The 57,671-nt window shown below is 54.2% G+C and carries 48 protein-coding genes, 1 tRNA gene and 3 rRNA genes (2 of these 52 cut by a window edge); 33 read left to right on the top strand and 19 right to left on the bottom strand.

Annotated features, from left to right (window positions below; translation table 11 throughout):
- Nucleotides 1-1,527, bottom strand: partial view of a ribosome-dependent GTPase TypA gene (gene typA, locus ACMGGE_RS16990; protein WP_023331638.1) — the 5' portion only. It extends 297 nt beyond the left edge of the window; only the first 1,527 of its 1,824 coding nucleotides appear in the window; the start codon lies at nucleotides 1,525-1,527; its stop codon lies beyond the left edge, outside the window.
- A gap of 378 nt (nucleotides 1,528-1,905) precedes the next feature.
- Between typA and glnA the strand changes: the two genes are divergently transcribed.
- From glnA to ACMGGE_RS16970, 4 genes are all read left to right on the top strand, one after another.
- The gene (glnA, locus tag ACMGGE_RS16985) at nucleotides 1,906-3,315 is read left to right on the top strand and encodes a glutamate--ammonia ligase (RefSeq protein WP_008501856.1); all 1,410 of its coding nucleotides are present in this window, start codon (nucleotides 1,906-1,908) and stop codon (nucleotides 3,313-3,315) included.
- Nucleotides 3,316-3,485: 170 nt separating this feature from the next.
- Complete coding sequence (glnL, locus tag ACMGGE_RS16980) at nucleotides 3,486-4,535, top strand: nitrogen regulation protein NR(II) (RefSeq protein ID WP_032644301.1); 1,050 nt, start codon at nucleotides 3,486-3,488, stop codon at nucleotides 4,533-4,535.
- A gap of 11 nt (nucleotides 4,536-4,546) precedes the next feature.
- The gene (gene glnG / locus ACMGGE_RS16975; protein WP_023309765.1) at nucleotides 4,547-5,959 is read left to right on the top strand and encodes a nitrogen regulation protein NR(I); all 1,413 of its coding nucleotides are present in this window, start codon (nucleotides 4,547-4,549) and stop codon (nucleotides 5,957-5,959) included.
- Between the two features lie 110 nt (nucleotides 5,960-6,069).
- Nucleotides 6,070-6,180, top strand: coding sequence for a YshB family small membrane protein (locus ACMGGE_RS16970; protein ID WP_032622955.1), 111 nt, complete (start codon nucleotides 6,070-6,072; stop codon nucleotides 6,178-6,180).
- 100 nt (nucleotides 6,181-6,280) lie between these two features.
- Here ACMGGE_RS16970 and hemN read toward each other — a convergent pair whose 3' ends face one another.
- Both hemN and yihI read right to left on the bottom strand, forming a co-directional pair.
- Nucleotides 6,281-7,654: an oxygen-independent coproporphyrinogen III oxidase gene (gene hemN, locus ACMGGE_RS16965; RefSeq protein WP_262797370.1), complete on the bottom strand. Its 1,374-nt coding sequence runs from the start codon at nucleotides 7,652-7,654 to the stop codon at nucleotides 6,281-6,283.
- A gap of 188 nt (nucleotides 7,655-7,842) precedes the next feature.
- On the bottom strand, nucleotides 7,843-8,358 hold the full coding sequence (yihI, locus tag ACMGGE_RS16960; RefSeq protein ID WP_014885763.1) for a Der GTPase-activating protein YihI: 516 nt from the start codon (nucleotides 8,356-8,358) through the stop codon (nucleotides 7,843-7,845).
- Between the two features lie 577 nt (nucleotides 8,359-8,935).
- On the opposite strand from yihI, the gene yihA reads away from it, so the two are divergent.
- Entirely contained in the window at nucleotides 8,936-9,565 is a 630-nt protein-coding gene (gene yihA, locus ACMGGE_RS16955) for a ribosome biogenesis GTP-binding protein YihA/YsxC (protein ID WP_048226811.1), read from the top strand.
- Between the two features lie 312 nt (nucleotides 9,566-9,877).
- Here yihA and polA read toward each other — a convergent pair whose 3' ends face one another.
- On the bottom strand, nucleotides 9,878-12,670 hold the full coding sequence (gene polA, locus ACMGGE_RS16950) for a DNA polymerase I (protein WP_126535036.1): 2,793 nt from the start codon (nucleotides 12,668-12,670) through the stop codon (nucleotides 9,878-9,880).
- A 440-nt stretch (nucleotides 12,671-13,110) separates the two neighbouring features.
- On the opposite strand from polA, the gene ACMGGE_RS16945 reads away from it, so the two are divergent.
- Nucleotides 13,111-14,019 carry an acyltransferase gene (locus ACMGGE_RS16945; RefSeq protein ID WP_267215803.1) on the top strand — a complete coding sequence of 303 codons (909 nt, stop codon included), beginning with the start codon at nucleotides 13,111-13,113 and terminating at the stop codon, nucleotides 14,017-14,019.
- Nucleotides 14,020-14,042: 23 nt separating this feature from the next.
- Here ACMGGE_RS16945 and dsbA read toward each other — a convergent pair whose 3' ends face one another.
- The 3 genes from dsbA to ACMGGE_RS16930 all read right to left on the bottom strand — a co-directional run bounded on the left by dsbA (nucleotide 14,043) and on the right by ACMGGE_RS16930 (nucleotide 16,025).
- The gene (dsbA, locus tag ACMGGE_RS16940; protein ID WP_045909081.1) at nucleotides 14,043-14,666 is read right to left on the bottom strand and encodes a thiol:disulfide interchange protein DsbA; all 624 of its coding nucleotides are present in this window, start codon (nucleotides 14,664-14,666) and stop codon (nucleotides 14,043-14,045) included.
- A 27-nt stretch (nucleotides 14,667-14,693) separates the two neighbouring features.
- Nucleotides 14,694-15,680 carry a serine/threonine protein kinase gene (locus ACMGGE_RS16935; protein ID WP_126535034.1) on the bottom strand — a complete coding sequence of 329 codons (987 nt, stop codon included), beginning with the start codon at nucleotides 15,678-15,680 and terminating at the stop codon, nucleotides 14,694-14,696.
- 75 nt (nucleotides 15,681-15,755) lie between these two features.
- Entirely contained in the window at nucleotides 15,756-16,025 is a 270-nt protein-coding gene (locus ACMGGE_RS16930) for a YihD family protein (protein WP_008501866.1), read from the bottom strand.
- A gap of 68 nt (nucleotides 16,026-16,093) precedes the next feature.
- On the opposite strand from ACMGGE_RS16930, the gene mobA reads away from it, so the two are divergent.
- Nucleotides 16,094-16,678 (top strand): molybdenum cofactor guanylyltransferase MobA, encoded by a 585-nt coding sequence (gene mobA / locus ACMGGE_RS16925; RefSeq protein WP_420293980.1) that lies wholly within the window; start codon nucleotides 16,094-16,096, stop codon nucleotides 16,676-16,678.
- Complete coding sequence (gene mobB, locus ACMGGE_RS16920; RefSeq protein ID WP_196353178.1) at nucleotides 16,675-17,178, top strand: molybdopterin-guanine dinucleotide biosynthesis protein MobB; 504 nt, start codon at nucleotides 16,675-16,677, stop codon at nucleotides 17,176-17,178. Before mobA ends, mobB begins: the two co-directional genes overlap by 4 nt.
- A 99-nt stretch (nucleotides 17,179-17,277) precedes the next feature.
- On the opposite strand, the gene rrf is transcribed toward mobB, so the two are convergent.
- The 4 genes from rrf to ACMGGE_RS16900 all read right to left on the bottom strand — a co-directional run bounded on the left by rrf (nucleotide 17,278) and on the right by ACMGGE_RS16900 (nucleotide 22,254).
- Nucleotides 17,278-17,393: ribosomal RNA gene (gene rrf / locus ACMGGE_RS16915) — 5S ribosomal RNA — on the bottom strand.
- 72 nt (nucleotides 17,394-17,465) lie between these two features.
- Nucleotides 17,466-20,370, bottom strand: a 23S ribosomal RNA gene (locus ACMGGE_RS16910).
- A gap of 182 nt (nucleotides 20,371-20,552) precedes the next feature.
- A tRNA-Glu gene (locus tag ACMGGE_RS16905) sits at nucleotides 20,553-20,628 on the bottom strand.
- An 84-nt stretch (nucleotides 20,629-20,712) separates the two neighbouring features.
- A 16S ribosomal RNA gene (locus ACMGGE_RS16900) occupies nucleotides 20,713-22,254 on the bottom strand.
- The 16S, 23S and 5S rRNA genes sit together here with 1 tRNA gene alongside, the layout of an rRNA operon.
- A gap of 453 nt (nucleotides 22,255-22,707) precedes the next feature.
- Here ACMGGE_RS16900 and ACMGGE_RS16895 point away from each other — a divergent pair.
- Both ACMGGE_RS16895 and mdtD read left to right on the top strand, forming a co-directional pair.
- On the top strand, nucleotides 22,708-23,415 hold the full coding sequence (locus ACMGGE_RS16895) for a FadR/GntR family transcriptional regulator (RefSeq protein WP_069719794.1): 708 nt from the start codon (nucleotides 22,708-22,710) through the stop codon (nucleotides 23,413-23,415).
- Entirely contained in the window at nucleotides 23,412-24,845 is a 1,434-nt protein-coding gene (gene mdtD / locus ACMGGE_RS16890; RefSeq protein ID WP_420293979.1) for a multidrug transporter subunit MdtD, read from the top strand. The genes ACMGGE_RS16895 and mdtD overlap by 4 nt, the downstream gene beginning before the upstream one ends.
- Here the strand turns inward: mdtD and rbsR are convergent.
- From rbsR to kup, 7 genes are all read right to left on the bottom strand, one after another.
- Complete coding sequence (gene rbsR / locus ACMGGE_RS16885; protein WP_074180468.1) at nucleotides 24,811-25,803, bottom strand: ribose operon transcriptional repressor RbsR; 993 nt, start codon at nucleotides 25,801-25,803, stop codon at nucleotides 24,811-24,813. The genes mdtD and rbsR overlap by 35 nt on opposite strands.
- 3 nt (nucleotides 25,804-25,806) lie before the next feature.
- Nucleotides 25,807-26,736, bottom strand: coding sequence for a ribokinase (rbsK, locus tag ACMGGE_RS16880; RefSeq protein ID WP_048030351.1), 930 nt, complete (start codon nucleotides 26,734-26,736; stop codon nucleotides 25,807-25,809).
- 105 nt (nucleotides 26,737-26,841) lie between these two features.
- Nucleotides 26,842-27,732, bottom strand: coding sequence for a ribose ABC transporter substrate-binding protein RbsB (rbsB, locus tag ACMGGE_RS16875; protein WP_008503498.1), 891 nt, complete (start codon nucleotides 27,730-27,732; stop codon nucleotides 26,842-26,844).
- Nucleotides 27,733-27,759: 27 nt separating this feature from the next.
- The gene (gene rbsC / locus ACMGGE_RS16870) at nucleotides 27,760-28,725 is read right to left on the bottom strand and encodes a ribose ABC transporter permease (RefSeq protein ID WP_021242657.1); all 966 of its coding nucleotides are present in this window, start codon (nucleotides 28,723-28,725) and stop codon (nucleotides 27,760-27,762) included.
- A gap of 4 nt (nucleotides 28,726-28,729) precedes the next feature.
- A complete protein-coding gene (gene rbsA, locus ACMGGE_RS16865; RefSeq protein ID WP_420294192.1) occupies nucleotides 28,730-30,235 on the bottom strand; it encodes a ribose ABC transporter ATP-binding protein RbsA in 1,506 nt (501 codons plus the stop codon).
- Nucleotides 30,236-30,242: 7 nt separating this feature from the next.
- Complete coding sequence (gene rbsD, locus ACMGGE_RS16860; protein ID WP_375602196.1) at nucleotides 30,243-30,662, bottom strand: D-ribose pyranase; 420 nt, start codon at nucleotides 30,660-30,662, stop codon at nucleotides 30,243-30,245.
- A gap of 216 nt (nucleotides 30,663-30,878) precedes the next feature.
- Nucleotides 30,879-32,747 (bottom strand): low affinity potassium transporter Kup, encoded by a 1,869-nt coding sequence (gene kup / locus ACMGGE_RS16855; RefSeq protein WP_008500202.1) that lies wholly within the window; start codon nucleotides 32,745-32,747, stop codon nucleotides 30,879-30,881.
- 222 nt (nucleotides 32,748-32,969) lie between these two features.
- Here kup and ravA point away from each other — a divergent pair, with 222 nt between their 5' ends.
- Both ravA and viaA read left to right on the top strand, forming a co-directional pair.
- Entirely contained in the window at nucleotides 32,970-34,466 is a 1,497-nt protein-coding gene (gene ravA / locus ACMGGE_RS16850) for an ATPase RavA (RefSeq protein ID WP_420293978.1), read from the top strand.
- Nucleotides 34,460-35,911 (top strand): ATPase RavA stimulator ViaA, encoded by a 1,452-nt coding sequence (gene viaA / locus ACMGGE_RS16845; protein ID WP_032675674.1) that lies wholly within the window; start codon nucleotides 34,460-34,462, stop codon nucleotides 35,909-35,911. The genes ravA and viaA overlap by 7 nt, the downstream gene beginning before the upstream one ends.
- Here the strand turns inward: viaA and asnA are convergent, their stop codons facing one another.
- Nucleotides 35,912-36,904, bottom strand: coding sequence for an aspartate--ammonia ligase (gene asnA, locus ACMGGE_RS16840; protein ID WP_420293977.1), 993 nt, complete (start codon nucleotides 36,902-36,904; stop codon nucleotides 35,912-35,914). It abuts the gene before it with no gap.
- Nucleotides 36,905-37,055: 151 nt separating this feature from the next.
- Here asnA and asnC point away from each other — a divergent pair, with 151 nt between their 5' ends.
- From asnC to ACMGGE_RS16735, 21 genes are all read left to right on the top strand, one after another.
- The gene (gene asnC, locus ACMGGE_RS16835; RefSeq protein ID WP_008500198.1) at nucleotides 37,056-37,514 is read left to right on the top strand and encodes a transcriptional regulator AsnC; all 459 of its coding nucleotides are present in this window, start codon (nucleotides 37,056-37,058) and stop codon (nucleotides 37,512-37,514) included.
- Between the two features lie 90 nt (nucleotides 37,515-37,604).
- Nucleotides 37,605-38,054: an FMN-binding protein MioC gene (mioC, locus tag ACMGGE_RS16830; RefSeq protein ID WP_008500197.1), complete on the top strand. Its 450-nt coding sequence runs from the start codon at nucleotides 37,605-37,607 to the stop codon at nucleotides 38,052-38,054.
- A 374-nt stretch (nucleotides 38,055-38,428) separates the two neighbouring features.
- Complete coding sequence (gene mnmG / locus ACMGGE_RS16825) at nucleotides 38,429-40,318, top strand: tRNA uridine-5-carboxymethylaminomethyl(34) synthesis enzyme MnmG (protein ID WP_014072433.1); 1,890 nt, start codon at nucleotides 38,429-38,431, stop codon at nucleotides 40,316-40,318.
- A 107-nt stretch (nucleotides 40,319-40,425) separates the two neighbouring features.
- Entirely contained in the window at nucleotides 40,426-41,049 is a 624-nt protein-coding gene (gene rsmG, locus ACMGGE_RS16820) for a 16S rRNA (guanine(527)-N(7))-methyltransferase RsmG (RefSeq protein ID WP_045909355.1), read from the top strand.
- A 616-nt stretch (nucleotides 41,050-41,665) separates the two neighbouring features.
- On the top strand, nucleotides 41,666-42,046 hold the full coding sequence (gene atpI / locus ACMGGE_RS16815; protein ID WP_008500194.1) for a F0F1 ATP synthase subunit I: 381 nt from the start codon (nucleotides 41,666-41,668) through the stop codon (nucleotides 42,044-42,046).
- 8 nt (nucleotides 42,047-42,054) lie between these two features.
- Nucleotides 42,055-42,870, top strand: coding sequence for a F0F1 ATP synthase subunit A (gene atpB, locus ACMGGE_RS16810; protein WP_008500193.1), 816 nt, complete (start codon nucleotides 42,055-42,057; stop codon nucleotides 42,868-42,870).
- A gap of 49 nt (nucleotides 42,871-42,919) precedes the next feature.
- Nucleotides 42,920-43,159: a F0F1 ATP synthase subunit C gene (gene atpE, locus ACMGGE_RS16805; RefSeq protein WP_000429386.1), complete on the top strand. Its 240-nt coding sequence runs from the start codon at nucleotides 42,920-42,922 to the stop codon at nucleotides 43,157-43,159.
- 48 nt (nucleotides 43,160-43,207) lie between these two features.
- Nucleotides 43,208-43,678, top strand: coding sequence for a F0F1 ATP synthase subunit B (gene atpF / locus ACMGGE_RS16800; protein ID WP_003862370.1), 471 nt, complete (start codon nucleotides 43,208-43,210; stop codon nucleotides 43,676-43,678).
- Between the two features lie 14 nt (nucleotides 43,679-43,692).
- Nucleotides 43,693-44,226: a F0F1 ATP synthase subunit delta gene (gene atpH, locus ACMGGE_RS16795; protein WP_008500192.1), complete on the top strand. Its 534-nt coding sequence runs from the start codon at nucleotides 43,693-43,695 to the stop codon at nucleotides 44,224-44,226.
- Nucleotides 44,227-44,238: 12 nt separating this feature from the next.
- Nucleotides 44,239-45,780 (top strand): F0F1 ATP synthase subunit alpha, encoded by a 1,542-nt coding sequence (atpA, locus tag ACMGGE_RS16790; RefSeq protein WP_003862367.1) that lies wholly within the window; start codon nucleotides 44,239-44,241, stop codon nucleotides 45,778-45,780.
- A 51-nt stretch (nucleotides 45,781-45,831) separates the two neighbouring features.
- Nucleotides 45,832-46,695 (top strand): F0F1 ATP synthase subunit gamma, encoded by an 864-nt coding sequence (atpG, locus tag ACMGGE_RS16785; protein WP_024907886.1) that lies wholly within the window; start codon nucleotides 45,832-45,834, stop codon nucleotides 46,693-46,695.
- A gap of 31 nt (nucleotides 46,696-46,726) precedes the next feature.
- The gene (atpD, locus tag ACMGGE_RS16780) at nucleotides 46,727-48,109 is read left to right on the top strand and encodes a F0F1 ATP synthase subunit beta (protein ID WP_003862362.1); all 1,383 of its coding nucleotides are present in this window, start codon (nucleotides 46,727-46,729) and stop codon (nucleotides 48,107-48,109) included.
- A gap of 20 nt (nucleotides 48,110-48,129) precedes the next feature.
- A complete protein-coding gene (locus tag ACMGGE_RS16775; protein WP_003862360.1) occupies nucleotides 48,130-48,549 on the top strand; it encodes a F0F1 ATP synthase subunit epsilon in 420 nt (139 codons plus the stop codon).
- A gap of 137 nt (nucleotides 48,550-48,686) precedes the next feature.
- The gene (gene glmU / locus ACMGGE_RS16770; RefSeq protein WP_414455821.1) at nucleotides 48,687-50,057 is read left to right on the top strand and encodes a bifunctional UDP-N-acetylglucosamine diphosphorylase/glucosamine-1-phosphate N-acetyltransferase GlmU; all 1,371 of its coding nucleotides are present in this window, start codon (nucleotides 48,687-48,689) and stop codon (nucleotides 50,055-50,057) included.
- 224 nt (nucleotides 50,058-50,281) lie between these two features.
- Entirely contained in the window at nucleotides 50,282-52,111 is a 1,830-nt protein-coding gene (gene glmS, locus ACMGGE_RS16765; RefSeq protein ID WP_021242665.1) for a glutamine--fructose-6-phosphate transaminase (isomerizing), read from the top strand.
- Nucleotides 52,112-52,432: 321 nt separating this feature from the next.
- Nucleotides 52,433-53,473 (top strand): phosphate ABC transporter substrate-binding protein PstS, encoded by a 1,041-nt coding sequence (gene pstS / locus ACMGGE_RS16760; RefSeq protein WP_032675678.1) that lies wholly within the window; start codon nucleotides 52,433-52,435, stop codon nucleotides 53,471-53,473.
- 126 nt (nucleotides 53,474-53,599) lie between these two features.
- On the top strand, nucleotides 53,600-54,559 hold the full coding sequence (gene pstC / locus ACMGGE_RS16755; RefSeq protein WP_023309793.1) for a phosphate ABC transporter permease PstC: 960 nt from the start codon (nucleotides 53,600-53,602) through the stop codon (nucleotides 54,557-54,559).
- On the top strand, nucleotides 54,559-55,449 hold the full coding sequence (pstA, locus tag ACMGGE_RS16750) for a phosphate ABC transporter permease PstA (RefSeq protein WP_024907882.1): 891 nt from the start codon (nucleotides 54,559-54,561) through the stop codon (nucleotides 55,447-55,449). Before pstC ends, pstA begins: the two co-directional genes overlap by 1 nt.
- Nucleotides 55,450-55,496: 47 nt before the next feature.
- Nucleotides 55,497-56,270 (top strand): phosphate ABC transporter ATP-binding protein PstB, encoded by a 774-nt coding sequence (gene pstB / locus ACMGGE_RS16745; protein WP_008500183.1) that lies wholly within the window; start codon nucleotides 55,497-55,499, stop codon nucleotides 56,268-56,270.
- Nucleotides 56,271-56,296: 26 nt separating this feature from the next.
- Entirely contained in the window at nucleotides 56,297-57,022 is a 726-nt protein-coding gene (gene phoU / locus ACMGGE_RS16740) for a phosphate signaling complex protein PhoU (RefSeq protein ID WP_008500182.1), read from the top strand.
- A 134-nt stretch (nucleotides 57,023-57,156) separates the two neighbouring features.
- Nucleotides 57,157-57,671, top strand: partial view of an esterase gene (locus ACMGGE_RS16735; protein ID WP_420293976.1) — the 5' portion only. Its footprint extends 661 nt past the window's final position; only the first 515 of its 1,176 coding nucleotides appear in the window; it begins with the start codon at nucleotides 57,157-57,159; its stop codon lies beyond the right edge, outside the window.

Genomic DNA, 57,671 nt, shown 5'->3' with positions numbered 1-57,671 from the left:
CTTACCGCGATCCTGCAGACCGAACAGCGCAAACGCAACCGCTTTACCCTGACCGTTGGAGATCAGCACGCCGTTGTTACGCTGGCCCACTTCACCCGGACGAACGTCGTCGTAGTGGCTGAAGGTGGAGTACAGCAGACCGGTACCTGAAGTCATGGTCATGAACTCAGAACGGAAGCCGATCAGGCCACGGCTTGGGATCACGTAGTCGAGACGTACGCGGCCTTTGCCATCTGGATTCATGTTTTTCAGGTCGCCTTTACGCTCACCCAGAGCCTGCATCACAGAACCCTGGTGCTGCTCTTCAACGTCCAGCGTCACGTTTTCGAACGGCTCTTGTTTACGGCCATCGATTTCGCGGAAGATAACTTTCGGACGGGAAACCGCCATTTCGAAACCTTCACGACGCATGTTTTCGATCAGAACAGACAGGTGCAGCTCACCACGACCCGAAACGCGGAATGCATCAGCGTCTTCGGTTTCTTCAACGCGCAGCGCAACGTTGTGCACCAGCTCTTTGTTCAGGCGGTCAAGGATCTGACGAGAGGTAACGAACTTACCTTCTTTACCACAGAACGGAGAGGTGTTGACGTTGAAGAACATGGATACGGTTGGTTCATCAACGGACAGGGCTGGCAGCGCTTCGACGTTCTGCGGATCGCAGATGGTGTCGGAGATGTTCAGTTCACCCAGACCGGTGATAGCGATGATGTCGCCCGCTTCAGCGATGTCGCTCTCGATACGCTCAAGGCCCAGGTGAGTCAGTACTTTACCAACTTTACCGTTACGGGTTTTGCCTTCGCTATCGATGATAGTGACCTGCTGGTTCGGCTTCACTTTACCGCGCTTGATACGACCAATGCCGATAACGCCAACGTAGTTGTTGTAATCGAGCTGAGAGATCTGCATCTGCAGGGTGCCGTCGAGATCGACGTTTGGCGCAGGAACACGGTCAACAATCGCCTGATACAGCGGGGTCATGTCTTCAGCCATGTCTTCGTGGTCCAGACCTGCGATACCGTTCAGCGCAGAGGCGTAAACGATAGGGAAGTCCAGCTGCTCGTCGGTCGCGTCGAGGTTAACGAACAGGTCGAATACCTGGTCAACAACCCAGTCAGGACGCGCGCCAGGGCGGTCAACTTTGTTGATAACAACGATTGGCTTCAGACCATGGGCAAATGCTTTTTTGGTCACGAAGCGCGTCTGTGGCATTGGGCCATCCATTGCGTCAACGACCAGCAGAACGGAGTCTACCATGGACATTACACGTTCAACTTCACCACCGAAGTCGGCGTGCCCTGGGGTATCAACGATGTTGATACGGTAGTCATTCCATTTAATCGCGGTGTTTTTCGCGAGGATGGTAATCCCACGCTCTTTCTCCAAATCGTTGGAGTCCATCACGCGTTCTTGGGTTTCGGCACGCGCATCAAACGTACCGGATTGCTGCAGCAGCTTATCGACCAGGGTAGTTTTACCATGGTCAACGTGCGCGATGATGGCGATGTTACGCAAATTTTCGATCACAACTTTGCCTCAGGCATTTAGAAATAGCGCGTTATTGTACACGGATTAATCGCACTACAAAACAGGATCACAAACATCCCCCGCAAACAAGTATTGCAGAGATGCTTTGTGATCGCTTTCACGGAGCGGTAAAAGGGCACTTTAACGTAAATTGCACCAATATGGTGCTCAATGTTCACATTGAAGCACTATACTGGTGCAACAAATCCATCGTGGTGCAGCCCTTTTGCACTATGGTGCGCATGATAACGCCTTTTTGGGGTGTTTTAAAAGTTGGCACAGATTTCGCTTTATAAAAAATACATGGCACCAGCCAGTACAAACAGAAATTGAAGACCTCGTTACCACGACGACAATGACCAATCTGGAGAGTTAAGTATGTCCGCTGAACACGTTTTGACGATGCTGAACGAACATGAAGTGAAGTTTGTTGATCTGCGCTTCACCGATACCAAAGGTAAAGAACAGCACGTCACAATCCCTGCTCATCAGGTGAACGCCGAATTCTTTGAAGAAGGCAAAATGTTTGACGGCTCCTCCATTGGTGGCTGGAAAGGCATTAACGAATCCGACATGGTTCTGATGCCAGATGCGACCACTGCGGTCATTGATCCGTTCTTCGAAGAACCTACCCTGATCATCCGTTGCGACATCCTCGAGCCAGGCACCCTGCAGGGCTACGACCGCGACCCACGTTCTATCGCGAAACGCGCTGAAGAGTACCTGCGTTCTACCGGCATCGCAGACACCGTTCTGTTCGGGCCAGAGCCAGAGTTCTTCCTGTTCGATGACATCCGTTTTGGTGCGTCTATTTCTGGCTCACACGTGGCTATCGACGACATCGAAGGCGCATGGAACTCCTCCACCAAATACGAAGGTGGTAACAAAGGTCACCGTCCAGGCGTGAAAGGCGGTTACTTCCCGGTTCCTCCGGTCGACTCTGCACAGGACATTCGTTCCACCATGTGTCTGGTGATGGAAGAGATGGGCCTGGTTGTTGAAGCGCACCACCACGAAGTGGCGACGGCGGGTCAGAACGAAGTGGCTACCCGCTTCAACACCATGACCAAAAAAGCGGACGAAATTCAGATCTACAAATACGTTGTGCACAACGTTGCGCACCGTTTCGGTAAAACCGCGACCTTCATGCCAAAACCAATGTTTGGCGACAACGGTTCCGGTATGCACTGCCACATGTCTCTGTCCAAGAACGGTACCAACCTGTTCTCTGGCGACAAATATGCCGGTCTGTCCGAGCAGGCGCTGTATTACATTGGCGGCGTAATCAAACACGCTAAAGCGATCAACGCCCTGGCGAACCCAACCACCAACTCCTACAAGCGTCTGGTCCCGGGCTACGAAGCGCCAGTGATGCTGGCCTACTCTGCGCGTAACCGTTCTGCTTCTATCCGTATCCCGGTGGTGGCGTCTCCTAAAGCGCGTCGTATCGAAGTGCGCTTCCCGGATCCAGCGGCTAACCCATACCTGTGCTTCGCAGCACTGCTGATGGCCGGTCTGGACGGTATCAAGAACAAGATCCACCCGGGCGAAGCGATGGACAAAAACCTGTACGACCTGCCGCCAGAAGAAGCGAAAGAGATCCCACAGGTTGCTGGCTCTCTGGAAGAAGCCCTGCAGGCGCTGGACGCAGACCGCGAGTTCCTGACTGCAGGTGGCGTATTCACTGACGACGCTATCGATGCTTACATCGCGCTGCGCACTGAAGAGAATGACCGCGTGCGTATGACTCCGCATCCGGTTGAGTTCGAACTGTACTACAGCGTTTAATTAAGTTGTTTTACCCGGCGTGACAAGCGCCGGGGGTAGTTGCCGTGGAAACTTTTAGCCCATCTCCGGATGGGCTTTTTTCTCCACCAACAATCTGATCTCACGCGCTTTTGACGCCGAAAACGCTATACTGCACTAAATTAGTGCAAACGACTCCAGGAGACTGCTGAATGGCAACTGGCACGCTGCCCGATGCTGGGCAGATCCTCAATTCTTTGATTAACAGCATTTTGCTGGTCGATGACGAGCTGGCCGTTCATTACGCCAACCCGGCGGCACAGCAGCTGCTTGCCCAAAGCGCACGTAAACTGTTCGGCACCCCACTTCCGGAACTCCTGAGCTATTTTTCGCTGAATATTGGCCTGATGCAGGAAAGTTTACAGGCAGGCCAGGGTTTCACCGATAACGAAGTGACGCTGGTGATCGACGGGCGTTCGCACATTCTGTCGCTGACCGCGCAACGTCTTCCCGAAGGCCTGATCCTGCTGGAAATGGCGCCGATGGATAATCAGCGCCGACTGAGCCAGGAACAGCTTCAGCATGCACAGCAAATTGCCGCCCGAGACCTGGTGCGCGGTCTGGCGCATGAAATCAAAAACCCGCTGGGCGGATTACGCGGTGCGGCGCAGCTTCTGACCAAGGCGCTGCCTGACCCTGCGCTGGCGGAGTACACCAACGTCATCATCGAGCAGGCGGACCGTCTGCGGAATCTGGTTGACCGCCTTCTCGGGCCACAGCAGCCGGGAATGCACGTCACAGAAAGCATCCATAAAGTGGCTGAACGGGTGGTCAAGCTCGTCTCGATGGAGCTGCCGGAGAACGTCACGCTGGTACGTGATTACGACCCAAGCCTGCCGGAACTGGCTCATGACCCGGATCAGATTGAGCAGGTCCTGTTGAACATTGTGCGCAATGCCCTGCAGGCGCTGGGGCCTGACGGGGGCGAGATTATTTTACGCACCCGTACCGCCTTCCAGCTCACGTTACATGGCGTGCGCTATCGGCTTGCAGCCCGAATCGACGTCGAGGATAACGGGCCCGGCATTCCATCGCATCTGCAGGACACCCTGTTCTACCCGATGGTCAGCGGTCGCGAAGGCGGAACCGGCCTGGGCTTATCCATTGCCCGCAGTTTGATTGATCAACACTCTGGAAAAATTGAATTTACCAGTTGGCCGGGACATACCGAGTTTTCGGTTTTCCTGCCGATTAAAAAATAAAGGTGACGTTTATGCAACGAGGGATAGTCTGGGTAGTCGATGACGATAGCTCCATCCGTTGGGTGCTTGAACGCGCGCTCACGGGGGCGGGATTAAGCTGCACGACGTTTGAGAGCGGCAGCGAAGTGCTCGACGCACTCACCACCAAAACGCCCGATGTTCTGCTGTCGGATATTCGCATGCCGGGCATGGACGGGCTGGCGCTGTTAAAGCAGATCAAACAACGCCACCCTATGCTTCCGGTCATCATAATGACAGCACACTCCGATCTGGATGCCGCGGTGAGCGCTTACCAGCAAGGGGCATTCGATTATCTGCCCAAACCGTTTGATATCGACGAGGCGGTGGCGCTGGTCGAGCGCGCGATTAGCCATTATCAGGAGCAGCAACAGCCGCGCCACGCGCCCGATTTTGGGCCAACCACCGACATCATCGGCGAAGCGCCGGCGATGCAGGACGTGTTTCGCATTATTGGCCGTCTGTCCCGCTCGTCCATCAGCGTCTTGATTAACGGCGAATCGGGAACCGGTAAAGAGCTTGTGGCGCATGCGCTGCATCGCCACAGCCCGCGGGCAAAAGCACCGTTCATTGCCCTGAATATGGCGGCGATCCCGAAGGATTTGATTGAATCCGAACTGTTCGGGCACGAAAAAGGGGCGTTTACCGGCGCAAATACCATTCGCCAGGGGCGCTTCGAACAGGCAGACGGCGGCACGCTGTTCCTGGATGAGATCGGCGATATGCCGCTGGATGTCCAGACCCGTCTGCTGCGCGTGCTGGCCGACGGACAGTTTTACCGCGTGGGCGGTTATGCGCCGGTGAAGGTGGACGTGCGTATTATCGCCGCGACCCACCAGAACCTGGAGCAGCGCGTGCAGGAAGGCAAATTCCGTGAGGATTTATTCCATCGTCTGAACGTCATTCGCGTTCATCTGCCGCCGCTGCGTGAACGCCGGGAAGATATTCCCCGCCTGGCGCGCCATTTCCTGCAAGTAGCCGCCCGCGAGCTGGGTGTGGAGGCCAAGCAGCTTCACCCGGAAACCGATGCCGCTCTGACGCGCCTGGCGTGGCCGGGCAACGTGCGTCAGCTGGAAAATACCTGCCGCTGGTTAACCGTGATGGCTGCCGGTCAGGAAGTGCTGATTCAGGATTTACCGGCCGAGCTGTTTGAAGCGACCGCGCCTGAAAGCAGCACCGGGCATGCTTTGCCGGACAGCTGGGCAACGCTGCTGGCGCAGTGGGCCGACCGCGCGCTGCGTTCCGGTCATCAAAACCTGCTGTCTGAAGCGCAGCCTGAGATGGAGCGTACGCTGTTAACTACCGCGCTTCGTCATACGCAGGGCCACAAGCAGGAAGCCGCTCGCCTGTTGGGATGGGGACGCAATACCCTGACGCGCAAGCTGAAAGAGCTGGGAATGGAGTAATATCCGCGCTTGTGTAAAGGTTATTAATTGAGCGCAAATTGCCGTTATTTTGCGCTTTACTGTTCCGATGAGTTTTGTATGATCGTGCCCGGAAATTGGGGGTGAACATCATGCTGGAAACATTCGTGAATATGCTCTCTAGCGGAGCCGCTGAAAGCCACACGCCACAAACCGCCGTTGCGGCGGTACTGTGCGCGGCGCTGGTTGGGCTGTTTAGCTAGCGAGTTGGCGATGAAAAGCCGGGTGGCGCTTCGCTTACCCGGCCTACATTTCGCACTTTTGTAGGCCGGGTAAGGCGAAGCTGCCACCCGGCATTGCAGTTTAAATCACCCGCGAGAACTGCTGCATACGCGCTTTCTGACGCAGATACGCGTCGAAGCACATGCAGATATTGCGGATCAACAGACGCCCTTTTGGCGTGACCTCAATCGCGCTCTCCGACACATCCACCAGCCCGTCTTTCGCCAGCGGCGCCAGCAGCTTCAGGTCTTCCGCGAAATAATCGCTGAAGTTCAGCGTCCACTGCGCTTCCACGTCGCTGAAATCGAGACGGAAGTTGCAGATAAGCGCCTTAATCACATCGCGACGGATACAGTCATCGCGCGTTAATGCGATGCCGCGCCACAGCGCGTTGCCCGTCTCATCAACCTGCTGGTAATACAGCTTCAGTTCTTTCTGGTTTTGCGCGTAGCAGTCGCCGATCATGCTGATGGCGGAGACGCCCATTCCCAGCAAATCGGTATCGCCCTGGGTCGTGTAGCCCTGGAAGTTGCGGTGCAGGACCCCTTCGCGCTGAGCGACCGCCAGTTCGTCATCCGGACGGGCAAAGTGATCCATACCGATAAACTGGTAGCCGGTGTCGGTCAGCGAGGTGATGGTTTCCTGCAGGATATCCAGCTTCTGCTGAGCAGAAGGCAGATCGGCATCTTTGATTTTACGCTGGGCGGCAAACAGCGTCGGCAGATGCGCGTAGTTAAAGACGCTCAGACGGTCCGGGTTGAGTTCGGCCACGCGCTTCAGCGTGAAGGCGAAGCTTTCCGGCGTTTGCTTTGGCAGGCCGTAAATCAGGTCAATATTGGTCGAGGTGAAGCCAATTTCACGCGCATGGTTGAGTAAGGCAAAGATAAAGTCTTCGTCCTGCTCGCGGTTCACCAGACGCTGAACCTCTTTATTGAAGTCCTGTACGCCCATGCTCAGGCGGTTGAAGCCTTCGGCGCGTAAGTGATCGAGGACATCCAGCTCAATTTCACGCGGATCGACTTCGATCGAGATTTCTGCGTCGTCGTTAAAACTGAAATTATCGCGCAGAAGCGTCATCAGGCGACTGATTTGCGCTTTATTCAGATAGGTTGGCGTACCGCCGCCCCAGTGCAGCTGGCTGACGTGACGGCCTTTAAACAGCGGCGCGCGATGCACAATTTCCTGTTCGAGCGCGTCAAGGTACTGGTCGGCTTTATGCTGCTGGCGGGTCACGATTTTATTGCAGCCGCAGAAATAGCAAAGCTTGTGGCAGAACGGAATATGGACGTAGAGCGACAGCGGACGCTCAGGATAGCGCGCAACAGCCTGCTGAAAATCCCCCTCGCCGAAGGCATCGGAGAACTCCAGCGCGGTGGGGTATGACGTATAACGCGGCCCGGAATAGTTATATTTCTGGATTAGGGCCAAATCCCAGTCGATAGTTGGTGCTGACATGCTCACTCCTTCCGTTGGTGTCGCGTTCGTATACGGCGGCCCGTTCTGACCCCATTGCGGGCCATCATTCGGGTGCGCAGCCACTTCTGTCGCCGCGACAACCGCCGTAGTTTAACGAATAACCACACCAGATAACATATAACCGGAAGGGTTATAAGCAGGACTATCGTGCCTGCCGGGTGCAAATGTTAGTTTCCACCCTTCAGAAGACGCATCATATCTTCCTGCTTTTCGTCTTCTTCTTCGTCGTCTTCATCATCGTAAGACAGACCCAGCTTCTGCATCAGCTCGTCGATGCGATCCAGTTTGGCATCCACCCATGACTGCTCTTCAGCGGTCAGGGTTTCACCCTCTTCAAGACGTTCCAGCAGCGCGTCCAGGCGCTCATCATTCTCCAGCAAATCCAGCTCAGCCTGCGGTGAAAGCATAGGTTTCTCGCTCTTTGGTTTGTGCTGCTTAGTGACCGGGGTGTCTGTCACGCCCAGTGGAATGGGAGTTTTACTGCCGATACGAGGATCTTTCTGCTGTTTGCCTTTTGCAGAAGCGCCCGCTGCACCACCACCGTTGGCACGGCTACCCGCAGCATGACCGCGATGTTTTTTGTCGCGTTTGCGGTCGCGCGCTTCCTGGTTCAGTTCTTCGCGCGTTTTGCGGCGTGCTTTTGCAGGGCGTTTCGCGCCCGCAGCGGAGGTTGGTTTTTTCATGATGTTTTATCTTTAAGTCGTTTTCTTCAGTATAGAATTGCGGCGAAATCTAGCAGAAAGCAAGCAAAGAAAAAAGGCGACAGAGCAATCTGTCGCCTTTTTTCCTGACTCACAACCCTTAGCGGGTCAGACATTCCATGTTTGCCAACAACAAACCCTGTTTATCCCTTGGCTAATACCGTCCGTGATACGGTTCCATTTCCTGTTAAAACGCCTCCAGGCGCTGGTCGTCCTGACAATCCTGCGTCTTCGCCTCCTGGCGCTCCTGACCCTAATCCTTAAGTCGATTTCCTGTTGGCTTCCTCGCCCTGACGCACACTTTACCTTGTTCCGTTAAACTAACAAGCAACGAAACGGTATAAAAAGAGATTTTCAGACAATTACCCGAAAATAAGCTTATGATTTAAAACAGTTTGCGTTTTTTAACGCCTGCGAATTCTCTGAAATCTCCCATAGCATCACTGGCCGATCTCTCACACCGGTGGGGGCATTCGCCTACAGGGCATAGCAATCAGAAAAGCCTTTTGCCTGCATTCAGGTATAATCCCCCTCAGATTACGATTTTGGAGACGACCACGTGACTACCTGGAACTACCAACAGACGCATTTTGTCACCAGTGCGCCCGATATTCGCCACCTCCCCTCTGATACCGGTATTGAAGTGGCCTTTGCTGGCCGCTCTAATGCGGGGAAATCCAGCGCCCTGAATACGCTGACCAATCAGAAGAACCTGGCGCGTACCTCAAAAACACCTGGCCGTACCCAGCTGATCAACCTGTTTGAAGTCGCAGAGGGCAAACGCCTGGTCGACTTACCGGGGTACGGTTACGCGCAGGTACCCGAAGAGATGAAAATCAAGTGGCAGCGTGCGCTGGGTGAATACCTGGAAAAACGCCTGTGCCTGAAAGGTCTGGTGGTGCTGATGGATATTCGCCATCCCCTGAAAGATCTGGATCAGCAGATGATCGACTGGGCGGTGGCAAGCGATATCGCCGTGCTGGTGCTGCTGACAAAAGCCGATAAGCTGGCAAGCGGCGCGCGTAAAGCGCAGGTGAATATGGTTCGCGAAGCGGTACTGGCGTTCAACGGCGATGTGCAGGTTGAACCGTTCTCCTCGCTGAAAAAGCAGGGCGTGGACAAGCTGCGTCAAAAGCTCGACACCTGGTTTAACGAGCTGGAACCCGCGACGGAAGCGGAAGAAGAGTAATACCGGGCGCGGCGATGGCCGCGCTTTTTTTTGCCCGAAAGTTTCTTTGCCGCAATAAAAAACGCCCCAGTCATTACTGACTGGGGCGGCTAAAATATTCAGCCAAATCCGATTACGTGAAGTAAAAGGTCTGAAAGATAGAACATCTTACCTCTGTACCCTACGCCGATAACTCTACCCCTTTTTGTGCTGCAGAAAAAGCACTTTTTGTAGTTTTTTTTCATTCTTTACATAGGGAATTCTAATGATCGTCACAAAACGCGCGTTCTTATGTTGCAAACTTACATAAACAGCGCGTTATGCGAAGAACCGTTAGTGAGCCTGATCCCAGTTTTCACCACTTCCCACTTCCACCAGCAACGGCACGTCCAGCGTCATGCTGCTTTCCATCAGTTCGTGGATCTTCTTCGACACGGCGTCGAGGTCGTCCTTGTGCACTTCAAATACCAGTTCATCGTGTACCTGCATGATCATTTTCACGCGCGGTTTCTCTTTCTCGAGCCAGGCATCAACGGCGATCATTGCACGCTTAATAATGTCCGCCGCGGTGCCCTGCATCGGGGCGTTGATCGCGGCACGCTCTGCACCCGCGCGGCGCGCGGCGTTGCTGGATTTGATGTCCGGTAAATAGAGACGGCGGCCGTCCAGGGTTTCAACGTAGCCTTTCTCTTTCGCCTGCGCGCGGGTACGTTCCATATATTCCAGCACGCCCGGATAACGCTCGAAGTAGAGATCCATATACTTCTGCGACTCTTTACGCGGAATGTTGAGCTGGCGCGAAAGCCCAAATGCACTCATGCCGTAAATCAGCCCAAAGTTGATCGCCTTAGCGCTGCGGCGCTGTTCGTTGGTTACGCTGTCCAGCGGCAGACCGAAGACTTCGGCTGCAGTCGCCCGGTGGATATCCTTCCCTTCGGCAAAAGCGCTCAGCAGGCCTTTGTCGCGGGACAGGTGCGCCATAATGCGCAGTTCGATTTGCGAGTAGTCCGCCGAGACAATCAGATAATCCTCTGGTGCGATGAAAGCCTGGCGAATACGGCGGCCCTCTTCGTTACGTACCGGGATGTTCTGCAGGTTGGGATCGGTTGACGAGAGACGACCGGTCGCCGCGACAGCCTGATGGTATGAGGTGTGCACGCGGCCCGTTTTCGGGTTGATCATCAGCGGGAGCTTATCAGTGTAGGTAGACTTCAGCTTCGCGAGACCACGGTACTCCAGAATCACTTTTGGCAGAGGATAATCCAGCGCCAGTTCTTCCAGCACCTCTTCAGAGGTTGAAGGCGCACCGCCAGGGGTTTTCTTCAGCGGCTTGATGCCCTGCTTTTCAAACAGAATGGTTTGCAGCTGCTTCGGCGAAGAGAGGTTAAACGGCTCGCCTGCAAGCTCATGCGCTTTTTGCTCCAGCTCGGTCAGACGCTGCGCCAGTTCCCCGGAGTGGTTATGCAGCACCGTTGGATCGATTTTCACGCCGTTGCGTTCAATGCGGGACAGCACGGGCACTAGCGGCATCTCAATATTCTGGAACACGTTCAGCGGACCTTCGTGCTTCTGTAGCTTTGGCCACATCTTCAGGTGCAGCTGCAGCGTGACGTCAGCGTCTTCCGCCGCGTAGCGTCCTGCCTCTTCGAGAGCAATCTGGTTAAAGGTGAGCTGATTTTTCCCTTTACCGGCAATCTCTTCAAAGGTGATGGTTTTGTGCTTGAGCCAGCGGTCAGATAAGGAATCCATATCATGGCGGCCCGCAACGCTGTCCAGAATGTAGGATTCGAGCATGGTGTCGAAGGCGATCCCGCGCAGTTCAATGCCGTAGTTTTGCAGAATACCGCGGTCGTACTTGAGGTTTTGCCCAACCTTAAGCGCCTTTTCGTCTTCCAGGATCGGCTTCAGCAGCTCAAGCACGCGTTCACGGGAGAGCTGTTCCGGCGCGTCCAGGTAATCGTGCGCCACGGGAACATAGGCCGCATGACCAGGCTCTGTCGCAAATGACAGGCCTACCATATTGGCAGAAATGTTATCGAGACTGTCCGTTTCGGTGTCAAAGGCGAAGACCGGCGCTTTTTTCAGTTTTTCGATCCAGGCAATGAGCTGCGACTCTTCAAGAAGGGTTTCGTAGTTGTCGAAGGTAAGCACCACAGCTTCTTCTTCCGCCTGCTCTTCTGCATCAACGACAATCGTCTCCTTCGGCTTTGCCGCAGGTTTCGCCCCTTTTGCCTGCAACCACTTGCCGGCTTCCACGTCAGTGGTCCAGCGCTTAAATTCGTATTTCTTAAACAGACTCAGAAGCTCGTCCGCAGAAGGCTGCTGCACTTCCAGCTGTTCACAGCCCAGCTCCAGTTCGACATCGGTTTTGATGGTTGCCAGCTTATAGGAGAGATAAGCCACCTCTTTGTTCTCTTCCAGCTTCCCGGCCATGGTTTTTGCACCACGGAAGGAGAGCCCGGCGATTTTGTCTGATTCGGCGTAGAGCGTATCCAGCCCGCCCAGCCCCTGAAGCAACGCCTGCGCGGTTTTCTCACCGACGCCAGGAACACCAGGGATGTTATCCGAGGAATCGCCCATCAACGCGAGGAAGTCGATAATCAGCTCTGGCGGAACGCCATACTTAGTGACGACCTCTTCAGGCCCCAGAATGGTGTTGGTCATGGTGTTAATCAGGGTGATCCCTGGCGTCACCAGCTGTGCCATATCTTTATCACCGGTGCTGATCAGCACGGGACGCCCCATCTTTTCGGCTTCACGCGCCAGCGTACCGATGACGTCATCGGCTTCAACGCCAGAAACGGCCAGCAGCGGTAGCCCCATGGCTTTTACCATGGCATGCAGCGGCTCTATCTGCGCACGCAGATCGTCAGGCATTGGCGGACGGTGGGATTTGTAATGTTCAAACAACTCATCGCGGAACGTTTTGCCTTTCGCATCAAACACAACGGCCGCATGGGTTGGCTGATACTGCAGAATCAGGCTGCGCAGCATATTCAGCACGCCGTACATTGCGCCGGTAGGTTCCCCTGCGCTATTGGTCAGAGGAGGAAACGCATGGTATGCCCGATACAGGTAAGAAGAGCCATCGACGAGAATAAGAGGGTTTTCTGGGATCTGAACCATAATGTCCGTGCCTTTAATCAATTTATGAGTAAAGGATGCCACAGAAGGATGAAAACATCAGTTATTAGCGCCAGATACAGGAAAAGATTTTGCGATCGTGAGGATCGCTCGCAAAAATAAAACTGTGGATAAGTTTGTGAATATTTTCACTTCATATGAATAACAGACGCGAAAAACACATATGAGGTAATATTTAGATCTTAATTATCATGCTGTTATGTTGTTAGATCTTATCTATATGGTCAACTGATGGCAATTTAGTCTATGTGGATATAAGCCTTGATTCGCGCAGAACCCCAGAGAAATCTGCTGCGCCAGGGTAAAAGCCGCCAAATCATCATGTGAAAGCGCCATTCATTCGTTTGTTTTCTGGTAAAATCAGCGCCCAGCGTCGACTAGCCGGTCGCTCACTTACAGCTAACTATTTGAAAAAGCTCATCATGTCGAGATTGCTCGCTGCAATAACATTACTGCTAAGCATCATTTTAACTATCCTGGTGACGATCGCCTGTTCCGTGCCTATCATTCTCGCTGGGATCATTAAACTGCTGCTGCCCGTACCCGTGGTGTGGCGAGCCGTGTCCGCATTTTGTAACTTCATGATGTATTGCTGGTGCGAAGGGCTGGCGATCTTGTTGTGCCTTAACCCGCATCTGAAGTGGGATGTCAAAGGGCTGGAGAGTCTCAACAAAAAGAACTGGTACCTGCTGATCTGCAATCACCACAGCTGGGCGGACATCGTGGTGTTATGCGTGCTTTTTCGCAAACACATCCCGATGAACAAATACTTCCTGAAACAGCAGCTCGCCTGGGTGCCTTTTATCGGGCTGGCCTGCTGGGCGCTTGATATGCCGTTTATGAAACGCTATTCGCGCAGCTATTTGATTCGTCATCCGGAACGTCGCGGTAAGGATGTGGAGACCACGCGCCGTTCCTGTGAAAAGTTTCGTGCACATCCTACGACCATCGTGAACTTTGTTGAAGGTTCCCGGTTTACGGAAGAGAAGCGCCAGCAAACTCGCTCTCCTTATCAGCATCTGTTGCCGCCAAAGGCGGCAGGGATTGCGATGACGCTTAACGTACTGGGAGCACAGTTCGATAAACTTCTTAACGTCACGCTCTGCTATCCGGAAAACGACAGGACACCGTTCTTCGATATGCTCAGCGGCAAACTGACGCGCATTGTCGTGCACGTCGACCTGGTTCCGATTGACGCTGAACTGCACGGTGATTACGTAAACGATAAGAACTTCAAACGTCGTTTCCAGCAGTGGCTTAATACGCTCTGGAAAGAGAAAGACGAACAGATAGACAAGATAAAATCTTCATACAAAAACGCCGGTCAGTGACCGGCGTTTTTACATCAACGAAATTACTTCTTCTCAACCAGGTATTTCACGGTATCTGCATACTGCTGTACGAAAATATCCATGCTGCTGGTGTCCATGCCCTGCATGTTCAGCTGATATTTGCCGTTAACAAACATCGCCGGAACGCCCTGAAGCTGGAGATCAGCAGCCGCTTTTTCCTGCTGGGCAACCAGTGATTTCACCACGAAGCTGTTCCATGCGGCATCGTACTCTTCACCTTTCACGCCCGCATCAACGAACACTTTACGGATATCCGCAGTGGTCTGAACGGTCTGGGTTTTCTGTACGGCTTCAAACATTGGCGAAGTGATCTTATCTTCCACGCCCAGTGCCATCGCCACCGCCCATGCCTGAGTCAGGTCTTTACCCAATGGGCCCAGGAACTCAACGTGGTACTTGGTCATTTTGGTGCCTTCCGGCAGCTTTTTCTTCACGTTGTCAGAAACATGCAGCACCTGCTCGAACTGATAGCAGTGTGGGCAATAGAACGAGAAGAACTCCAGAACCTGTGGCTCGCCAGCGACCGGCTTGTCCAGCGTGATGAACTGTTTGCCGTCGGTAAACTGCGCAGCAGAAGCGCTAAATGCCAGAATCATACCTGCCAGCGCCAGCCAAATTTTTTTCATGATTAACTCTCTCCTGGGTGTGTCCAATTAATACATCGGCGTTAATTGCAGAGGGGGCTCCTGAAGAACCTTAACCTGCTCAGTAAATGTAGATATCTGGCTACGCCAGTAATCCTCTCCGGTAAGCCACGGGAAATTGCGAGGAAATGCCGGATCGTCCCAACGCCTGATTAACCATGCGAGATAATAAACAAAACGCATCGCACGTAAAGGCTCAATCAGGGCAATTTCGTCTGAATTAAACGGGCTAAATTCTTCATAAGCTTCAATAATGGTTTCAAGCTGCATGCGTTGCTCGGCTTTGTCGCCATTGAGCAGCATCCACAGGTCCTGAACCGCTGGCCCCATACGCGCATCATCGAGATCGACAAACAGCGGTCCATCACGCCAGAGAATATTCCCGGCGTGACAATCGCCATGCAGGCGCAGGACGGAAATATCATCGCGCCAGCAGGTTTTCACTGCAGCAATAAGCTTATCGGTGGCGTTGAGGAAATCATCCTTTAGCGCAGCGGGGATCATTGCAGACGTTTCGAATAGTTCGCGCGGTTCAAGAAGGTATTCCTGAATCCCCATCGTCGGGCGGGCAATAAAGGCTTTTTTGCGCCCCGTCTGGTGTATACGCCCAAGATAGCGGGCAACCCACTCCATCTGATCGATATTATCCGCTTCAAACTGACGACCACCCAGGCTTGGGAATACTGCGTAGTAATACCCTTCGTGTGTGAGGAGCGTTTGGTTATTGAATTTCAGGGGCGCGGCAACGGGGACATCGTCATCCAGCAGATCGTGAGCAAACTGATGCTCTTCCTGAATTTGTTCAACGGACCAGCGTTCAGGACGATAGAATTTTACGACGTAGCGCTGACGATCCTCGTCCTGAAATTGATAGACGCGGTTTTCGTAGCTGTTTAATGGTGTTAGCCCGGAATCCACCCGAATACCCTGTTCAAACAGGGCATCCATAATGGTGTCCGGGTGTAAGGTCTGGAAAGTAAAAGCCTGGTCGTTCATCCGATCATCCGGAAATTATACGAATGATTCAGGATATCATCTTGTGGCGATTTCGGTGCCGCCGCTTACAAGCTTTTACTCTTTAATTACGCCTCGGGCGCGCAGCAATGCGGTCTTAAAATCTTCCTCATAATCTTTCTGAATACCAGGAATAACAGCATCTTTGGCGGAGTCGCGCATTTTAAGGTGGTAGATCAGGATGTCGTCAGAAAGGTCTGCCAGATCGCCGTCAAAACCTGACTCTTTCGCCAGTTTCTGTAAAAATTGCATCAGATTGAGTTCTGGCTCTTTTTGCCAGGCGGGCTGGAGGAGTTCAATAACTTCATTCAGACGTTTACATTTCATGGTGGTGCTCCTTTCATTTAGAGTGACACGTTAGCAGGGTCAATCCCACAATAAAAGAGGCGATATTCGTGAATGTTAGCCAGGAAATCATCGGGGTCGTTCTGGCAGGCGGCAGAGCAACGCGAATGGGCGGTAAAGATAAGGGGCTTCAGCTTCTTAATGGAAAACCCTTGTGGCAGCATGTCGCCGATACGCTCGCCGGCCAGGTGACGACAATGGCCATCAGCGCGAACAGGCATATCGACACTTACCGGCAAAGCGGGTACGCCGTTTATCAGGATAGCCTTGAGAATTACCCGGGCCCGCTTGCCGGTATGCTTTCGGTCATGCAACAGTCGCACGGAGAGTGGTTTATCTTCTGTCCCTGCGATAACCCGTTTATTCCCTCCGATCTCGTCGAGCGTCTGTTCCTGCTTCGTGGTACAGCACCTGTGGTTTGGGTACATGACGGCGAGCGTGACCATCCTGCTATCGCGTTGATGCATCGATCGCTAGTACCTGCTCTGCAGAGCTATCTGGCTGCGGGAGAGCGCAGGGTGATGGTCTTCATGCGTGAGTCTGGCGGCCATTCCGTTGATTTTAGCGATGTGAAATCAGCGTTTGTGAACGTGAATACGCATGAAGATTTGCAGATGATGCAGGAGAAAAAATGATACCTCTTTTAGCCATTTCCGCATGGAGTGGGACCGGGAAAACCACGCTGCTGAAAAAGCTGATACCCGCGCTGTGTGCCAGAGGCCTTCGTCCGGGATTGATTAAGCATAGTCATCACAACATGGATATCGATACGCCAGGAAAAGACAGCTATGAGCTGCGTAAGGCCGGAGCAGCACAAACGATGGTAGCAAGCCCTCAGCGCTGGGCGCTAATGACAGAAACGTCGGATGAGGCCCCGCTGGATCTCGCTTATCTGGTCAGTCGGATGGATCATTCCACCCTGGATCTGGTGCTGATTGAGGGATTTAAGCATGAGGCAGTGCCTAAGATCCTGCTGTTCAGAAGCGATGCCGGGCATGATTTCAGCGAGTTAACGCTGGATGAGCATGTCATTGCGGTGGCCAGTGATGTGGTATTGCCACTTGAGGTTCCGGTGCTGGACTTAAATGATGTGGATGGGATTGCGGGCTTTATTGTGACGTGGAGTGCGGTCTGACGTGCCGGGGTGGTGGCTTTGCCTTACCCGGTCTGCCGTTTTTTTGGCGTATAAACGCAAAAAGGCCATCCTTTCGGATGGCCTCTTCACTTGTTTGATGCCTGGCAGTTCCCTACTCTCACATGGGGAGACCCCACACTACCATCGGCGCTACGGCGTTTCACTTCTGAGTTCGGCATGGGGTCAGGTGGGACCACCGCGCTAAAGCCGCCAGGCAAATTCTGTTAATCTGTATCAAGGCTGAATTTTGATTGTTCGTCTCTTCGCCAAAACATCTTCGGCGTTGTAAGGTTAAGCCTCACGGTTCATTAGTATCGGTTAGCTCAACGCATCGCTGCGCTTACACACCCGACCTATCAACGTCGTCGTCTTCAACGTTCCTTCAGGAGACTTAAAGTCTCAGGGAGAACTCATCTCGGGGCAAGTTTCGTGCTTAGATGCTTTCAGCACTTATCTTTTCCGCATTTAGCTACCGGGCAGTGCCATTGGCATGACAACCCGAACACCAGTGATGCGTCCACTCCGGTCCTCTCGTACTAGGAGCAGCCCCCCTCAATTCTCCAGCGCCCACGGCAGATAGGGACCGAACTGTCTCACGACGTTCTAAACCCAGCTCGCGTACCACTTTAAATGGCGAACAGCCATACCCTTGGGACCTACTTCAGCCCCAGGATGTGATGAGCCGACATCGAGGTGCCAAACACCGCCGTCGATATGAACTCTTGGGCGGTATCAGCCTGTTATCCCCGGAGTACCTTTTATCCGTTGAGCGATGGCCCTTCCATTCAGAACCACCGGATCACTATGACCTGCTTTCGCACCTGCTCGAGCCGTCACTCTCGCAGTCAAGCTAGCTTATGCCATTGCACTAACCTCCTGATGTCCGACCAGGATTAGCTAACCTTCGTGCTCCTCCGTTACTCTTTGGGAGGAGACCGCCCCAGTCAAACTACCCACCAGACACTGTCCGCAACCCGGATCACGGGTCTACGTTAGAACACCAGCCATTAAAGGGTGGTATTTCAAGGACGGCTCCACGCAGACTGGCGTCCACGCTTCAAAGCCTCCCACCTATCCTACACATCAAGGACCAGTGTTCAGTGTCAAGCTATAGTAAAGGTTCACGGGGTCTTTCCGTCTTGCCGCGGGTACACTGCATCTTCACAGCGAGTTCAATTTCACTGAGTCTCGGGTGGAGACAGCCTGGCCATCATTACGCCATTCGTGCAGGTCGGAACTTACCCGACAAGGAATTTCGCTACCTTAGGACCGTTATAGTTACGGCCGCCGTTTACCGGGGCTTCGATCAAGAGCTTCGCGTTGCCGCTAACCCCATCAATTAACCTTCCGGCACCGGGCAGGCGTCACACCGTATACGTCCACTTTCGTGTTTGCACAGTGCTGTGTTTTTAATAAACAGTTGCAGCCAGCTGGTATCTTCGACTGATTTCAGCTCCACCCGCAGGGGCTTCACCTACATATCAGCGTGCCTTCTCCCGAAGTTACGGCACCATTTTGCCTAGTTCCTTCACCCGAGTTCTCTCAAGCGCCTTGGTATTCTCTACCTGACCACCTGTGTCGGTTTGGGGTACGATTTGATGTTACCTGATGCTTAGAGGCTTTTCCTGGAAGCAGGGCATTTGTTACTTCAGCACCGTAGTGCCTCGTCATCACACCTCAGCGTTAAAAGGTACCGGATTTACCTGGAACCTCCGCCTACATGCTTAAACCGGGACAACCGTCGCCCGGCTAACATAGCCTTCTCCGTCCCCCCTTCGCAGTAACACCAAGTACAGGAATATTAACCTGTTTCCCATCGACTACGCCTTTCGGCCTCGCCTTAGGGGTCGACTCACCCTGCCCCGATTAACGTTGGACAGGAACCCTTGGTCTTCCGGCGAGCGGGCTTTTCACCCGCTTTATCGTTACTTATGTCAGCATTCGCACTTCTGATACCTCCAGCATGCCTCACAGCACACCTTCAACGGCTTACAGAACGCTCCCCTACCCAACAACGCATAAGCGTCGCTGCCGCAGCTTCGGTGCATGGTTTAGCCCCGTTACATCTTCCGCGCAGGCCGACTCGACCAGTGAGCTATTACGCTTTCTTTAAATGATGGCTGCTTCTAAGCCAACATCCTGGCTGTCTGTGCCTTCCCACATCGTTTCCCACTTAACCATGACTTTGGGACCTTAGCTGGCGGTCTGGGTTGTTTCCCTCTTCACGACGGACGTTAGCACCCGCCGTGTGTCTCCCGTGATAACATTCTTCGGTATTCGTAGTTTGCATCGGGTTGGTAAGCCGGGATGGCCCCCTAGCCGAAACAGTGCTCTACCCCCGAAGATGAGTTCACGAGGCGCTACCTAAATAGCTTTCGGGGAGAACCAGCTATCTCCCGGTTTGATTGGCCTTTCACCCCCAGCCACAAGTCATCCGCTAATTTTTCAACATTAGTCGGTTCGGTCCTCCAGTTAGTGTTACCCAACCTTCAACCTGCCCATGGCTAGATCACCGGGTTTCGGGTCTATACCCTGCAACTTAACGCCCAGTTAAGACTCGGTTTCCCTTCGGCTCCCCTATACGGTTAACCTTGCTACAGAATATAAGTCGCTGACCCATTATACAAAAGGTACGCAGTCACACCACGAAGGTGCTCCCACTGCTTGTACGTACACGGTTTCAGGTTCTTTTTCACTCCCCTCGCCGGGGTTCTTTTCGCCTTTCCCTCACGGTACTGGTTCACTATCGGTCAGTCAGGAGTATTTAGCCTTGGAGGATGGTCCCCCCATATTCAGACAGGATACCACGTGTCCCGCCCTACTCTTCGAGTTCACAACCTGTGCATTTTCGTGTACGGGACTGTCACCCTGTACCGTGCGACTTTCCAGACGCTTCCACTAACACACAAGCTGATTCAGACTCTGGGCTGCTCCCCGTTCGCTCGCCGCTACTGGGGGAATCTCGGTTGATTTCTTTTCCTCGGGGTACTTAGATGTTTCAGTTCCCCCGGTTCGCCTCGTTAACCTATGTATTCAGTTAACGATAGTGCAACGAATTGCACTGGGTTTCCCCATTCGGACATCGCCGGGTCAAAGGTTCATATCACCTCGCCGGCGCTTTTCGCAGATTAGCACGTCCTTCATCGCCTCTGACTGCCAGGGCATCCACCGTGTACGCTTAGTCGCTTAACCTCACAACCCGAAGATGTTTCACTTCTGATTGCGAAAATTTGAGAGACTCGAACACACCATTAAGATGTGTCGTTTCAATTTTCAGCTTGATCCAGATTTTTAAAGAGCAAATATCTCAAACATGACTCGCAAGTCAGTTTTGAGATATGACGGCAGGTGACTTTCACTCACGAACCAGCAAGTGGCGTCCCCTAGGGGATTCGAACCCCTGTTACCGCCGTGAAAGGGCGGTGTCCTGGGCCTCTAGACGAAGGGGACGTGAAGTCTCAATCGCAAGACGCCTTGCTATTTACTTTTCATCAGACAATCTGTGTGAGCACTGCAAAGGCAGGTTCTTTAAGGTAAGGAGGTGATCCAACCGCAGGTTCCCCTACGGTTACCTTGTTACGACTTCACCCCAGTCATGAATCACAAAGTGGTAAGCGCCCTCCCGAAGGTTAAGCTACCTACTTCTTTTGCAACCCACTCCCATGGTGTGACGGGCGGTGTGTACAAGGCCCGGGAACGTATTCACCGTAGCATTCTGATCTACGATTACTAGCGATTCCGACTTCATGGAGTCGAGTTGCAGACTCCAATCCGGACTACGACGCACTTTATGAGGTCCGCTTGCTCTCGCGAGGTCGCTTCTCTTTGTATGCGCCATTGTAGCACGTGTGTAGCCCTACTCGTAAGGGCCATGATGACTTGACGTCATCCCCACCTTCCTCCAGTTTATCACTGGCAGTCTCCTTTGAGTTCCCGGCCGGACCGCTGGCAACAAAGGATAAGGGTTGCGCTCGTTGCGGGACTTAACCCAACATTTCACAACACGAGCTGACGACAGCCATGCAGCACCTGTCTCAGAGTTCCCGAAGGCACCAAAGCATCTCTGCTAAGTTCTCTGGATGTCAAGAGTAGGTAAGGTTCTTCGCGTTGCATCGAATTAAACCACATGCTCCACCGCTTGTGCGGGCCCCCGTCAATTCATTTGAGTTTTAACCTTGCGGCCGTACTCCCCAGGCGGTCGACTTAACGCGTTAGCTCCGGAAGCCACGCCTCAAGGGCACAACCTCCAAGTCGACATCGTTTACGGCGTGGACTACCAGGGTATCTAATCCTGTTTGCTCCCCACGCTTTCGCACCTGAGCGTCAGTCTTTGTCCAGGGGGCCGCCTTCGCCACCGGTATTCCTCCAGATCTCTACGCATTTCACCGCTACACCTGGAATTCTACCCCCCTCTACAAGACTCTAGCCTGCCAGTTTCGAATGCAGTTCCCAGGTTGAGCCCGGGGATTTCACATCCGACTTGACAGACCGCCTGCGTGCGCTTTACGCCCAGTAATTCCGATTAACGCTTGCACCCTCCGTATTACCGCGGCTGCTGGCACGGAGTTAGCCGGTGCTTCTTCTGCGGGTAACGTCAATCGGTGAGGTTATTAACCTCACCGCCTTCCTCCCCGCTGAAAGTACTTTACAACCCGAAGGCCTTCTTCATACACGCGGCATGGCTGCATCAGGCTTGCGCCCATTGTGCAATATTCCCCACTGCTGCCTCCCGTAGGAGTCTGGACCGTGTCTCAGTTCCAGTGTGGCTGGTCATCCTCTCAGACCAGCTAGGGATCGTCGCCTAGGTGAGCCGTTACCCCACCTACTAGCTAATCCCATCTGGGCACATCTGATGGCAAGAGGCCCGAAGGTCCCCCTCTTTGGTCTTGCGACGTTATGCGGTATTAGCTACCGTTTCCAGTAGTTATCCCCCTCCATCAGGCAGTTTCCCAGACATTACTCACCCGTCCGCCGCTCGCCGGCAAAGTAGCAAGCTACTTTCCGCTGCCGCTCGACTTGCATGTGTTAGGCCTGCCGCCAGCGTTCAATCTGAGCCATGATCAAACTCTTCAATTTAAGTTTGATGCTCGTGAATTAAACTTCGTAATGAATTACGTATGTTCACTCAGAGACTTGGTATTCATTTATTGTCCGAAGACATTAAGAATCCATGTCACTTTGAGTGCCCACACAGATTGTCTGATAAATTGTTAAAGAGCAGTGCCGCTTCGTTTTCGCTGCGGCGCGGGGTGTGCATATTACGCTTTCCCGCTTCAGAGTCAAGCGTTTATTTTCGCTATTCTCTACTGACCCGGCGGCGTGTGTGCCGTTGTTTCGTGTCAGTGGAGGCGCATTATAGGGAGTTATTCCGGCGTGACAAGAGGAAATTTAAAAAAAGTTTCTATCCGTGTTTTTTTTCACCAGCAGCGGTGAAATCAAGCTACAAATTGTTCTATTTGATGTATCTGCAACCACAATCACATTCGAGGTGGCATAATTATCAGCATGAATCTTTAAGGAATAAAAGCGATGCCATTAAGCGCACAACAGCTGGCCGCCCAAAAAAACCTGTCGTATGTGCTGGCAGAAAAGCTGGCGCAGCGAATTCTAGCGGGTAAATATGCCCCGGGTAGCATCCTGCCGGGTGAAATGGAGCTGGGTGAGCAGTTTGGGGTGAGCCGTACCGCGGTTCGCGAGGCGGTGAAAACCCTGACGGCAAAAGGGATGGTGCTTCCGCGCCCGCGTATTGGCACGCGCGTGATGCCCCAGAGTAACTGGAATTTTCTCGATCAGGAGCTGCTCTCCTGGTGGATGACGGAAGATAACTTTCATCAGGTTGTCGATCACTTTCTGGTGATGCGCAGCAGTCTTGAACCTCAGGCATGTCTGCTTGCCGCCACGCTTGGCACGGCAGAGCAAAAAGCGCAGCTTAACGCATTGATGGAAGAGATGGTGTTCCTGAAAAAACACTTCAACCGCGAACGCTGGGTTGAAGTCGATATGGCCTGGCATGAACATATCTATATGATGAGCGCCAATCCGTTCCTCACCTCTTTTGCCTCATTATTCCATTCGGTGTACCACACTTACTTTACCTCTATTACACAAAACGACGTGGTAAAACTGGAATTGCATCAGGCGATAGTAGATGCCATTCAGGAAAGCGACGGGCAGCGAGCCCTGAGTGCGTGCCAGGCATTACTGGCTGCGCCAACCCACCAGCAGGTAAATAGATGACAAAGAAAAAAGCGCGCAGCATGGCCGGATTGCCGTGGATTGCAGCCATGGCGTTTTTTATGCAGGCACTGGATGCCACCATCCTCAACACCGCGCTTCCCGCTATTGCGCAAAGCCTTAACCGCTCCCCGCTGGCGATGCAGTCCGCCATCATCAGCTACACCCTGACGGTCGCAATGTTAATTCCGGTTAGCGGCTGGCTGGCCGACCGCTTCGGTACCCGCAGAGTTTTCATGCTGGCCGTAACGCTCTTTACGCTCGGTTCGCTGGCCTGTGCGCTCTCCTCGTCCTTAACGGAACTGGTTATCTTCCGCGTATTACAGGGCATTGGCGGCGCGATGATGATGCCCGTGGCACGCCTTGCCTTATTACGAGCCTACCCTCGAAGCGAACTGCTTCCCGTGCTCAACTTCGTCACCATGCCGGGACTGGTCGGCCCGATACTTGGCCCGGTACTCGGTGGCGTGTTTGTCACCTGGGCAAGCTGGCACTGGATCTTCCTGATTAATATTCCGATTGGCGTTGCGGGGCTGCTGTATGCCCGCAAATATATGCCTAACTTCACCACGCCAAGACGCAGCTTCGACATGGGGGGATTTTTCCTGTTTGGCCTAAGCCTGGTGCTATTCTCCAGCGGGATGGAGCTGTTTGGCGAGAAGATCGTCGCGACATGGATGGCGCTCTCCGTTATCCTCGCCGGGATTCTGCTGTTCCTTCTTTATATACGTCACGCGCGCCGTCACCCGACGCCGTTAATCTCTCTTGGGCTCTTCAACACCCGAACCTTTTCCGTCGGGATCGCGGGAAACATTGCCTCGCGTCTGGGAACCGGCTGCGTACCGTTCCTGATGCCACTGATGCTGCAGGTCGGTTTCGGCTATCCGGCCCTGATTGCCGGCTGCATGATGGCCCCTACGGCGATGGGCTCGATTCTGGCAAAATCGACCGTGACGCAGGTGCTACGCTGGTTTGGCTATCGCAAGACGCTGGTTGGCGTGACGGTCTTTATTGGCCTGATGATTGCGCAGTTCTCGCTGCAGTCCGCCTCGCTTCCCGTCTGGATGCTGATACTGCCGCTGTTTGTGCTGGGCATGGCGATGTCGACGCAGTTCACATCAATGAACACCATCACTCTTGCGGATCTGACCGACGAGAACGCCAGTAGCGGCAACAGCGTGCTGGCAGTCACCCAGCAGTTGTCGATCAGTTTAGGGGTGGCCGTGAGCGCGGCGGTACTGCGGTTTTATGAAGGTTTCGACAGCGCGAACACCGTCGAGCAGTTCCACTATACCTTTATCACCATGGGCGCACTCACCGTCGTTTCAGCGCTGGTCTTTATGCTGTTAAAACCGAAAGATGGCCGTAACCTGATAAAAGAACGCCATAAGGCGAAAGCTAAACCGAACCCCGCTCCATCAGAACAGGAGTAAGCTGCAGGCGTTGCTGCTGCAGCGTGGGCTGAGCCATTCGGTGGATCAACACATCGATGGCCAGCTCGCCCAGCTCATCTTTTGGCTGATGGATGGTGGTGAGCGGCGGCGTCATATAGCTGGCCAGCTCAATATCATCGTAGCCGATTACCGCCATATCGTCGGGAACACGCAAACCGGCCTGATATAACGCCTGATAGGCACCAAACGCCATGGCGTCGTTGCCGATAAACACCGCCTGCGGACGCTGCGGCTGCGCCAGCAGCGTCTGCATCGCTTCAAAACCACCGTGAAACTCAAAATCACCGGTAATACGGTACCCTTCCGGCACGGAAAGGCCCGCCCGCGCCATCGCGGCGAGATACCCTTCCAGTCGCAAACGCGCCGGGGTTTTGTCCAGCGGACCGGTAATACAGGCGATGCGGGTATAGCCTTTATCGATCAGATACTGGGTGGCCATATCGCCCCCCAGCAGAGAGTTATCCTGAATAAGATCGCTGGTGCCGTCGAACGGCGCCCAGTCCATCATCACCGTGGGAATGGAGGGGTAGCGCTGGATAATCTCTTTCGAGGGCTGGTGCGTTTCGGTACACAGCAGCAGTAGCCCGTCGACGCGTTTTTGCATCAGCGTTTCCAGGTTACGGTTCATGCGCTGCTCGTCCCCTTCGGTATTGCACAGCACCAGGCTGTAGCCACGCTCGAAGCAGCTGCGCTCCACGCCACGAACCAGCTCAGAATAAAAGGGATTGGTACTGGCGGTGATCAGCATACCGATCGTACGCGTCTGGTTGAGCTTAAGGCTACGCGCCAGCGCAGACGGCGCATAGTTGAGATCTTTTACTGCCGCTTCGACTTTTTCCCGAATCGCCTCGCTGACGAAGCGATCGTTATTAATGACGTGAGACACCGTCGAGGTAGAAACGCCCGCCAGGCGAGCGACATCTTTCATTGTGGCCAAGCGTTACCCCTGCTGACTTAAGAATTCATCGATCTCTTTACGCCACGGAACGGAAGGCTGAGCGCCCTTGCGCGTCACCGCAATCGCGGCAGCCGCATGCGCGAAGCGGATCGCATCATCCATACTCTTGCCTTCCAGCAGCGCGGTCACCAGTGCACCGTTGAAGGTATCTCCCGCTGCAATGGTATCAATCGCCTTCACCTTAAAGCCCGGCACGCGACGGCCTTCACCGTTTACGCTTGCCCATACCCCACGGCTGCCCAGGGTGATGATCACCGTTCCGATGCCTTTGTCGTGCAACGCACGCGCGGCTCGCGCGGCATCATCATCGTTTTCAACGCGAATGCCCGTCAGCTTTTCGGCTTCGGTTTCGTTCGGCGTGATGATGTCCACCAGCGCCAGCAGCTCGTCAGATAATACACGGGCAGGGGCCGGATTAAGTACGACAGTGGTATGATTTTCATGCGCAATGTTCGCCGCGGCCAGCACGCTTTCAACCGGTGACTCCAGCTGCATGAGCAGGGCTTCCGCTCCGGCGATGATTGCACGTTGCGCTTCTACGCGCTCCGTCGTCAGCGCTGCGTTAGCGCCAGCATGAATACCGATAACATTCTCACCTTCTGCGTTGACGAAAATCAGCGCCACGCCGGTAGACTCTCCTGCAACAACGCTGACCGGTGCGATATCAATGTTGTCGCTTGCCAGCTGCTTGCGTACGCGCTCACCGGTATCGTCATCGCCCGTGCAGGCGATAAACGCAATATTCGCTCCGCTGCGGCCAGCGGCAACGGCCTGGTTTGCCCCTTTACCGCCAAAAGCGACCTGATACTGGCTACCCGTGACGGTTTCGCCCGGTGCAGGGAACGATTCAAGGTTAAGAATGTGATCGGCATTGATACTGCCAAGGACGACGAGGTTGCCTGCGGTTTTCATGGTTGGGTTGTCCATCTGAGAGCGCCACCGGTGTTACCCGGTGGCGTATGCCACACTTTTCTTTATTGGTGTCCCTCAGGCCGCCGTGACGGCCTGATTCGCCTTTTACTGCTTGATAACCAGCTTCAGGTCAACAGGGTATTTAGCCTGAACTTTTTCGCCCTTCAGCACTTTGTCGGCAGTTTCAACGCCAGTGGCGCCAATCTGCTCAGGCAGCTGAGCGATGGTCGCAGCCAGTTTGCCATCGTTTACTGCTTTTTCACCATCCGGCGTGCCGTCAAATCCGACAACCATCACATCAGATTTACCTGCAGTCTGCAGGGCACGCAGCGCGCCCAGCGCCATTTCGTCGTTCTGCGCGAAGACCGCCTGTACGTCAGGATGTGCGGTCAGCAGGTTCTGCATAACGTTCAGACCTTTAGTACGGTCGAAGTCCGCAGGCTGGCTGGCCAGTACGTTGAATTTATGCGCTGCAACCGCCTGCTGGAAGCCTTCGCCACGCTCGCGGGCGGCAGACGTACCGGCAATCCCCTGCAGTTCGATAACTTTCGCGCCTTCGCCGGCTTTCTTCGCAATGTAGTCACCCGCGATTTTGCCGCCCAGAACGTTGTCAGACGCGATATGGCTCACTACGTCGCCTTTGGTTGCCTGACGGTCCAGGGTGATCACCGGAATTTTCGCCTGGTTTGCCATCTTCACGGCGTTGCCTACGGCATCAGAATCGGTTGGGTTGATCAGCAGAATTTTGGTGCCACGAACGGTTAAGTCCTGAACGTTAGCCAGCTCTTTCGCCGGGTTGTTCTGTGAATCCAGTACCACCAGGTTGTAGCCCAGTTTATCCGCTTCTTTCTGCGCACCGTCCTTCAGGGAGACGAAGAACGGGTTGTTAAGCGTAGAGACAACCAGCGCGATGGTATCTTTCGCCATGGCGTTAGCACTTACGGTTGCGCTCAGCGCGACAGCGGAAACCAGGGTAGCCAGTTTTTTCATGTTCATATCTAAGATGTCCTGTAGTGTCGTCAGTTACTGTTTTTTGTTGTCTACCAGTACCGCCAGCAAAATCACCACTGCCTTAACGATCATCTGGTAATAGGAGGAAACACCTAACAAATTCAAACCATTATTCAGGAAACCGAGAATCAGTGCGCCGATCAATGTCCCAACAATGCGACCTTTACCGCCCGCCAGACTCGTACCGCCCAGAACCACAGCTGCAATGGCATCCAGCTCATACCCCGTACCCGCCGTCGGCTGCGCGGAAGAGAGGCGCGCCACTTCGATGATGCCCGCCAGTGACGCCAGCAGACCGCACAGGGAATACACGATGACTTTGACTTTATTAACGCTAATCCCGGACAGGCGCGTTGCCGCTTCGTTACCGCCCAGCGCATAGATGTAACGGCCCAGACGGGTATGGTGCAGCATGTACCACGCCGCCAGGAAGACGATAGCCATGATCCAGACCGGGGTCGGGACGCCCAGCGGGCGACCGATACCGAACCAGCCAAACAGATCGGCGTTATCGGTGAAGCCGGTATTGACCGGGCTGCCGTTGGTATAAACCATGGTCACCCCGCGCAGCAGCAGCATCATCACCAGCGTCGCGATGAACGCCTGAACGCGGCCTTTTGCCACAATCACGCCGGTGACGGCGCCAATCGCCGCGCCTGCCGCCAGGGCCGCGGCCACGGCCACCAGCGCGTTAACTTCAATCCCGACAAGCGAAGCGGCGATCGCGCCGGTGAGGGCCAGCAGGGAACCGACGGACAGATCGATCCCTGAGGTCAAAATCACCAGCGTCATGCCGACCGCCATAATGGCGTTCACCGACGTCTGCTGCAGAATGTTGAACAGGTTATTTACGGTGAAGAAATTCGGGCTCATGGTCGACACAATCGCGATCAGCACCAGCAGGGCAATCAGCGATTTTTGCTCCATCAGCCACGCCTTTGTGAAATAGCGGCGACCAGAAACAGCCTGGGTAGTCATCTTCTTACTCCTGATTCACGCGATTAAGCTTGCCCACAGCGGCAGCCATCAGAACTTCCTGGGTGGCCTGCTCGCGAGTGAATTCACCGCCGAGATGCCCTTCATGCATGACGATAATGCGATCGCTCATGCCTAATACTTCTGGCATCTCGGAAGAGACCAGAATGATGCTCAGACCGTCGGCCTTGAACTGGTTAATCAGCTGATAGATCTCTTTCTTCGCGCCCACATCCACGCCGCGGGTTGGCTCGTCAAGGATCAACACTTTCGGGCGCGTCATCAGCCCGCGCGCAATCGCCACTTTCTGCTGATTCCCGCCGGACAACAGGCCAATCGCCTGCTCCATCGACGGGGTTTTGACGTTAAAGAGGCGGATAAAATCGCTCACCGCCTGCTGCTCGTCTTTATGCTTCAGGCTGCCGCCGCTGTGGCTGAAATAGCGCAGCGCAGTCAGGGACATGTTCTCTTTTACCGACATGCCCAGCACTAAGCCGTCGCGTTTGCGGTCTTCGGAGATATAGACAATGCCGTTCGCCAGACCATCCTGCGGGGAGCGGGTGACCACTTCATGGCCGTCGAGGGTGACATAACCGCTGGTGCGCGGCAGTGCGCCGTACAACACTTTCATCAGCTCGGTACGTCCCGCGCCCATCAGGCCCGCCACGCCCAGGATCTCGCCCTGGCGCAGGGTAAAGGTGACGTCGTTCACACCCGGACCGCAGAGGTTGTCCACCTTCAGGCGGATCTCACCCGGCGCTTTATCCAGATGCGGGTACTGATCTTCCAGCTTACGTCCCACCATCATTTCGATGAGCGTATCTTCGGTCAGTGTGGCCACTTCGCGCTCGGCAATAAACTGCCCGTCGCGGAAGACGGTGACGTCATCGCAGATTTCAAAGATCTCTTTCATACGGTGAGAGATATAGACAATCCCGCGCCCCTGCGATTTCAGCTCGCGGATAACGCGGAACAGGGATTCGGTTTCGGTATCGGTCAGGGCGTCGGTCGGTTCATCCATAATGATGACCTTCGACTCAAAGCTCAGCACCTTCGCGATTTCCACCATCTGCTGATCGCCGATGGAGAGATCGCCGACCAGGCGGTCGCTCTTAAAGCGCAGGTTCAGCTTCGCCAGCAGCTTGTCGGCTTCGGCATACATGGTTTTCCAGTCGATCTTGCCGAAGCGGTTCACGAATTCACGGCCGAGGAAGATGTTCTCCGCAATGGTGAGCTGCGGGATCAGGTTCAGCTCCTGGTGAATAATGCCGATACCCGCTTCCTGAGAAGATTTCGGGCCAGTGAAGGTGGTTTCTTTACCCCGCCAGAGGAGTGAACCGGCATCGCGTTGATAGATACCGGTCAGCACTTTCATCATGGTGGATTTGCCGGCGCCGTTTTCGCCCACCAGCGCCATTACGCGCCCGGGGTAAACGTTCAGCGCCGCGCCGGAGAGGGCTTTTACGCCCGGGAACGACTTATCGATCCCTTTGAGTTGCAGTAATGCGTCCATGATGGCCTCAGAAGGTGACGCCAGCACAGAGAATGATATTCGCATACGGGGAACACTCCCCGCTGCGAATCACCGCCTGACTGTCTGCGGTTTGTTGTTTGAATTGTTCGTGCGTTGTGTAACGAATTTCGATGGTGTTTCCCTGGTGTTGTTGCAGTTGCTCAAGATGTCTGAGCAACGTTTCGTGGAGTTGCGGATTATGTTGTTTGATTTCCGCCGCGAGAATGGCCGCCTCAACCTGCATCTCCGCGGTCACCACGTCCAGTACCTGCATAAACGAAGGTACGCCCTGCGTTAACGCCATATCGATACGGGTTGTGCTGCGCGGAACCGGTAAGCCTGCATCGCAAACCACCAGCGTATCGGTATGCCCAAGACGGGAAATAACCGATGAGATTTCTGAGTTGAGTACAGTGCCTTTCTTCATTTTCTTGCTCCACTAGCGAAACGTTTCGCTAAAAGAAGTGTAGCCTCAGAAATGTTCAGAAAACCACCATGACGTAACAGATTTGTGATCGACGTCGAAACGTTTCGCTAAGTGAAATATTGATGGGAGAAATTGCCCGCCGGCGCTTCGCTTGCACGGGCCTACGGGTTTGGTAGGCCGGGTAAGCGAAGCGCCACCCGGCATTTTCGAAAGGACTTAAATCTCGACCTGCGTACCCAGCTCTATCACGCGGTTAGGCGGGATCTCAAACTGGTCAGGCGCGCGCAGGGCGTTACGCTGCAGGATCAGGTACAGCTTGCCGCGCAGGCGCAAATACCACGGGCGCTTGCCGATGATCAGCGACTCGTGAGACATAAAGAACGACGTCTCCATCATCCGGCAGCTCAGCCCTTCCAGACCGCAGCGGTGGAACACCTCTTCCACGTTTGGCGTTTCACGCCAGCCGTAGCTCGCCACCACACGCCAGAATGTCGGAGAGAGCTGCTCGATTTGCACGCGACGCACGTTATGAACGTAAGGCGCATCTTCGGTGCGCAGCGTCAGCAGGATCACGCGCTCGTGCAGCACTTTGTTGTGCTTGAGGTTATGCATCAGCGCGAACGGGATGACGTTCAGGGCGCGAGACATGTACACCGCAGTGCCCGGCACGCGGACCGGCGGAGATTTCTCCAGCGAAGCGATCATCGCCTCCAGAGAATTCCCGTGCTCATGCATGCGCCGCAGCAGGCGGAAACGCTCGCTTTTCCAGGTGGTCATGACGATGAACATCACCAGACCCAGCGTCAGTGGCAGCCAGCCGCCGGAGACAATCTTGTCGAGGTTCGCGGAGAACAGCGGCACGTCAATACACAGGAAGCCCACCAGAATCATCGCCACGAGGAATTTATTCCAGTGCCAGTTTCGGTACGCCACCGTAGTGGAGAGAAGCGATGTCAGCACCATCGTACCGGTTACTGCAATACCGTACGCCGCCGCCAGGTTACTGGAGTGCTCGAAGCTGACGATAACAATCACAACCGCGAAATAGAGCAGCCAGTTAACGAACGGGATGTAGATCTGGCCCGACTCCATCTCTGAAGTATGGATGATGCGCATCGGCGAGAGATACCCCAGACGCACGGCCTGGCGCGTCAGAGAAAACACGCCGGAAATCACCGCCTGAGAGGCAATGACGGTCGCCAGCGTCGCCAGGATCAGCATCGGCACCAGCGCCCAGTCAGGCGCCAGCAGGAAGAACGGGTTCTTTATCGCTTCCGGATTTTTGAGCAACAGCGCGCCCTGGCCAAAGTAGTTCAGCACCAGCGACGGCAGCACCACAATAAACCAGGCCACGCGGATAGGCAGTTTCCCGAAGTGACCCATGTCAGCATACAGCGCTTCAACGCCGGTGATGGAGAGCACGACCGCCCCCAGCGCCACGAAGGAAACCACTTTGTATTCGAGGAAGAAATGCACGGCCCAGTAGGGGTTCAGCGCATGCAGCACTTCCGGGTTAGCAATAATGCTGCGCAAGCCAAGCGCGGCCAGGATCAGGAACCAGGCCAGCATAATTGGTGCAAACAGTTTACCCACCAGCCCGGTACCGTGCTTCTGGATCACAAACAGCAGCGTCAGCACGATTATCGCCAGCGGGACCACCCACGTATCAAGCTGCGGCGCGATAATCTCCAGCCCCTCTATCGCCGAGAGGACCGAAATCGCGGGCGTAATAACCACCTCTCCATAGAAGAAGCTGCCGCCAATCAGGCCGATAATCACCAGCACGGAGGTCATTCTGGCGGAGGTGTTGCGCCCTGCAAGGGACATCAGGGTCAGGATACCGCCTTCGCCCGCGTTATCAGCGCGCATAACGAAGGAAAGATATTTAACAGAAACCACCAGGATCAGCAGCCAGAAGATGAGGGACAGGAAGCCAAATACGGCATCGCGCTCAACACCAAAGCCAAACTGGCCGGACAGACATTCACGAAGCGTATAAAGCGGGCTGGTGCCAATATCACCGTAGACAACCCCGATCGCCGCAAGCGTTATTGCGGGTAATGATTGCTTATTATCAGTGCTCATAGACTAGTCTTTTCGTTTGAATAACAAATGTGTTCCTGGTCCCTTGGCCCACAAAAAGCGCACAGTATGCACGATTCAATGCAAAATCGTACCCCTAAATGCAACCGCATTAATGTAGCGCAAAGAAAATTGCGCCGCACTTCAGTCTATTACCAGCCCTGACTGAAACGTCTATACTCGCTTCAATTGGCCGCCACGACGGCGAAAGGATGCAAAACTATTATGGCTCACTCACATTTATTAGCAGAAAGAATTTCCCGCCTCAGCAGCGCGCTGGAGAAAGGCCTTTTCGAGCGTAGCCACGCCATTCGCCTCTGTTTACTGGCGGCGTTGAGCGGTGAAAGCGTGTTTCTGCTTGGGCCACCGGGCATCGCCAAAAGCCTGATTGCCCGCAGGCTTAAGTTTGCTTTTCAGAACGCCCGCGCGTTTGAATACCTGATGACCCGCTTTTCTACCCCGGAAGAGGTGTTTGGCCCCCTTTCCATTCAGGCGCTGAAAGATGAAGGGCGCTACGAGCGTTTGACGGCGGGGTATCTGCCTGAGGCAGAAATTGTCTTTCTTGATGAGATCTGGAAAGCGGGACCGGCCATTCTGAACACCCTGCTCACGGCGATAAACGAACGTCGGTTCCGTAACGGCGCCAGTGAAGAGAAAATCCCGATGCGCCTGCTGGTGGCCGCCTCTAACGAACTGCCCGAAGCCGACAGCAGCCTGGAAGCGCTGTATGACCGTATGCTCATCCGCCTGTGGCTGGACAAAGTACAGGATAAGTCTAACTTCCGCTCCATGCTGATCAGCCAGCAGGATGAAAGTGAAAACCCGGTATCCGCTTCGCTGCAGGTGACGGATGAAGAGTATTACCAGTGGCAGCAGGATATTGGCAAAATCACATTGCCGGACGCGGTATTCGAGCTGATCTATCTGCTGCGTCAGCAGCTTGATCATCTTCCTTCTGCGCCCTATGTCTCCGATCGCCGCTGGAAAAAAGCGATCCGCCTCCTGCAGACCAGCGCCCTGTTTAGCGGCCGCGATGCTGTTGCCCCCATCGATCTGATCCTGCTGAAAGATTGCCTCTGGCACGACGCGGAAGGCATGAATCTGATGCAGCAGCAGCTTGACGTTTTGATGACCGGACACGCCTGGGGACAGCAGGCGATGCTCAACCAACTGGGGGCAATTGCCCAGCGGCGCATCCAGCTTCAGCAGCAGCAAAGTGATAAAACCGCGCTGAAAGTGAATCGCCTGGGGGGGATGTTCGCCCGCAAACCGCACTATGAATTACCCGCCGAACTCACCAGCCCGACGCTGACCCTGCTGCTCCAGCAGCCGCTCAAGCTGCATGATATGCAGGTGGTGCACGTGACGATTGAGCGCGAAGCGCTGGCGCAGTGGCTGGATAAGGGCGGAGAGATCCGCGGAAAGCTCAACGGTATCGGTTTCGCGCAGCCGCTGAATATGGAAGTCGACAGCAGCCAGCACCTGGTGATCCGCGACGTCAGCCTGCAGGGCTCGCGTCTCGCGCTTCCGGGAACCGCCTCTGACAGCGTTCCCGAAGAGATTAAGCAGCAGCTGGACGCGCTGGATACCGAATGGCACCAGCAGCACACCCGCTTTAGCGAGCAGCAAAAATGCCTCTTTATTCATAGCGACTGGTTAGGTCGCATTGAAGCCAGCCTGCAGGACGTCAGCGCGCAGATTAAACAGGCGCGTCAATGCTAACTCTGGATACGCTTAACGTCATGCTGGCCGTCAGCGAGGAAGGGTTGATCGAAGAAGTGGTCATAACCCTTCTGGCTTCGCCGCAGCTGGCAGCCTTCTTTGAAAAATTTCCGAAGCTCAAAAAGGCGATGACGGACGATCTTCCGCGCTGGCGCGAAAATTTGCGTCAGCGCTTCAGGGAGACCGAAGTTCCGCCTGAGTTAACGGAAGAGGTGGCCTGCTATCAGCAGTGCCAGCGGCTCTCCACGCCGCAGTTTATCGTCCAGCTTCCGCAAACCCTGACGTTGCTCGACAAGGTCCACTCCCCGTTTGCCAGCCAGGCCCGGGGGCTGGTCACGGACAACGCCACGTTCACTCCCGCACTGCACACCCTCTTTTTACAGCGCTGGCGTCTCAGCCTGGTGGTGCAGGCCACGACGCTAAACCAGCAGCTGCTGGATGAAGAGCGCGAACAGCTGCTCAGTGAAGTTCAGGAACGCATGACCTTAAGCGGCCAGCTTGAGCAGGTGCTGGTGGAAAATGAGAACGCGGCAGGGCGTCTCTGGGATATGAGCGCCGGCCAGCTCCGGCGCGGGGACTATCAGCTGATCGTCAAATACGGCGATTTTCTGACGCAGCAGCCCGAGTTGATGAAGCTTGCAGAACAGCTGGGACGCTCAAGGGAGGCGAAGTCAGTTCCAAAGAAAGACGCCCCGATGGAAACCTTCCGCACCCTGGTGCGTGAGCCGGCCACCGTTCCGGAGCAGGTCGACGGGCTCCAGCAGAGCGATGATATTCTGCGTCTGCTGCCCACGGAGCTGAGCACGCTGGGGATGACCGAGCTGGAGTATGAGTTTTACCGTCGACTGGTGGAAAAACAGCTCCTTACCTACCGGCTGCACGGTGAAGCCTGGCGCGAGAAAATCAGCCAGCGGCCGGTCGTTCATCAGGATTTTGATGAACAGCCGCGCGGACCCTTCATCGTTTGCGTGGATACATCCGGATCGATGGGTGGGTTTAACGAGCAGTGTGCAAAAGCGTTTTGTCTGGCGCTGATGCGCGTGGCGCTCGCCGATCGCCGTCGCTGCTTCATCATGCTGTTCTCCAGCGAAGTCGTAGGCTATGAGCTGACGAACCAGCAGGGGATCGAGCAGGCAATCCGCTTCCTGAGCCAGCGTTTTCGCGGCGGCACCGATCTGGCCAGCTGTTTTCGCAGCATCGTTGAGCGGATGCAGGGCGGCGACTGGTACGACGCTGACGCGGTGGTGATTTCCGATTTTATCGCCCAGCGGCTGCCGGATGACGTGATAAATAAAGTGAAGGAATTACAGCGTGTGCATCAGCACCGTTTTCATGCAGTGGCGATGTCCGCCCATGGAAAACCCGGCATCATGCGCATCTTCGATCATATCTGGCGCTTTGATACCGGGTTGCGCAGCCGCCTGCTCAGACGCTGGCAGCGTTAATTACAGAAGAGAGCCGACGCTTTCGCGAACCTGCTGCGGCCAGACGCCACACTGAACCTGACCAATATGGGGCAGCTGAAGCAGCAGCATGGTCAGACGGGACTGGCCGATACCGCCGCCAATCGTCTGCGGCATCTCCCCACGCAGCAGCGCCTGGTGCCACTCCAGTTTGAGACGATCTTCATCACCGGTCACCGCCAGCTGGCGCTTCAGCGCGTCAGCATCCACGCGGATCCCCATAGAAGAAAGCTCGAATGCGTCTTCCAGTACCGGGTTCCAGACCAGAATATCGCCGTTCAGACCGGCAAATTCACCCTCACCGGTGGTGCTCCAGTCATCATAATCCGGCGCACGAACGTCATGGCGCTTACCGTCAGACAGCTTGCCGCCGATCCCAATCAGGAACACCGCACCCAGCTCTTTAGCAATCGCGCGCTCGCGGCCTTTAGCATCCAGATCAGGGAAACGGGTCAGCAATTCCTGGCTGTGCACAAAGTGGATCGTATCCGGCAGGAACGGTGCCAGACCAAACGCTTTGCTTACGGCTGCTTCGGTTGCTTTTATCCCGGCGTAGATCGCCTCAACGGTGGATTTCAGCGTGCCGACGTGACGCTCGCCATCCCCCATCACTCGCTCCCAGTCCCACTGGTCAACATAAACGGAATGAATCGGAGAAAGGCGGTCTTCATCGGGGCGAAGAGCTTTCATGTGCGTGTAGAGCCCTTCGCCCGCGCTGAAGTCGTGTTGTCCCAGGGTCTGACGCTTCCATTTCGCCAGTGAATGAACCACTTCGAACTGAGCATCTGGGAGTGTTTTCACTTTCACCTGTACCGCTTTTTCGCATCCAGAGAGGTTATCCTGCGTCCCGTCACCCACGCGGCTGAGGATCGGCGCCTGGACTTCAATCAGCCCAAGCTTCTCTTCCAGCTGGCGGGAAAAATGGGATTTTACGAAACTGATCTGGCGTTGTTTTGCGATGTAAGCGGTTTTCATTATTTATACTCCTGCGTCCTGTTGATATTGATTAAGCAACAGAAATGGCACCTTATTCAATAACCCATCAACAAAAAGCCACCTTCACTTTTGATTCGATAAAATAAGGCGCTAGAATAGAGTGATTCATTAATCTTCATAAGAAAAAGCTATGGAAAATTATCAGATCGACAATCTCGACCGCGGCATTCTGGAGGCGTTAATGGCCAATGCCCGTACCGCCTACGCCGAACTGGCGAAACAGTTTGGCGTCAGCCCGGGAACCATTCACGTTCGCGTAGAGAAGATGAAGCAGGCAGGGATCATTACCGGTGCTCGCATTGACGTCAGCCCGAAGCAGCTGGGTTACGACGTCTGCTGCTTCATCGGCATCATTCTTAAAAGCGCCAAAGACTACCCTTCCGCCCTGGCGAAACTGAACGCGCTGGATGAAGTCACCGAGGCGTACTACACCACCGGGCACTACAGCATCTTTATTAAAGTCATGTGCCGATCCATCGACGCGCTCCAGCAGGTACTTATCAACAAGATCCAAACAATCGATGAAATTCAGTCCACCGAGACCCTGATCTCCCTGCAAAACCCGATCATGCGTACCATCCGCCCGTGATCGGGCAAATCCATTCCCACATTTTCCACAGGTAGATCCCAGCTCGTTCACAGCGTACAATGGCCGTCTCTTTATCTGGGCGAGCGATCAATGGCGGACATTACCCTTATCAGCGGCAGCACCCTGGGTGGTGCAGAATACGTAGCGGAACATCTGGCTGAAAAGCTGGAAGAGGCGGGCTTTTCCACAGAAACCCTGCACGGCCCGTTGCTGGAAGATCTCCCGACTGACGGGGTCTGGCTGCTGATCACCTCCACGCATGGCGCGGGCGATCTGCCGGATAACCTGCAACCTTTATATGACGAACTACTGGAACAGCAGCCCGACCTGTCAAACGTCCGTTTTGGCGCAGTAGGGATCGGCAGTCGTGAATATGACACTTTTTGCGGGGCAATAGAGAAAGTCGAAGCCGCTGTGACCTCCTGCGGAGCAAAACAGCTGGGTGAAACACTCAAGATCAACATCCTCGATCATGACATTCCGGAGGATCCAGCCGAGATCTGGCTCGCGGAATGGAAAAATTTACTCAAAAACGATTAAAGATCGTGCGAACAGATGTGGATAACTCTGGTTAAAAGCTCGTATTAACCCGTAGTTATCCAAAGAACAACCGTAGCGTCGTTTTTGGCCTGTGTATAAAGTCGCGATCTGATCCCAGCTTATACGGTCCAGGATCACCGATCATTCACAGCAAACGATCCTTTCTAACTACATGATCTTCTTTATGAGATCGGACTTATCCACATGGGTTCGCGATCCTAATAAGAGATCACAATAGAACAGATCTCTAAATAAAAAGATCTTCTTTTTAATAGCCCAGGATCCCAATGCTTTCTCGAAAGACTAAAGTTGAGTAGAATCCACGGCCCGGGCTTCAATCCATTTTCATACCGCTTTACGCGAGGCAGACCACCATGTTTTATCAGGATCCTTTTGACGTCATCATCATTGGCGGGGGTCACGCAGGCACTGAGGCCGCAATGGCCGCAGCGCGAATGGGTCAGCAGACCCTGCTTTTGACACACAATATCGACACGCTGGGACAAATGTCCTGTAATCCGGCGATTGGCGGCATTGGGAAAGGACACCTGGTAAAAGAAGTGGATGCACTTGGCGGCCTGATGGCGAAAGCGATCGATCATGCTGGCATCCAGTTTAGGATACTAAACGCAAGCAAAGGGCCTGCTGTTCGTGCGACCCGTGCACAGGCAGACCGCGTACTTTACCGTCAGGCGGTGCGTACCGCGCTGGAGAACCAGCCGAACCTGATGATCTTCCAGCAGGCGGTCGAAGATCTTATCGTTGAGAACGATCGCGTCGTAGGCGCTGTGACCCAGATGGGCCTCAAATTCCGCGCCAAAGCCGTGGTGTTGACCGTGGGGACATTCCTGGACGGTAAAATTCATATCGGCCTGGATAACTACAGCGGTGGTCGTGCTGGCGATCCGCCGTCTATTCCCTTGTCTCGCCGTCTGCGCGAACTGCCGCTGCGCGTTAGCCGCCTGAAAACCGGTACGCCGCCGCGTATTGATGCGCGTACCATTGATTTCAGCGTGCTGGCGCAACAGCACGGTGATAACCCAATGCCGGTCTTCTCGTTCATGGGCAATGCGGCACAGCATCCGCAGCAGGTGCCGTGCTATATCACGCATACCAACGAGAAAACCCATGATGTGATCCGCAATAACCTCGATCGCAGCCCGATGTACGCTGGCGTGATCGAAGGGATCGGTCCGCGCTACTGCCCGTCGATTGAAGACAAAGTGATGCGCTTTGCCGATCGCAACCAGCACCAGATCTTCCTGGAGCCGGAAGGGCTGACCTCAAACGAAATTTACCCGAACGGCATCTCCACCAGCCTGCCGTTCGACGTGCAGATGCAAATTGTTCGCTCAATGCAGGGTATGGAGAACGCAAAAATCGTTCGCCCTGGCTACGCTATTGAGTACGATTTCTTCGATCCGCGTGACCTGAAGCCGACCCTGGAGAGCAAATTCATCCACGGTCTGTTCTTCGCGGGTCAGATTAACGGCACCACCGGCTACGAAGAAGCGGCTGCACAGGGCCTGCTTGCCGGCCTGAACGCTGCGCGCTTCTCTGCCGAGAAAGAAGGCTGGGCACCCGGCCGTTCTCAGGCGTACCTGGGCGTGCTGGTTGACGATCTCTGCACGCTGGGTACCAAAGAACCGTACCGTATGTTTACCTCTCGCGCAGAATATCGCCTGATGCTGCGTGAAGATAACGCCGACCTTCGTCTGACCGAAATGGGCCGCGAGCTCGGCCTGGTCGATGACGAACGCTGGGCGCGCTTCAACGAGAAGCTGGAGCGCATTGAACAGGAACGTCAGCGTCTGAAAACCACCTGGGTGAATCCGCAGGCGGAAACCGCTGCTGAAGTAAACGCTCACTTAACCGCGCCGCTGTCGCGCGAGGCCAGCGGTGAAGATTTGCTGCGCCGTCCTGAAGTCACCTACGAGAACCTGGTCAAACTGACCGCGTTCGCGCCGGGCCTCGAAGATGCTGAAGCGGCGGAGCAGGTTGAGATCCAGGTGAAGTACGAAGGTTACATCGCGCGTCAGCAGGATGAGATCGAAAAACAGCAGCGTAACGAAAACACGCTGCTGCCGGAAATGCTGGACTACCGCCAGGTGACGGGCCTTTCCAACGAAGTGATCGCTAAGCTGAACGATCACAAACCGGTATCGATCGGCCAGGCGTCCCGCATCTCGGGCGTGACTCCAGCGGCGATTTCGATCCTGCTGGTGTGGCTGAAAAAGCAGGGCATGCTGCGCCGTAGCGCGTAAAGCCTTGAAATTGCCCGGTGGCGCTGCGCTTACCGGGCCTACTGAACTCCGTAGGGCGGGTAAGCGAAGCGCCACCCGCCACTTAAGTCTCTCAACAGGTATTCACCGTGCTCAACAAACTCTCTCGTCTGCTGGATCAGGCAGGTATTTCGCTCACCGATCACCAGAAAAATCAGCTGGTGGCCTATGTCGATATGCTGAACAAATGGAACAAAGCGTACAACCTGACGTCTGTTCGCGACCCCAACGAGATGCTCGTTCGCCACATTCTCGACAGCATCGTGGTTGCCCCCTGGCTGAAAGGTGAACGCTTTATCGACGTGGGGACGGGCCCTGGTCTGCCGGGTATTCCGCTGTCGATTGTTCGCCCTGAGAGCCATTTCACGCTGCTGGACAGCCTCGGCAAACGCGTGCGCTTTTTACGTCAGGTACAGCATGAGCTGAAGCTTGAGAACATCACGCCCGTGCAGAGCAGGGTAGAGGAGTTCCCGGCAGAGCCGCCGTTTGATGGGGTTATCAGCCGCGCATTTGCGTCGCTCAACGATATGGTGAGCTGGTGCAAACACTTACCTGCGGAAAACGGCCGCTTTTATGCGCTGAAAGGGCAGTTGCCAGGCGATGAGATTGAACAGCTTCCGGACGGTTTTGCTGTCGAGTCTATTGAGAAATTAGAGATTCCTCAGCTCGAAGGTGAACGTCACCTGGTGATAATTAAGCCAAACAATTTTTAAAAAATTAATAAAAAATGTGGAATTCGTGCTGTTCTTATCATGTTAAAAAACAGCACAACTAGCGGGGATTTATCGGGCAGCTTTTAACCTCTGCTTCACTAAGGTTTTTCTTCCGGTTAACGAAGTAACTAGTATTCACCGAGAAGATAGTCATCTGTGAAAATATAAGTCTGCTAAAAGTGGAAGGCAGTAACCAGAACGTAATGTTAATTATTTATTAAGAATGTCAATAAAAGGTTTTTATTGTGTACTGGGCTGTTTTGAAAATAGTTACGACGTTTTGCGTTTAATTTCATAAAGATAAATTTCCGCGATTTGCGCCTTTGATAAATACAACCTTATCGCAAATGTGTGTTTTGTGATCTCGTGCACGCTTTATCGTCAACGTTTTCGCGCTGTTTGCAGTTTTGGTCGAAGGTTGACGCTTTCAGCGAAAGTTAAAAAATAGCGGTGGGGAAAAATATTTAAACATTTATTCACCTTTTCGCTACTTAATGTTTGAAATCACGGGTGCGCACCGTATAATTTGACCGCTTTTTGATGCTTGACTCTGAGCCTTAAAGGACGTTTTATACGACACGCGGCATACCTCGAAGGGAGCAGGAGTAAAAACGTGATGTCTGTGTCGCTCTTGAGTAGAAACGTTGCTCGTAAGCTTCTGTTCATTCAGTTTCTGGCTGTGATAGCAAGTGGACTGCTGTTTAGCCTCAAAGACCCCTTCTGGGGCATCTCCGCCGTGTGCGGGGGTTTGGCGGTTGTGCTGCCAAACGTGTTGTTTATGATTTTTGCCTGGCGTCATCAGGCGCATACACCTGCCAAAGGCCGCGTGGCCTGGTCCTTCGCCCTCGGCGAAGTGTGTAAGGTGTTGCTGACCTTTGCTCTACTGGTGATGGCGCTGGCGGTTTTGAAAGTGGTCTTCATGCCGCTGATAGCAACGTGGGTTTTGGTGCTGGTGGTACAAGTTCTGGCTCCAGCTGTAATCAATAACAAAGGGTAAAAGGCATCATGGCTTCAGAAAATATGACGCCGCAGGATTACATAGGTCACCATCTGAATAACCTTCAGCTGGACCTGCGTACATTCTCGCTGGTGGATCCACATAACCCCCCGGCCACCTTCTGGACGATCAACATCGACTCCATGTTCTTCTCGGTGGTTTTGGGTCTTCTGTTCCTGGCCATGTTCCGCGGTGTTGCTAAACGAGCGACCAGCGGTGTACCAGGGAAATTCCAGACCTTCATCGAAATGATCATCGGCTTCGTCCATGGCAGCGTCAAAGACATGTACCATGGTAAGAGCAAGCTGATTGCTCCGCTGGCGCTGACCGTGTTCGTTTGGGTCTTCCTGATGAACCTGATGGACCTGCTGCCAATCGATCTGCTGCCGTTCATCGGCGAGCACATCTTCGGCCTGCCTGCACTGCGTGTGGTACCGTCTGCGGACGTGAACATCACCCTGTCGATGGCGCTGGGCGTGTTTATCCTGATTCTTTTCTACAGCATCAAAATGAAAGGCGTAAGCGGCTTTGTGAAAGAGCTTACCTTGCAGCCGTTCAACCACTGGGCGTTTATTCCGGTCAACCTGATCCTGGAAGGCGTTAGCCTGCTGTCCAAACCTGTTTCACTGGGTCTGCGACTGTTCGGCAACATGTATGCGGGTGAGCTGATTTTCATTCTGATCGCGGGTCTTCTGCCGTGGTGGTCACAGTGGGTTCTGAATGTGCCGTGGGCCATTTTCCACATCCTGATCATTACGCTGCAAGCCTTTATCTTCATGGTTCTGACGATCGTCTATCTGTCGATGGCGTCTGAAGAGCACTGATTTTTTACCAACACTACTACGTTTTAATTGAAACAAACTGGAGACTGTCATGGAAAACCTGAATATGGATCTGCTGTACATGGCTGCCGCTGTGATGATGGGTCTGGCGGCTATCGGTGCTGCGATCGGTATCGGCATCCTCGGGGGCAAATTCCTGGAAGGCGCTGCGCGTCAACCTGATCTGATTCCTCTGCTGCGTACTCAGTTCTTTATCGTTATGGGTCTGGTGGATGCTATCCCAATGATCGCTGTAGGTCTGGGTCTGTACGTGATGTTTGCTGTCGCGTAGTAGTAGTTTTAAAACCCTAAGCCACAGATATTAAAGAGGTATTGTGCTGTGAACATGAACGCAACAATCCTCGGCCAGGCCATCGCGTTTATTCTCTTTGTCTGGTTCTGCATGAAGTATGTATGGCCGCCTTTAATGGCTGCCATCGAAAAACGTCAGAAAGAAATTGCTGACGGTCTGGCTTCTGCAGAACGCGCTAAGAAAGATTTGGACCTTGCACAGGCCAACGCGACAGACCAGCTGAAAAAAGCGAAAGCGGAAGCTCAGGTTATCATCGAACAGGCTAACAAACGCCGTTCGCAGATCCTGGACGAAGCCAAAGCTGAAGCAGAACAGGAACGTACTAAGATCGTGACACAGGCTCAGGCTGAAATTGAAGCTGAGCGTAAACGTGCTCGTGAAGAACTGCGTAAGCAGGTTGCGATTCTGGCTGTTGCTGGCGCCGAGAAGATCATCGAACGTTCCGTGGATGAAGCTGCTAACAGCGACATCGTGGACAAACTTGTCGCTGAACTGTAAGGAGGGAGGGGCTGATGTCTGAATTTGTTACGGTAGCTCGCCCCTACGCCAAAGCAGCTTTTGACTTTGCTATCGAACACCAAAATGTCGATCGCTGGCAGAATATGCTGGCGTTTGCCGCTGAGGTGACGAAAAACGAACAAATGGCCGAGTTGCTTTCCGGTGCGTTAGCACCTGAAACCCTCGCCGCGTCGTTTATCGCCGTGTGCGGAGAGCAACTGGATGCCAACGGCCAGAACCTGATTAAGGTGATGGCAGAGAATGGTCGTCTCCGTGTGCTCCCGGATGTTCTCGAGCAGTTTGAGCACTTACGTGCCCTTAGTGAAGCTACCGCTGAAGTCGAAGTGACTTCTGCGACTGAACTGAGTGACGAACAGCTTGCGAAAATTACCGCCGCGATGGAAAAACGTCTGTCACGCAAAGTTAAGCTGAATTGCAAAATCGATAAGTCTGTAATGGCAGGCGTAATCATCCGCTCGGGTGATATGGTCATTGATGGCAGCGTACGCGGCCGTCTTGAGCGCCTTGCAGACGTCTTGCAGTCTTAAGGGGACTGGAGCATGCAACTGAATTCCACCGAAATCAGCGAACTGATCAAGCAGCGCATTGCTCAGTTCAATGTTGTGAGTGAAGCTCACAACGAAGGTACTATTGTTTCTGTAAGTGACGGTGTTATCCGCATCCACGGCCTGGCCGATTGTATGCAGGGTGAGATGATTTCCCTGCCGGGTAACCGTTACGCTATCGCACTGAACCTGGAGCGCGACTCCGTTGGTGCAGTTGTGATGGGTCCATACGCTGACCTCGCCGAAGGCATGAAGGTTAAGTGTACTGGCCGTATTCTGGAAGTGCCGGTTGGCCGTGGCCTGCTCGGTCGCGTTGTTAACACCCTGGGTGCGCCAATCGACGGTAAAGGTCCGGTTGAGCACGATGGCTTCTCCCCAATCGAAGTTATCGCACCGGGCGTTATCGACCGTCAGTCCGTAGATCAGCCTGTTCAGACAGGTTATAAGTCCGTTGATGCCATGATCCCAATCGGTCGTGGTCAGCGTGAACTGATCATCGGTGACCGTCAGACCGGTAAAACCGCGATGGCTATCGACGCCATCATCAACCAGCGTGACTCCGGCATCAAATGTGTGTACGTGGCCATCGGCCAGAAAGCGTCCACCATTTCCAACGTGGTTCGTAAACTGGAAGAGCACGGCGCACTGTCTAACACCATCGTTGTGGTGGCGACCGCGTCTGAATCTGCTGCACTGCAATACCTGGCGCCATACGCCGGTTGCGCAATGGGCGAATACTTCCGTGACCGCGGTGAAGATGCGCTGATCGTATACGATGACCTGTCTAAACAGGCTGTTGCTTATCGTCAGGTTTCCCTGCTGCTCCGTCGTCCACCTGGACGTGAAGCGTTCCCTGGCGACGTATTCTACCTCCACTCTCGTCTGCTGGAGCGTGCTTCCCGCGTTAACGCGGAATACGTCGAGAACTTCACCAAAGGTGAAGTGAAGGGTAAAACGGGCTCTCTGACCGCTCTGCCGATCATTGAAACCCAGGCGGGTGACGTTTCTGCGTTCGTTCCGACCAACGTAATCTCCATTACCGATGGTCAGATCTTCCTGGAAACCAACCTGTTTAACTCCGGTATTCGTCCGGCAGTTAACCCGGGTATCTCCGTATCCCGTGTTGGTGGTGCTGCTCAGACCAAGATCATCAAGAAACTGTCCGGTGGTATCCGTACCGCGCTGGCACAGTATCGTGAACTGGCTGCGTTCTCTCAGTTCGCATCCGATCTGGACGAAGCAACCCGTAAACAGCTGAGCCACGGTCAGAAAGTGACCGAGCTGCTGAAGCAGAAACAGTACGCACCAATGTCTGTTGCTCAGCAGGGCCTGGTTCTGTTCGCGGCTGAACGCGGTTACCTCGAAGATGTGGAACTGGCGAAAATCGGTAGCTTCGAAGCCGCTCTGCTGGCTTACGTCGACCGTGATCACGCTCCGCTGATGCAAGAGATCAACCAGACCGGTGGCTATAACGACGAAATCGAAGGCAAGCTGAAAGCTATCCTCGATTCCTTCAAAGCAACCCAATCCTGGTAATCGTCCGGCGGCTTGTCTCAGGACAAGCCGCCTGGCATTGAGGAGAAGCTCATGGCCGGCGCAAAAGAGATACGTAGTAAGATCGCAAGCGTCCAGAACACGCAAAAGATCACTAAAGCGATGGAGATGGTCGCCGCTTCCAAAATGCGTAAATCGCAGGATCGCATGGCGGCCAGCCGTCCTTATGCAGAAACCATGCGCAAAGTGATTGGTCACCTTGCAAACGGTAATCTGGAATATAAGCACCCTTACCTGGAAGAACGCGACGTTAAGCGCGTGGGCTACCTGGTGGTGTCGACCGACCGTGGTCTGTGTGGCGGCTTGAACATTAACCTGTTCAAAAAACTGCTGGCGGATATGAAAGCATGGTCTGAAAAAGGCGTTCAGTGCGATATCGCAATGATCGGCTCTAAAGGCGTCTCTTTCTTTAACTCCGTTGGTGGCAACATTGTCGCTCAGGTGACCGGTATGGGTGATAACCCGTCCCTGTCCGAACTGATCGGCCCGGTTAAAGTGATGTTGCAGGCTTATGATGAAGGCCGTCTGGACAGACTGTACGTTGTCAGCAACAAATTCATTAACACCATGTCTCAGGTTCCAACGCTCACTCAGATGCTGCCGTTACCGGCATCAGAAGATGGCGAGCTGAAGCAAAAAACCTGGGATTACCTGTATGAACCCGATCCGAAACCGCTGCTGGATACCCTGCTGCGTCGTTACGTTGAATCTCAGGTTTATCAGGGCGTTGTAGAAAACCTGGCCAGCGAGCAGGCCGCACGAATGGTGGCGATGAAAGCCGCGACCGATAATGGCGGCAGCCTGATTAAAGAGCTGCAGTTGGTTTACAACAAAGCTCGTCAGGCCAGCATTACTCAGGAACTCACCGAGATCGTCTCGGGGGCCGCCGCGGTTTAACCAGGTTTACGAATTACGTAGAGGATTCAAGATGGCTACTGGAAAGATTGTCCAGGTAATCGGCGCCGTGGTGGACGTCGAGTTCCCTCAGGACGCCGTACCACGCGTGTACGACGCGCTTGAGGTACAGAATGGTAACGAGAGCCTGGTGCTGGAAGTTCAGCAGCAGCTCGGCGGCGGTATCGTGCGTACCATCGCGATGGGTTCTTCCGACGGTCTGCGTCGTGGTCTGGAAGTAAAAGACCTTGAGCACCCGATCGAAGTCCCGGTAGGTAAAGCAACACTGGGTCGTATCATGAACGTATTGGGTCAGCCAATCGACATGAAAGGCGACATCGGTGAAGAAGAGCGTTGGGCTATCCACCGCGCGGCACCTTCCTACGAAGAGCTGTCCAGCTCTCAGGAACTGCTGGAAACCGGTATCAAAGTTATCGACCTGATGTGTCCGTTCGCGAAGGGCGGTAAAGTTGGTCTGTTCGGTGGTGCGGGTGTAGGTAAAACCGTAAACATGATGGAGCTGATCCGTAACATCGCGATCGAGCACTCCGGTTACTCTGTGTTTGCGGGCGTAGGTGAACGTACTCGTGAGGGTAACGACTTCTACCACGAAATGACCGACTCCAACGTTCTGGACAAAGTATCCCTGGTTTACGGCCAGATGAACGAGCCACCTGGAAACCGTCTGCGCGTTGCGCTGACCGGCCTGACGATGGCTGAGAAGTTCCGTGACGAAGGCCGTGACGTTCTGCTGTTCGTTGATAACATCTATCGTTACACCCTGGCCGGTACTGAAGTATCTGCTCTGCTGGGTCGTATGCCTTCAGCGGTAGGTTATCAGCCTACGCTGGCGGAAGAGATGGGTGTTCTTCAGGAACGTATCACCTCTACCAAAACCGGTTCTATCACCTCCGTTCAGGCGGTATACGTACCTGCGGATGACTTGACTGACCCATCACCAGCCACCACCTTTGCGCACTTAGATGCAACCGTGGTACTGAGCCGTCAGATCGCGTCTCTGGGTATCTACCCGGCCGTTGACCCGCTAGACTCCACCAGCCGTCAGCTGGATCCACTGGTTGTTGGTCAGGAACACTACGACACCGCGCGTGGCGTACAGTCCCTGCTGCAGCGTTACCAGGAACTGAAAGACATCATCGCCATCCTGGGTATGGATGAACTGTCTGAAGAAGACAAACTGGTGGTAGCACGTGCGCGTAAGATCCAGCGCTTCCTGTCCCAGCCGTTCTTCGTTGCGGAAGTATTCACCGGTTCTCCAGGTAAATACGTTTCCCTGAAAGACACCATCCGTGGCTTTAAAGGCATCATGGAAGGCGAATACGATCACCTGCCAGAGCAGGCGTTCTACATGGTTGGTTCCATCGAAGAAGCTGTGGAAAAAGCCAAAAAACTTTAACGCCTTAATCGGAGGGTGATATGGCAATGACTTACCACCTGGACGTCGTCAGCGCAGAGCAACAAATGTTCTCTGGTCTGGTCGAGAAAATCCAGGTAACGGGTAGTGAAGGTGAACTGGGTATTTTCCCGGGTCACGCACCGCTGCTCACCGCCATTAAGCCTGGTATGATCCGCATCGTTAAACAGTTCGGTCACGAAGAGTTTATCTATCTGTCCGGCGGCATTCTTGAAGTGCAGCCTGGCAGTGTGACCGTTCTGGCCGATACCGCTATTCGTGGCCAGGATCTCGACGAAGCGCGAGCCCTGGAGTCGAAGCGTAAGGCTGAAGAGCACATTAACAGCTCTCATGGTGACGTGGATTACGCTCAGGCGTCTGCGGAGCTGGCCAAAGCGATCGCGAAACTGCGCGTTATCGAGTTGACCAAAAAAGCGATGTAACACCGGCTTGAAAAGCACAAAAGCCAGTCTGGATACCAGGCTGGCTTTTTTTTCGGCCTTAATTCATGCTGAAAAAGATGTAGAATTTTAAGCATCAAACGTTTTTACTTCTCACTCAAACTACCGTCAGGATGCGTATGTCAAACAGTGCGATGAGCGTGGTGATCCTTGCTGCAGGCAAAGGGACCCGCATGTATTCCGACCTGCCTAAAGTGCTTCACACGCTTGCAGGAAAGCCAATGGTGCAGCATGTCATTGATGCAGCGAATGAACTGGGTGCTAATCAGGTTCACCTGGTCTACGGCCACGGCGGCGATCTGCTTAAAAAGACGCTGAGCGACGACAAGCTCAACTGGGTGCTTCAGGCTGAACAGTTGGGTACAGGCCATGCCATGCAGCAGGCAGCGCCCTTCTTTGCGGATGACGAAGACATTTTGATGCTCTACGGCGATGTCCCGCTGATCTCTGTTGAAACACTGGCTCGCCTGCGTGAAGCCAAACCGCAGGGCGGCATCGGTTTATTAACCGTCGTGCTGGACGATCCAACCGGTTATGGCCGTATCACCCGTGAAAACGGCAACGTTACGGGTATTGTTGAGCATAAAGATGCCAGTGAGGCGCAGCGTCAGATTCAGGAGATCAACACCGGTATCCTGATTGCCAATGGCGCGGATATGAAGCGCTGGCTGTCGAAGCTCAACAACAACAATGCGCAGGGTGAATACTATATCACCGATATTATTGCGATGGCGTACCACGAAGGGCGCGAGATTGCGGCGGTCCATCCGGCACGCATCAGCGAAACCGAAGGGGTGAATAACCGTCTTCAGCTTTCCCGCCTTGAGCGTGTTTATCAGTCCGAACAGGCTGAAAAACTGCTGCTGGCAGGCGTGATGCTGCGCGATCCGGCGCGTTTCGATCTGCGTGGCTCATTATCTCACGGGCGTGACGTTGAAATTGATACTAACGTTATCCTCGAGGGTAACGTGACGCTGGGCAACCGCGTCAAAATTGGCGCCGGCTGCGTGATCAAAAACAGCATCATCGGTGACGACTGCGAAATCAGCCCGTACAGCGTGGTGGAAGATGCCCGTCTGGACGTGGCCTGTACTATCGGCCCGTTTGCGCGCCTGCGCCCGGGGGCTGAGCTGCTGGAAGGCGCTCACGTGGGTAACTTCGTGGAGATGAAAAAAGCGCGTCTGGGTAAAGGCTCTAAAGCCGGTCATCTGACCTATCTGGGCGACGCGGAAATTGGCAATAACGTGAATATTGGTGCAGGGACGATTACCTGTAACTATGACGGCGCCAATAAGTTTAAAACGATCATTGGTGATGACGTGTTCGTTGGCTCCGATACGCAGTTGGTGGCACCGGTTACCGTGGGTAACGGGGTGACTATTGCCGCTGGAACAACCGTAACGCGCGATGTGGCTGAGAACGAGCTGGTATTAAGCCGCGTTCCGCAGGTCAGCAAGCAGGGCTGGAAACGCCCGGTGAAGAAAAAATAACAACAAGGCGGGTGGCGCTACGCTTACCCGCCCTACGATTGAGTAGGCCTGATAAGGCGTAGCCGTCATCAGGCAAACCCGGGAGAGGAGATAAATATATATCTCCCCCCACAAGCAGTACCCATAAAAATAACCCCACTCTCTACAAGGCTCGGGGCGCCCGGAAAGGGCAAATACAGGTCAGCGACAACGCAGGCATAATGCCTAAATTCGGAATATAAATTATGTGTGGAATTGTTGGCGCAGTTGCGCAGCGTGATATTGCTGAAATCCTTCTCGAAGGTTTACGTCGTCTGGAATACCGTGGTTACGACTCTGCCGGTCTGGCTGTCGTCGATGCAGAAGGTCATATGACCCGTCTGCGTCGTCTCGGTAAAGTGCAGATGCTGGCCCAGGCCGCGGAAGAACATCCGCTGCACGGGGGAACCGGTATTGCGCATACCCGCTGGGCGACGCACGGCGAACCGTCTGAAGGCAACGCGCACCCGCATGTGTCTGAACACATCGTGGTTGTGCACAACGGCATTATCGAAAACCACGAACCGCTGCGCGAAGCACTGAAAGCGCGCGGCTACACCTTCGTCTCTGAAACCGACACCGAAGTGATTGCTCACCTGGTGCACTGGGAGCTGGAGCAGGGCGGTACACTACGTGATGCGGTGCTGCGTGCTATCCCTCAGCTGCGCGGTGCGTACGGTACGGTGATCATGGATTCCCGCGATCCGTCCACGCTGCTGGCTGCGCGTTCCGGTAGCCCAATGGTTATCGGTCTGGGCATGGGTGAAAACTTTATCGCCTCTGACCAGCTGGCGCTCCTGCCGGTAACCCGCCGCTTTATCTTCCTGGAAGAGGGGGATATCGCCGAAGTGACTCGCCGCAGCGTGACCGTGTTCGATACCAAAGGCGAGCAGGTGAAGCGCCAGGAGATCGAATCTAACCTGCAGTACGACGCGGGCGATAAAGGCGCTTACCGTCACTACATGCAGAAAGAGATTTACGAGCAGCCAAACGCCATCAAAAACACCCTGACCGGGCGCATCAGCCACGGTGAAGTGGATCTGAGCGAGCTGGGCGCAAACGCGAACGAACTGCTCAGCAAGGTTGAGCACATTCAGATCGTGGCCTGCGGCACCTCCTACAACTCCGGTATGGTTTCTCGCTACTGGTTTGAATCCCTGGCGGGCGTGCCGTGTGATGTGGAAATTGCGTCTGAATTCCGCTATCGCAAATCTGCGGTGCGTCGTAACAGCCTGATGATCACCCTTTCCCAGTCTGGTGAAACGGCGGATACCCTGGCTGCGCTGCGACTGTCTAAAGAGCTGGGTTACCTGGGCTCTCTGGCCATCTGTAACGTCCCGGGCTCTTCCCTGGTGCGTGAATCCGATCTGGCGCTAATGACCAAAGCGGGTACCGAAATCGGCGTGGCCTCCACTAAAGCGTTTACCACTCAGCTGACCGTTCTGCTGATGCTGGTGGCGAAGCTGGCGCGTCTGAAAGGCGAAGATGCTTCCGTTGAGCATGACATCGTTCATGGTCTGCAGGCGCTGCCGAGCCGTATTGAGCAGATGCTGTCTCAGGACAAACGCATTGAAGTGCTGGCGGAAGATTTCTCTGACAAGCATCACGCCCTGTTCCTGGGTCGTGGCGATCAGTATCCGATTGCGCTGGAAGGCGCGCTGAAGCTGAAAGAGATCTCCTATATTCACGCTGAAGCCTATGCGGCAGGCGAACTGAAACACGGCCCGCTGGCGCTGATTGACGCCGATATGCCGGTCATCGTTGTGGCACCAAATAACGAACTGCTGGAAAAACTGAAATCTAACATCGAAGAAGTGCGCGCCCGCGGCGGTGTCCTGTACGTCTTCGCCGACAAAGATGCCGGTTTCGCCAGCAGCGACAACATGCACATCATCGAGATGCCGCATGTGGAAGAGGTGATTGCACCGATCTTCTACACCGTTCCGCTGCAGCTGCTGGCTTACCACGTGGCACTAATCAAAGGCACCGACGTCGACCAGCCGCGTAACCTGGCGAAATCGGTCACTGTAGAATAAACCCTTCAGGCTCCACCTTCGGGTGGAGCTTTTTTATCCTGCCTGGTTTGTTTTTCATCAATCCTTTCTCATTTTTAATAATGACAATTTGTCATCTTCAGCTACTTTTTTCAGTGTCACATAAAGAAAATATTTCTGAAAACAACCTGTCATAAAAGTGACTAACTCGATGAAAATTAAGCTTTGTTTTGTTTAATTTTAAGTTAAATTTTCATTGTCATAAAACTGTCATAATTCGTACATTTATCTGTCACCTGTTTGTCCTATTTTGCTCATCGTAGCCACTAAACAACGATTTACGAAAATCTTGCAGGAGACATTATGAAAGTTATGCGTACCACTGTCGCAACTGTTGTCGCCGCGACCTTATCTCTGAGCGCGTTCTCTGTATTTGCAGAAGCAAGCCTGACTGGCGCTGGTGCAACCTTCCCTGCGCCGGTGTATGCCAAATGGGCGGATACCTACCAGAAAGAAACCGGTAACAAGGTTAACTATCAGGGTATCGGCTCCTCCGGTGGCGTGAAACAAATTACCGCGAACACGGTTGATTTCGGCGCGTCTGACGCTCCGCTGTCTGATGACAAACTGGCTCAGGAAGGCCTGTTCCAGTTCCCTACCGTGATCGGTGGCGTGGTTCTGGCCATCAACCTGCCGGGCGTGAAGTCGGGCGAGCTGGTGCTGGACGGCAAAACGCTGGGTGACATCTACCTGGGCAACATCAAAAAATGGGATGACGAAGCGATCGCTAAGCTCAACCCAGGCCTGAAGCTGCCTTCTCAGAACATCGCCGTGGTTCGCCGCGCGGATGGTTCCGGTACCTCTTTCGTGTTCACCAGCTACCTGGCGAAAGTGAACGAAGAGTGGAAATCTAAAGTCGGCTCCGGCTCTACCGTTAACTGGCCTACCGGTCTGGGCGGTAAAGGTAACGACGGTATCGCCGCGTTCGTACAGCGTCTGCCTGGCTCCATCGGCTACGTAGAGTATGCGTACGCGAAGCAGAACAACCTGTCCTACACCAAACTGGTTTCTGCCGACGGCAAACCGGTTAGCCCGACCGAAGAGAACTTTGCTAACGCCGCCAAAGGCGCTGACTGGAGCAAATCCTTCGCGCAGGATCTGACTAACCAGAAGGGCGAAGGTGCATGGCCAATCACCTCTACCACCTTCATCCTGGTGCACAAAGAGCAGAAGAAACCTGAGCAGGGCGCTGAAGTGCTTAAGTTCTTCGACTGGGCATACAAAAACGGCGGCAAACAGGCTAACGCTCTGGATTACGCCACCCTGCCAGACAACGTGGTTGAGCAGATTCGCGCTGCATGGAAAACCAACGTAAAAGACAGCAGCGGTAAAGCATTGTATTAATTTAGCATTCTGACGAAAATGGCGGGTGGCGCTTGCGCTTACCCGCCCTACGGTTCCGACTGTAGGCCGGGTAAGCGCAAGCGCCACCCGGCGATTTCGTAAACGCGTTTAACAGAAGAGTAATTTATGGCTGCAACCAAGCCTGCATTTAACCCTCCGGGTAAAAAAGGTGACATGATTTTCAGCGCGCTGGTCAAACTGGCTGCGCTGATTGTGCTATTGCTGCTGGGCGGCATTATCGTGTCTCTGATTTTCTCCTCCTGGCCGAGCATCCAGAAATTCGGTTTCTCCTTCCTGTGGACCAAAGAGTGGGACGCGCCGAACGACATCTACGGTGCCCTGGTGCCAATTTACGGCACGCTGGTGACCTCATTCATCGCCCTGCTGATTGCGGTTCCGGTAAGCTTTGGTATTGCCCTGTTCCTGACGGAGCTGGCGCCGGGCTGGCTGCGTCGTCCGCTGGGGATCGCCATCGAACTGCTGGCAGCTATTCCGAGTATCGTCTACGGCATGTGGGGCCTGTTCATCTTTGCGCCACTGTTCGCCACGTACTTCCAGGAACCGGTGGGTAACGTCCTCTCTGCCATTCCGTTTGTGGGGGCCCTGTTCTCTGGCCCGGCTTTCGGTATCGGCATTCTGGCGGCTGGCGTGATCCTCGCCATCATGATTATTCCGTACATTGCGGCGGTTATGCGCGATGTCTTCGAACAAACGCCGGTGATGATGAAAGAGTCGGCCTACGGTATCGGCTGCACCACCTGGGAAGTGATCTGGCGCATCGTCCTTCCGTTCACCAAAAATGGGGTGATCGGGGGCGTGATGCTGGGCTTAGGTCGTGCGCTGGGTGAAACCATGGCGGTCACCTTTATCATTGGTAACACCTACCAGCTCGACAGCGCGTCGCTCTATATGCCGGGTAACAGTATTACCTCTGCGCTGGCGAATGAATTTGCGGAAGCGGAATCGGGTCTGCACGTCGCGGCGCTGATGGAGCTGGGTCTGATTCTGTTCGTTATTACCTTCATTGTTCTGGCGATTTCCAAGCTGATGATTATGCGTCTCGCTAAAAATGAGGGAGCACGCTAATGGCCACTCTCGAAATGCAAGCAACTGCTGAACTGGCGGAATCCCGCCGCAAAATGCAGGCCAGACGCCGCATGAAAAACCGCATTGCCCTGACGCTCTCTATGGCGACGATGGCATTCGGCCTGTTCTGGCTGGTCTGGATCCTCTTCTCGACGGTCGTTCGCGGGATTGACGGAATGTCACTGTCGCTGTTCACCGAAATGACGCCGCCGCCGAACACGGCGGGTGGTGGCCTGGCGAATGCCCTGGCGGGCAGCGGACTGCTGATCCTCTGGGCGACGGTCTTCGGCACGCCGCTGGGCATCATGGCGGGCATCTACCTGGCAGAATACGGCCGTAAATCCTGGCTGGCGGAAGTGATTCGCTTCATTAACGATATTTTGTTGTCAGCCCCGTCTATCGTCGTGGGTCTGTTCGTTTACACCGTGGTGGTGGCGCAGATGGAACACTTCTCCGGCTGGGCGGGCGTCATTGCGCTGGCGCTGCTGCAGGTGCCGATTGTGATTCGAACCACCGAGAACATGCTGAAACTGGTGCCGGACAGCCTGCGTGAAGCGGCTTACGCGCTGGGTACGCCGAAATGGAAGATGATCTCTGCGATTACGCTGAAGGCGTCGGTCTCCGGGATCATGACCGGTATCCTGCTGGCGGTGGCGCGTATCGCGGGTGAAACGGCACCGCTGCTGTTTACGTCCCTCTCCAACCAGTTCTGGAGCACGGACATGATGCAGCCGATCGCCAACCTGCCGGTGACGATCTTTAAATTTGCGATGAGCCCCTTCGCGGAATGGCAGCAGCTGGCCTGGGCCGGGGTGCTGATCATTACCCTTTGCGTACTGTTGCTGAACATTCTGGCGCGCGTCATTTTCGCGAAGAAGAAACACGGTTAATTTTTTACGGCGCGGCAGATCGCGGCGCCGAATGAGGAAATGAGTCAATGAGTATGGTTGATACTGCCCCGGGTAAGATTCAGGTTCGTGATTTGAACTTCTACTACGGCAAATTCCATGCCCTGAAGAACATCAACCTGGATATCGCAAAGAACCAGGTCACGGCATTTATCGGTCCGTCCGGCTGCGGGAAATCCACGCTGCTGCGTACCTTTAACAAAATGTATTCGCTCTATCCGGAGCAGCGCGCTGAAGGGGAAATCATCCTCGACGGCGAAAACATTCTGACCCAGGCTCAGGATATCGCCCTGCTGCGCGCGAAAGTGGGGATGGTGTTCCAGAAACCCACGCCGTTCCCGATGTCCATTTATGACAACATCGCCTTTGGCGTTCGCCTGTTTGAAAAGCTCTCCCGTGCCGATATGGATGAGCGCGTGCAGTGGGCTTTGACCAAGGCCGCATTATGGAACGAAACCAAAGATAAGTTGCACCAGAGCGGGTACTCTCTCTCCGGTGGTCAGCAGCAGCGTCTGTGCATTGCGCGCGGTATTGCGATTCGCCCGGAAGTGTTGCTGCTGGATGAGCCGTGTTCAGCGCTGGACCCGATTTCAACCGGTCGTATTGAAGAACTGATCACCGAGCTGAAGCAGGATTACACCGTGGTTATCGTGACCCACAACATGCAGCAGGCTGCACGTTGTTCCGATCACACGGCGTTTATGTACTTGGGTGAATTGATTGAGTTCAGTAACACGGACGATCTGTTCACTAAGCCCGCGAAGAAACAAACCGAAGATTATATTACTGGCCGCTACGGTTGATTTGCCTTAGTGCATGTGGAGAAACCATGGACAACCTCAATCTTAATAAACACATTTCCGGCCAGTTCAACGCAGAGCTGGAAAGCATTCGCACCCAGGTGATGACCATGGGCGGCATGGTCGAGCAGCAGCTTTCTGATGCGATTACGGCGATGCACAACCAGGACAGCGAGCTGGCGAAGCGCGTCATTGAAGGCGACAAAAACGTCAACATGATGGAAGTCGCCATCGACGAGGCCTGCGTGCGCATTATCGCGAAGCGTCAGCCGACGGCGAGCGACCTGCGTCTGGTGATGGCGATCATCAAAACCATCGCCGAGCTGGAACGTATCGGTGACGTCGCCGATAAAATCTGCCGTACCGCGCTGGAGAAGTTCTCTCAGCAGCACCAGCCGCTGCTGGTCAGCCTGGAGTCGCTGGGCCGCCACACCGTGCAGATGCTGCACGACGTGCTGGATGCCTTTGCGCGTATGGATCTGGACGAAGCGGTGCGTATCTACCGCGAAGACAAGAAAGTCGATCAGGAGTATGAAGGCATCGTGCGCCAGCTGATGACCTACATGATGGAAGATTCCCGTACGATCCCAAGCGTACTGACGGCCCTGTTCTGTGCGCGCTCCATTGAGCGTATCGGCGACCGCTGCCAGAACATTTGCGAATACATTTTCTACTTCGTGAAGGGTCAGGACTTCCGTCACGTGGGCGGCGACGAGCTGGACAAGCTGCTGGCGGGTAAAGATCCAAAAGAGTAATCCTGTCATCTGATAATAACGCCGGTACTTACCGGCGTTATTATTTCTATAGTAATCACAATTCTCCCCTTCATCCGTTGCCTGACGTTCGAAACACGCTAACGTGAGACGAAAAAAACAGCAAAGGATGGGATATGAAAAATTCATTAGCGTGCCTGGCGATGGCTATCAGCATCGGGATCGGTGCTGGAACAAACGTGATTGCCGCACCGTTGCCAGCGACACCCGACCCGGCTACCCCGGTCAGCCGCTATGTGACGCAGGTCAATGCGGATAAAAGCATTACGTTTCGCCTGTTTGCGCCCGGCGCAACGCGAGTCTCCGTGGTGACGGGGTCAATGCCTGAAACCCAGGTTTCCCATGATATGACGAAAGAGAAAAATGGCGTCTGGACATGGAAAAGTGAGCCGATGGCCCCGAATCTCTACGAATATTATTTCGACATCGATGGTTTCCGTTCAGTCGACACGGGAAGCCGTTATCAAAAACCTCAGCGGCAGGTGAACACCAGCCTGATTCTGGTTCCGGGCAGCATTCTCGACGATCGTGCCGTACCGCATGGCGATCTCACCACCCTGACCTGGCACTCGCCGTCACTCAAGTCAGAGCGCCGCGTCTATGTATGGACTCCCCCTGGCTACAACGGCAG

This window comes from Enterobacter sp. BNK-22 (assembly GCF_048684805.1).
Classification (GTDB): Bacteria; Pseudomonadota; Gammaproteobacteria; order Enterobacterales; family Enterobacteriaceae; genus Enterobacter; species Enterobacter quasiroggenkampii.
The sequence above is the reverse complement of the archived record's forward strand: the minus strand, read 5'-3'. Positions and strand labels throughout refer to the sequence as shown.

Excerpts from the sequence above, each read along its gene's own strand:
- glnA (WP_008501856.1), top strand. The coding sequence starts at position 1,906 with ATGTCCGCTGAACACGTTTTGACGATGCTGAACGAACATGAAGTGAAG.
- glnL (WP_032644301.1), top strand. The coding sequence starts at position 3,486 with ATGGCAACTGGCACGCTGCCCGATGCTGGGCAGATCCTCAATTCTTTG.
- glnG (WP_023309765.1), top strand. The coding sequence starts at position 4,547 with ATGCAACGAGGGATAGTCTGGGTAGTCGATGACGATAGCTCCATCCGT.
- ACMGGE_RS16970 (WP_032622955.1), top strand. The coding sequence starts at position 6,070 with ATGCTGGAAACATTCGTGAATATGCTCTCTAGCGGAGCCGCTGAAAGC.
- hemN (WP_262797370.1), bottom strand. The coding sequence starts at position 7,654 with ATGTCAGCACCAACTATCGACTGGGATTTGGCCCTAATCCAGAAATAT.
- yihI (WP_014885763.1), bottom strand. The coding sequence starts at position 8,358 with ATGAAAAAACCAACCTCCGCTGCGGGCGCGAAACGCCCTGCAAAAGCA.
- polA (WP_126535036.1), bottom strand. The coding sequence starts at position 12,670 with ATGGTTCAGATCCCAGAAAACCCTCTTATTCTCGTCGATGGCTCTTCT.
- ACMGGE_RS16945 (WP_267215803.1), top strand. The coding sequence starts at position 13,111 with ATGTCGAGATTGCTCGCTGCAATAACATTACTGCTAAGCATCATTTTA.
- dsbA (WP_045909081.1), bottom strand. The coding sequence starts at position 14,666 with ATGAAAAAAATTTGGCTGGCGCTGGCAGGTATGATTCTGGCATTTAGC.
- ACMGGE_RS16935 (WP_126535034.1), bottom strand. The coding sequence starts at position 15,680 with ATGAACGACCAGGCTTTTACTTTCCAGACCTTACACCCGGACACCATT.
- ACMGGE_RS16930 (WP_008501866.1), bottom strand. The coding sequence starts at position 16,025 with ATGAAATGTAAACGTCTGAATGAAGTTATTGAACTCCTCCAGCCCGCC.
- mobB (WP_196353178.1), top strand. The coding sequence starts at position 16,675 with ATGATACCTCTTTTAGCCATTTCCGCATGGAGTGGGACCGGGAAAACC.
- ACMGGE_RS16895 (WP_069719794.1), top strand. The coding sequence starts at position 22,708 with ATGCCATTAAGCGCACAACAGCTGGCCGCCCAAAAAAACCTGTCGTAT.
- mdtD (WP_420293979.1), top strand. The coding sequence starts at position 23,412 with ATGACAAAGAAAAAAGCGCGCAGCATGGCCGGATTGCCGTGGATTGCA.
- rbsK (WP_048030351.1), bottom strand. The coding sequence starts at position 26,736 with ATGAAAACCGCAGGCAACCTCGTCGTCCTTGGCAGTATCAATGCCGAT.
- rbsB (WP_008503498.1), bottom strand. The coding sequence starts at position 27,732 with ATGAACATGAAAAAACTGGCTACCCTGGTTTCCGCTGTCGCGCTGAGC.
- rbsC (WP_021242657.1), bottom strand. The coding sequence starts at position 28,725 with ATGACTACCCAGGCTGTTTCTGGTCGCCGCTATTTCACAAAGGCGTGG.
- rbsA (WP_420294192.1), bottom strand. The coding sequence starts at position 30,235 with ATGGACGCATTACTGCAACTCAAAGGGATCGATAAGTCGTTCCCGGGC.
- rbsD (WP_375602196.1), bottom strand. The coding sequence starts at position 30,662 with ATGAAGAAAGGCACTGTACTCAACTCAGAAATCTCATCGGTTATTTCC.
- kup (WP_008500202.1), bottom strand. The coding sequence starts at position 32,747 with ATGAGCACTGATAATAAGCAATCATTACCCGCAATAACGCTTGCGGCG.
- ravA (WP_420293978.1), top strand. The coding sequence starts at position 32,970 with ATGGCTCACTCACATTTATTAGCAGAAAGAATTTCCCGCCTCAGCAGC.
- viaA (WP_032675674.1), top strand. The coding sequence starts at position 34,460 with ATGCTAACTCTGGATACGCTTAACGTCATGCTGGCCGTCAGCGAGGAA.
- asnA (WP_420293977.1), bottom strand. The coding sequence starts at position 36,904 with ATGAAAACCGCTTACATCGCAAAACAACGCCAGATCAGTTTCGTAAAA.
- asnC (WP_008500198.1), top strand. The coding sequence starts at position 37,056 with ATGGAAAATTATCAGATCGACAATCTCGACCGCGGCATTCTGGAGGCG.
- mioC (WP_008500197.1), top strand. The coding sequence starts at position 37,605 with ATGGCGGACATTACCCTTATCAGCGGCAGCACCCTGGGTGGTGCAGAA.
- mnmG (WP_014072433.1), top strand. The coding sequence starts at position 38,429 with ATGTTTTATCAGGATCCTTTTGACGTCATCATCATTGGCGGGGGTCAC.
- atpI (WP_008500194.1), top strand. The coding sequence starts at position 41,666 with ATGTCTGTGTCGCTCTTGAGTAGAAACGTTGCTCGTAAGCTTCTGTTC.
- atpB (WP_008500193.1), top strand. The coding sequence starts at position 42,055 with ATGGCTTCAGAAAATATGACGCCGCAGGATTACATAGGTCACCATCTG.
- atpE (WP_000429386.1), top strand. The coding sequence starts at position 42,920 with ATGGAAAACCTGAATATGGATCTGCTGTACATGGCTGCCGCTGTGATG.
- atpH (WP_008500192.1), top strand. The coding sequence starts at position 43,693 with ATGTCTGAATTTGTTACGGTAGCTCGCCCCTACGCCAAAGCAGCTTTT.
- atpA (WP_003862367.1), top strand. The coding sequence starts at position 44,239 with ATGCAACTGAATTCCACCGAAATCAGCGAACTGATCAAGCAGCGCATT.
- atpG (WP_024907886.1), top strand. The coding sequence starts at position 45,832 with ATGGCCGGCGCAAAAGAGATACGTAGTAAGATCGCAAGCGTCCAGAAC.
- atpD (WP_003862362.1), top strand. The coding sequence starts at position 46,727 with ATGGCTACTGGAAAGATTGTCCAGGTAATCGGCGCCGTGGTGGACGTC.
- ACMGGE_RS16775 (WP_003862360.1), top strand. The coding sequence starts at position 48,130 with ATGGCAATGACTTACCACCTGGACGTCGTCAGCGCAGAGCAACAAATG.
- glmU (WP_414455821.1), top strand. The coding sequence starts at position 48,687 with ATGTCAAACAGTGCGATGAGCGTGGTGATCCTTGCTGCAGGCAAAGGG.
- glmS (WP_021242665.1), top strand. The coding sequence starts at position 50,282 with ATGTGTGGAATTGTTGGCGCAGTTGCGCAGCGTGATATTGCTGAAATC.
- pstS (WP_032675678.1), top strand. The coding sequence starts at position 52,433 with ATGAAAGTTATGCGTACCACTGTCGCAACTGTTGTCGCCGCGACCTTA.
- pstC (WP_023309793.1), top strand. The coding sequence starts at position 53,600 with ATGGCTGCAACCAAGCCTGCATTTAACCCTCCGGGTAAAAAAGGTGAC.
- pstA (WP_024907882.1), top strand. The coding sequence starts at position 54,559 with ATGGCCACTCTCGAAATGCAAGCAACTGCTGAACTGGCGGAATCCCGC.
- pstB (WP_008500183.1), top strand. The coding sequence starts at position 55,497 with ATGAGTATGGTTGATACTGCCCCGGGTAAGATTCAGGTTCGTGATTTG.
- phoU (WP_008500182.1), top strand. The coding sequence starts at position 56,297 with ATGGACAACCTCAATCTTAATAAACACATTTCCGGCCAGTTCAACGCA.